Annotated in this window: 57 protein-coding genes and 3 pseudogenes (1 of these 60 cut by a window edge); 20 read left to right on the forward strand and 40 right to left on the reverse strand. The window is 43.7% G+C overall.

The window, feature by feature from the left end; all coding sequences use genetic code 11:
• Positions 1-146: 146 nt before the first annotated feature.
• Positions 147-428: pseudogene (locus IM475_RS11130) on the forward strand (GAF domain-containing protein); the annotation flags it as partial.
• Here IM475_RS11130 and IM475_RS11135 read toward each other — a convergent pair.
• Entirely contained in the window at positions 425-1195 is a 771-nt protein-coding gene (locus IM475_RS11135) for an FkbM family methyltransferase (protein ID WP_287727585.1), read from the reverse strand. The pseudogene IM475_RS11130 and the gene IM475_RS11135 sit on opposite strands and share 4 nt — an antisense overlap.
• A gap of 109 nt (positions 1196-1304) precedes the next feature.
• Positions 1305-2498 (reverse strand): NAD(P)/FAD-dependent oxidoreductase, encoded by a 1194-nt coding sequence (locus IM475_RS11140; protein ID WP_287727586.1) that lies wholly within the window; start codon positions 2496-2498, stop codon positions 1305-1307.
• 413 nt (positions 2499-2911) lie between these two features.
• On the opposite strand from IM475_RS11140, the gene IM475_RS11145 reads away from it, so the two are divergent.
• Complete coding sequence (locus tag IM475_RS11145) at positions 2912-3262, forward strand: hypothetical protein (protein WP_002800077.1); 351 nt, start codon at positions 2912-2914, stop codon at positions 3260-3262.
• Here IM475_RS11145 and IM475_RS11150 read toward each other — a convergent pair whose 3' ends face one another.
• From IM475_RS11150 to IM475_RS11215, 14 genes are all read right to left on the reverse strand, one after another.
• Positions 3263-3832, reverse strand: coding sequence for an ExbD/TolR family protein (locus tag IM475_RS11150; protein WP_287727588.1), 570 nt, complete (start codon positions 3830-3832; stop codon positions 3263-3265).
• Between the two features lie 18 nt (positions 3833-3850).
• The gene (locus IM475_RS11155) at positions 3851-4489 is read right to left on the reverse strand and encodes a MotA/TolQ/ExbB proton channel family protein (protein ID WP_002800075.1); all 639 of its coding nucleotides are present in this window, start codon (positions 4487-4489) and stop codon (positions 3851-3853) included.
• Positions 4490-4877: 388 nt separating this feature from the next.
• Positions 4878-5825 carry a F0F1 ATP synthase subunit gamma gene (locus IM475_RS11160; protein WP_002800073.1) on the reverse strand — a complete coding sequence of 316 codons (948 nt, stop codon included), beginning with the start codon at positions 5823-5825 and terminating at the stop codon, positions 4878-4880.
• 195 nt (positions 5826-6020) lie between these two features.
• Complete coding sequence (atpA, locus tag IM475_RS11165; RefSeq protein WP_002784835.1) at positions 6021-7529, reverse strand: F0F1 ATP synthase subunit alpha; 1509 nt, start codon at positions 7527-7529, stop codon at positions 6021-6023.
• A gap of 68 nt (positions 7530-7597) precedes the next feature.
• Positions 7598-8146: an ATP synthase F1 subunit delta gene (gene atpH, locus IM475_RS11170; protein WP_002763366.1), complete on the reverse strand. Its 549-nt coding sequence runs from the start codon at positions 8144-8146 to the stop codon at positions 7598-7600.
• Entirely contained in the window at positions 8147-8689 is a 543-nt protein-coding gene (locus IM475_RS11175; RefSeq protein ID WP_287660184.1) for a F0F1 ATP synthase subunit B, read from the reverse strand.
• 126 nt (positions 8690-8815) lie between these two features.
• A complete protein-coding gene (locus IM475_RS11180; protein WP_002740070.1) occupies positions 8816-9247 on the reverse strand; it encodes a F0F1 ATP synthase subunit B' in 432 nt (143 codons plus the stop codon).
• Between the two features lie 229 nt (positions 9248-9476).
• Positions 9477-9722 carry an ATP synthase F0 subunit C gene (gene atpE, locus IM475_RS11185; protein ID WP_002740068.1) on the reverse strand — a complete coding sequence of 82 codons (246 nt, stop codon included), beginning with the start codon at positions 9720-9722 and terminating at the stop codon, positions 9477-9479.
• Between the two features lie 230 nt (positions 9723-9952).
• The gene (atpB, locus tag IM475_RS11190; protein WP_002739857.1) at positions 9953-10702 is read right to left on the reverse strand and encodes a F0F1 ATP synthase subunit A; all 750 of its coding nucleotides are present in this window, start codon (positions 10700-10702) and stop codon (positions 9953-9955) included.
• 58 nt (positions 10703-10760) lie between these two features.
• Entirely contained in the window at positions 10761-11123 is a 363-nt protein-coding gene (locus IM475_RS11195; protein ID WP_002784830.1) for an ATP synthase I, read from the reverse strand.
• Positions 11124-11514: 391 nt separating this feature from the next.
• Positions 11515-12303, reverse strand: coding sequence for an ion transporter (locus IM475_RS11200; protein WP_287727590.1), 789 nt, complete (start codon positions 12301-12303; stop codon positions 11515-11517).
• A 247-nt stretch (positions 12304-12550) separates the two neighbouring features.
• A complete protein-coding gene (locus IM475_RS11205; RefSeq protein ID WP_002765357.1) occupies positions 12551-13468 on the reverse strand; it encodes an NAD(+) kinase in 918 nt (305 codons plus the stop codon).
• Between the two features lie 23 nt (positions 13469-13491).
• Positions 13492-14469 (reverse strand): SDR family oxidoreductase, encoded by a 978-nt coding sequence (locus tag IM475_RS11210; RefSeq protein ID WP_287727591.1) that lies wholly within the window; start codon positions 14467-14469, stop codon positions 13492-13494.
• Positions 14470-14533: 64 nt separating this feature from the next.
• A complete protein-coding gene (locus tag IM475_RS11215; protein WP_287727592.1) occupies positions 14534-15421 on the reverse strand; it encodes a S66 peptidase family protein in 888 nt (295 codons plus the stop codon).
• Positions 15422-15479: 58 nt separating this feature from the next.
• Here IM475_RS11215 and IM475_RS11220 point away from each other — a divergent pair, with 58 nt between their 5' ends.
• A complete protein-coding gene (locus tag IM475_RS11220; protein ID WP_287727593.1) occupies positions 15480-16328 on the forward strand; it encodes an Rpn family recombination-promoting nuclease/putative transposase in 849 nt (282 codons plus the stop codon).
• A 324-nt stretch (positions 16329-16652) separates the two neighbouring features.
• Complete coding sequence (locus IM475_RS11225; protein WP_079207132.1) at positions 16653-16853, forward strand: hypothetical protein; 201 nt, start codon at positions 16653-16655, stop codon at positions 16851-16853.
• 17 nt (positions 16854-16870) lie between these two features.
• On the opposite strand, the gene IM475_RS11230 is transcribed toward IM475_RS11225, so the two are convergent.
• The 7 genes from IM475_RS11230 to trxA form a co-directional block, all read right to left on the reverse strand.
• Positions 16871-17329 (reverse strand): cupin domain-containing protein, encoded by a 459-nt coding sequence (locus IM475_RS11230; RefSeq protein ID WP_002800061.1) that lies wholly within the window; start codon positions 17327-17329, stop codon positions 16871-16873.
• A 48-nt stretch (positions 17330-17377) separates the two neighbouring features.
• The gene (folP, locus tag IM475_RS11235; protein ID WP_287658733.1) at positions 17378-18220 is read right to left on the reverse strand and encodes a dihydropteroate synthase; all 843 of its coding nucleotides are present in this window, start codon (positions 18218-18220) and stop codon (positions 17378-17380) included.
• A 127-nt stretch (positions 18221-18347) separates the two neighbouring features.
• Entirely contained in the window at positions 18348-19145 is a 798-nt protein-coding gene (locus IM475_RS11240) for a hypothetical protein (protein WP_287727594.1), read from the reverse strand.
• A gap of 150 nt (positions 19146-19295) precedes the next feature.
• Positions 19296-19955, reverse strand: coding sequence for an ATP synthase subunit B family protein (locus IM475_RS11245; protein ID WP_004163116.1), 660 nt, complete (start codon positions 19953-19955; stop codon positions 19296-19298).
• A 36-nt stretch (positions 19956-19991) separates the two neighbouring features.
• Complete coding sequence (coaD, locus tag IM475_RS11250) at positions 19992-20465, reverse strand: pantetheine-phosphate adenylyltransferase (protein ID WP_002758057.1); 474 nt, start codon at positions 20463-20465, stop codon at positions 19992-19994.
• Positions 20462-20746: a DUF427 domain-containing protein gene (locus IM475_RS11255; protein ID WP_002750041.1), complete on the reverse strand. Its 285-nt coding sequence runs from the start codon at positions 20744-20746 to the stop codon at positions 20462-20464. Before IM475_RS11255 ends, coaD begins: the two co-directional genes overlap by 4 nt.
• Before the next feature lie 33 nt (positions 20747-20779).
• Positions 20780-21097, reverse strand: coding sequence for a thioredoxin (gene trxA, locus IM475_RS11260; protein WP_002765348.1), 318 nt, complete (start codon positions 21095-21097; stop codon positions 20780-20782).
• 349 nt (positions 21098-21446) lie between these two features.
• Here trxA and map point away from each other — a divergent pair, with 349 nt between their 5' ends.
• The 5 genes from map to IM475_RS11285 all read left to right on the forward strand — a co-directional run bounded on the left by map (position 21447) and on the right by IM475_RS11285 (position 26598).
• On the forward strand, positions 21447-22292 hold the full coding sequence (map, locus tag IM475_RS11265; protein WP_287727596.1) for a type I methionyl aminopeptidase: 846 nt from the start codon (positions 21447-21449) through the stop codon (positions 22290-22292).
• 103 nt (positions 22293-22395) lie between these two features.
• Positions 22396-22797 (forward strand): universal stress protein, encoded by a 402-nt coding sequence (locus IM475_RS11270; protein WP_287658738.1) that lies wholly within the window; start codon positions 22396-22398, stop codon positions 22795-22797.
• Between the two features lie 438 nt (positions 22798-23235).
• Positions 23236-23460 carry a DUF2811 domain-containing protein gene (locus IM475_RS11275; RefSeq protein ID WP_287658739.1) on the forward strand — a complete coding sequence of 75 codons (225 nt, stop codon included), beginning with the start codon at positions 23236-23238 and terminating at the stop codon, positions 23458-23460.
• A gap of 49 nt (positions 23461-23509) precedes the next feature.
• Positions 23510-24136, forward strand: coding sequence for an aminoacyl-tRNA hydrolase (gene pth, locus IM475_RS11280; RefSeq protein WP_287658740.1), 627 nt, complete (start codon positions 23510-23512; stop codon positions 24134-24136).
• Between the two features lie 134 nt (positions 24137-24270).
• Positions 24271-26598 carry a WD40/YVTN/BNR-like repeat-containing protein gene (locus tag IM475_RS11285; protein ID WP_287727598.1) on the forward strand — a complete coding sequence of 776 codons (2328 nt, stop codon included), beginning with the start codon at positions 24271-24273 and terminating at the stop codon, positions 26596-26598.
• 120 nt (positions 26599-26718) lie between these two features.
• Here the strand turns inward: IM475_RS11285 and fumC are convergent, their stop codons facing one another.
• Positions 26719-28122, reverse strand: coding sequence for a class II fumarate hydratase (gene fumC / locus IM475_RS11290; RefSeq protein WP_287727599.1), 1404 nt, complete (start codon positions 28120-28122; stop codon positions 26719-26721).
• 252 nt (positions 28123-28374) lie between these two features.
• Between fumC and IM475_RS11295 the strand changes: the two genes are divergently transcribed.
• Positions 28375-28662 carry a YggT family protein gene (locus IM475_RS11295; RefSeq protein WP_287658743.1) on the forward strand — a complete coding sequence of 96 codons (288 nt, stop codon included), beginning with the start codon at positions 28375-28377 and terminating at the stop codon, positions 28660-28662.
• A 4-nt stretch (positions 28663-28666) separates the two neighbouring features.
• On the opposite strand, the gene gshA is transcribed toward IM475_RS11295, so the two are convergent.
• Positions 28667-29821 carry a glutamate--cysteine ligase gene (gene gshA, locus IM475_RS11300; protein WP_287727600.1) on the reverse strand — a complete coding sequence of 385 codons (1155 nt, stop codon included), beginning with the start codon at positions 29819-29821 and terminating at the stop codon, positions 28667-28669.
• A 39-nt stretch (positions 29822-29860) separates the two neighbouring features.
• A complete protein-coding gene (locus IM475_RS11305) occupies positions 29861-30253 on the reverse strand; it encodes a pre-16S rRNA-processing nuclease YqgF (protein ID WP_016515004.1) in 393 nt (130 codons plus the stop codon).
• Between the two features lie 177 nt (positions 30254-30430).
• Here IM475_RS11305 and IM475_RS11310 point away from each other — a divergent pair, with 177 nt between their 5' ends.
• A complete protein-coding gene (locus tag IM475_RS11310) occupies positions 30431-31333 on the forward strand; it encodes a DMT family transporter (RefSeq protein ID WP_287727602.1) in 903 nt (300 codons plus the stop codon).
• Here IM475_RS11310 and IM475_RS11315 read toward each other — a convergent pair.
• The 8 genes from IM475_RS11315 to IM475_RS11350 all read right to left on the reverse strand — a co-directional run bounded on the left by IM475_RS11315 (position 31327) and on the right by IM475_RS11350 (position 43736).
• Entirely contained in the window at positions 31327-32589 is a 1263-nt protein-coding gene (locus IM475_RS11315) for a vWA domain-containing protein (RefSeq protein ID WP_287727604.1), read from the reverse strand. The two genes, IM475_RS11310 and IM475_RS11315, sit on opposite strands and share 7 nt — an antisense overlap.
• 688 nt (positions 32590-33277) lie before the next feature.
• A complete protein-coding gene (locus IM475_RS11320; protein ID WP_287727605.1) occupies positions 33278-34531 on the reverse strand; it encodes a methionine gamma-lyase family protein in 1254 nt (417 codons plus the stop codon).
• Positions 34532-35223: 692 nt separating this feature from the next.
• The gene (locus IM475_RS11325) at positions 35224-36783 is read right to left on the reverse strand and encodes an HlyD family secretion protein (protein ID WP_287727606.1); all 1560 of its coding nucleotides are present in this window, start codon (positions 36781-36783) and stop codon (positions 35224-35226) included.
• A gap of 26 nt (positions 36784-36809) precedes the next feature.
• Entirely contained in the window at positions 36810-38711 is a 1902-nt protein-coding gene (locus IM475_RS11330; RefSeq protein WP_287727608.1) for an ATP-binding cassette domain-containing protein, read from the reverse strand.
• A 43-nt stretch (positions 38712-38754) separates the two neighbouring features.
• A complete protein-coding gene (locus IM475_RS11335) occupies positions 38755-39942 on the reverse strand; it encodes a type III polyketide synthase (RefSeq protein WP_287727609.1) in 1188 nt (395 codons plus the stop codon).
• A 153-nt stretch (positions 39943-40095) separates the two neighbouring features.
• Positions 40096-41709, reverse strand: coding sequence for a cytochrome b5-like heme/steroid binding domain-containing protein (locus tag IM475_RS11340; RefSeq protein ID WP_287727611.1), 1614 nt, complete (start codon positions 41707-41709; stop codon positions 40096-40098).
• A gap of 328 nt (positions 41710-42037) precedes the next feature.
• On the reverse strand, positions 42038-42367 hold the full coding sequence (locus IM475_RS11345; RefSeq protein WP_287658757.1) for a hypothetical protein: 330 nt from the start codon (positions 42365-42367) through the stop codon (positions 42038-42040).
• Positions 42368-43082: 715 nt separating this feature from the next.
• Positions 43083-43736: a hypothetical protein gene (locus IM475_RS11350; protein WP_287727612.1), complete on the reverse strand. Its 654-nt coding sequence runs from the start codon at positions 43734-43736 to the stop codon at positions 43083-43085.
• A 576-nt stretch (positions 43737-44312) separates the two neighbouring features.
• Between IM475_RS11350 and IM475_RS11355 the strand changes: the two genes are divergently transcribed.
• Entirely contained in the window at positions 44313-44975 is a 663-nt protein-coding gene (locus IM475_RS11355; RefSeq protein WP_287658760.1) for an ABC transporter ATP-binding protein, read from the forward strand.
• Positions 44976-44987: 12 nt separating this feature from the next.
• Here IM475_RS11355 and IM475_RS11360 read toward each other — a convergent pair whose 3' ends face one another.
• Together IM475_RS11360 and IM475_RS11365 are read right to left on the reverse strand one after the other, a co-directional pair.
• Complete coding sequence (locus tag IM475_RS11360) at positions 44988-46274, reverse strand: ABC transporter permease (RefSeq protein WP_287727613.1); 1287 nt, start codon at positions 46272-46274, stop codon at positions 44988-44990.
• Between the two features lie 207 nt (positions 46275-46481).
• Positions 46482-46580, reverse strand: a pseudogene (locus tag IM475_RS11365) (aluminum resistance protein); the annotation flags it as partial.
• Between the two features lie 119 nt (positions 46581-46699).
• On the opposite strand from IM475_RS11365, the gene IM475_RS11370 reads away from it, so the two are divergent.
• On the forward strand, positions 46700-47533 hold the full coding sequence (locus tag IM475_RS11370) for an acyl-CoA desaturase (RefSeq protein ID WP_002748596.1): 834 nt from the start codon (positions 46700-46702) through the stop codon (positions 47531-47533).
• A gap of 40 nt (positions 47534-47573) precedes the next feature.
• On the opposite strand, the gene IM475_RS11375 is transcribed toward IM475_RS11370, so the two are convergent.
• On the reverse strand, positions 47574-47873 hold the full coding sequence (locus IM475_RS11375; protein ID WP_287727615.1) for a hypothetical protein: 300 nt from the start codon (positions 47871-47873) through the stop codon (positions 47574-47576).
• Between the two features lie 147 nt (positions 47874-48020).
• On the opposite strand from IM475_RS11375, the gene dxr reads away from it, so the two are divergent.
• From dxr to IM475_RS11395, 4 genes are all read left to right on the forward strand, one after another.
• Complete coding sequence (gene dxr, locus IM475_RS11380) at positions 48021-49193, forward strand: 1-deoxy-D-xylulose-5-phosphate reductoisomerase (RefSeq protein WP_287658763.1); 1173 nt, start codon at positions 48021-48023, stop codon at positions 49191-49193.
• Between the two features lie 368 nt (positions 49194-49561).
• Complete coding sequence (proA, locus tag IM475_RS11385; protein WP_287727616.1) at positions 49562-50857, forward strand: glutamate-5-semialdehyde dehydrogenase; 1296 nt, start codon at positions 49562-49564, stop codon at positions 50855-50857.
• A 15-nt stretch (positions 50858-50872) separates the two neighbouring features.
• Positions 50873-51544, forward strand: coding sequence for a riboflavin synthase (locus tag IM475_RS11390; protein ID WP_287727617.1), 672 nt, complete (start codon positions 50873-50875; stop codon positions 51542-51544).
• A gap of 237 nt (positions 51545-51781) precedes the next feature.
• On the forward strand, positions 51782-53254 hold the full coding sequence (locus tag IM475_RS11395; RefSeq protein ID WP_287658766.1) for an NADH-quinone oxidoreductase subunit M: 1473 nt from the start codon (positions 51782-51784) through the stop codon (positions 53252-53254).
• Between the two features lie 62 nt (positions 53255-53316).
• Here IM475_RS11395 and IM475_RS11400 read toward each other — a convergent pair whose 3' ends face one another.
• Positions 53317-54480 (reverse strand): cysteine desulfurase family protein, encoded by a 1164-nt coding sequence (locus IM475_RS11400; RefSeq protein WP_287727618.1) that lies wholly within the window; start codon positions 54478-54480, stop codon positions 53317-53319.
• Positions 54481-54725: 245 nt separating this feature from the next.
• On the opposite strand from IM475_RS11400, the pseudogene IM475_RS11405 reads away from it, so the two are divergent.
• The 3 genes and pseudogenes from IM475_RS11405 to IM475_RS11415 all read left to right on the forward strand — a co-directional run.
• Positions 54726-55211: pseudogene (locus IM475_RS11405) on the forward strand (hypothetical protein); the annotation flags it as partial.
• Between the two features lie 11 nt (positions 55212-55222).
• Positions 55223-55666, forward strand: coding sequence for a site-specific integrase (locus IM475_RS11410; protein WP_287658769.1), 444 nt, complete (start codon positions 55223-55225; stop codon positions 55664-55666).
• Positions 55667-55744: 78 nt separating this feature from the next.
• Positions 55745-56308 (forward strand): DUF4334 domain-containing protein, encoded by a 564-nt coding sequence (locus tag IM475_RS11415; protein ID WP_287727620.1) that lies wholly within the window; start codon positions 55745-55747, stop codon positions 56306-56308.
• On the opposite strand, the gene IM475_RS11420 is transcribed toward IM475_RS11415, so the two are convergent.
• A complete protein-coding gene (locus tag IM475_RS11420; protein ID WP_194015392.1) occupies positions 56287-56709 on the reverse strand; it encodes a M67 family metallopeptidase in 423 nt (140 codons plus the stop codon). The genes IM475_RS11415 and IM475_RS11420 overlap by 22 nt on opposite strands.
• Positions 56710-56776: 67 nt before the next feature.
• On the reverse strand, positions 56777-57142 hold the final stretch of the coding sequence (locus tag IM475_RS11425; RefSeq protein WP_287658772.1) for a glycosyltransferase. It continues 897 nt past the right edge of the window; 366 of the gene's 1263 nt are visible here — the last part of the coding sequence; its start codon lies beyond the right edge, outside the window — the gene reads right to left on this strand; the stop codon is at positions 56777-56779.

The following is a 57142-nucleotide window of genomic DNA, read 5'->3' on the forward strand; positions in this document are numbered from 1 at the left end:
ATAATTGATAATTCCCTCTCCCCACTTCATAATTCATAATTGATAATTGATAATTCCCTCTCCCCACTTCATAATTCATAATTGATAATTGATAATTCCCTCTCCCCACTTCATAATTCATAATTGATAATTGATAATTCATACGGGCAATTGTGGGCAAAAGGGTTGATATTGCCACGTCGGGATTGTGTACGGTGGTTTACTTGGGTAGTTGTCCGGTGGTGGTGGGACAAACTCTAGGAGATAATCGCATCCGTCAGGATATAGCGGTCGCTTTGGGGATAAAAACGGCTTTAGCTGTGTTAATTAGGTTTAATAATCAGTTATTTGGTGCAGTAATGCTTTTAAACCGTCTCGATGGTCAGGAATTGACCGATCGAGATAGTTTATTAGTGGAGGAATATCTTTGTTCTTGGCCAGATTCTTAGTAAAAGCGATTTTTGATCAGATTGGCATTCACGAATAAAGCGTTACAGTAAATTAGTCCTTCATAGGGATAGGGAGACCAATAGGATAAATCGTATAGACCATTAAAACGAAAGCCTTGTTGATACAATTGGTCGTAAATTTTGGTAAAAAATGTATGGCGAAAATCGGAGGGACGAAACCCAACTTCTGAAAGAATCATGGCAATTTTTCTTTCTTCTAGAAAATTGGTTGCTCCGGCTAAAACCTGTAGCTCATAACCCTCTGTATCCATTTTAAGCAGGTCTATCCTATCTATCCCCTGATCTTGACAAAAATTATCTAAGCTATCAATTGTAATTGTTTCTGTTTTGTCGGTGGATTGGCCTTGATTCTCCCCTACGGGCCGGTTTAAGGCATCGCTGAGGGAGTTTTGTTGAGAATTAGAGTTTAAAATAATTGTTTTTTCTGAAGGTTGCTCGCCTAAAGCGATCGGAAAACAGCGAATTCGCTGATTATCAGCAAATTTTTGAGATAATTGGGTAAAAGTTTCCTTGATTGGCTCGAAACAAAGAATATCAGCTTGAGGAAATTTTTGATGAAAGTAACTGCCTGTTTGTCCAATATTGGCCCCGACATCAAAAATAATCTTTGGTTGCTGGTGATGACAAATTCTTTCTATATCTGAGGCCACATCCCAACCAGCAGGGAAGGAATCGGGGGAAACTTTCTTGTAAGTCTCAAGACTCAATTCATGAATCAAATTTTTCAGCCAGCTTTTAATGCTCATAATTGTTTTGTAAATTAGGAGGGTAATTGATACAGTCAATATAGCAATCGAAGGGACAAGTAACTAGAGTAAAAAAAGTCACTTTAATTATCCTCTGTCCCTGCAACTGTTACTCAGAGATGAGGGATAAAAGCGGTTGGGTAATCCAGTTAAATGCTACGGCGATTTGATGGTTAAGGGTGGGCAGACGGTAGAGATAGACTAAGCGACGGGTAAGATGGGCAAGGGGACCGGCTAATTCTAGTCCTAAAGCGCTAATGGTAGCTTCATCGACTCCGAGGGTCAACATTTCGCCTAAAGGTTGATAACGGAAGGGTAAAGCCGGTTTATCGTGAAAACTCGCCCAAATATTCCAAGCGCAGTAGTCGGACTGTTGAAGGGCCACTTGGGCCGTGGCAGCGTAGGGTTTATCGTCTTGATCGCGACTATCGGCCGCATCGCCGATCGCGTAGATAGTGGGGTTTTCGACAGTTTGTAAATATTGATTAACTTTTAGTAATTTGCGCTCATTATGTGCTAGAGGCAAATTAGCGAGCAGTGGGGAGGCGATCGGGCTAACGGTCCAGAGAATTAGATCAACGGGGATATTGTCGATCTGTCCTTTGTAGTCAAGGGAGAGGCGATCCGCTTGGATATCGGCGACGGTGGTTTCGAGGTCTAACCAAACCAGACGTTTTTCTAGGGCTTTTTTGGCGGTGTCGCGGTTAAATTGGGTTGAAGGGCCGAGTATATCGCTATTTCTTTCGATCAGACGAATTCTTCCCCTTTCTCCGAGGCGATCGGCCAGCTTACAGGCTAATTCTACGCCGCTATAACCGCCCCCGATAATGGCGACCCGGATTTTATCGCGATCGGATTGTTCTAGGGTTTTGAGTCGATCCCGAAGACGATAGGCATCCTCGAGACTACGGAAGGGGATAGCGTGGGTTCTGGCCCCGGGTAGGAAGTCAAGGGAAGATTGACCACCGAGGGCGATGACGAGGCGGTCATAGCATATATCGTTTTGATTGTCAAGGGTTATTTTATGATTATTAACATTGATCGCCGTGACGGTTCCCTGTTGGAAGTCAACGGGGGTATTAGCGAGCAATTCGCTGAAAGGGGGAGCAATTTCCCAGGATTGCAGTTCTGAGGTGACTAATTCGTAGAGAAGGGGAGAAAATAAAAAGCGATCGTTTTTATCAATTAAGGTAATTTGGGGGGTGTGTTGATCGGTCCAAGGCAATTGACTCAAACGTAAAGCAGTATAGAGTCCACCAAAACCACCACCGAGAATACAAATTTTTGGGCTTGAGTCAGTCATATCGATCGCTGAGGGTTTTGTTTCTTATTTTGACACTCCCTGCCGTGAAATGGACGGGGAACCTGAAACCCAAATTTTCGGTAAAGCAAGGAAAGAAAAATAGTTTTTATTTATCTACCCAGCCAAATCGTCAGCAAAGCCACAATTGTAGCCAGAAAAAGAATATGATTCATCCAATCGTCGAAAGACCAATTTTTAAACATAATTAGCTCCTTAAAATCGAGGCTTACTGCTCAACAGCTTACCTTAATTTCTAATAGAAGTGCTATCGGGTGCAGCCGGTTGACCGGGGCAATATGTTGAGATTAGTTAAGGGCAGTAAAGGGATCGTTAAATCAATCATAAATTGTTATAGTCCATCTCCTCCAGAGCCTAGCATAGAGGGGAAGCCTCCTTAATCCCTAGGTAATTGCATGAATGGACTACAACAACAGATTATCAGTCTTGATCGGAAAGTCGATCGTCTACAGGATATTGTCGAAAGCCTCGGCCAGCAAATTGCTATCCTAGCCAAGGATAAATCGAGTCATTCCCTGCGAGAATCCCTGGACATGGTTGGTTTTTCCGAGTTATCGGATAATAGCCTCTACGATCATAAAGATATTCTCCGGGATCACGGTGGCAAACAGGCCCCGGCTGTCAATGGCGATAATTCTTTTGCCGATGAAATCCAAATTCGCCGATTGACGGCACAATTGACGGCGGCTTACAATCGCATTGCAGCTCTCGAAGAACAATTACTCAGCTATCGCATCCATTCCTAGTTAATTTCTGCCCAGAGGATTGGGTAAACCGGGTAAGGTAGGATTAGTCGGCAAATTGGGCAAAGGATTGCTATTTTCCATGGTGGGATTGTTAGCCTCCCCCGATAGAGTCGCTAAAGCCACGCGATCGCCGCCCACCTGTCGCAGTAGATCTAAAACCCCAACCACTTCGTTATAACTGGCATTTCTGGAGGCATTCAGTACCATCAGTCCATTGGGACTATATTGATGATAATTCTTGATTGCCTCGAATAACTGGAGGCGAGTCACCATCTGTTTTTCGACGTAGAGTTGTCCGAAATCATCGAGACTAACCACCAACATTTCCCGCATCGGGGTGGTAGCGGTACTAGCTTTCGGTAAATCAAGACTGATAGCCTGTTGGCGAGACAATCCCACTGCACCGAGAATAAAGAAGGTAAGAATACAGAAAATTACATCAATCAAGGGAATGATATTAACCTGCACATCCTCTTGAATGCGGTGTTGATCATGCCATAATTTGAGCGGACGGGCTGTGATATGGCTACTTTTTGACTTTTTGTGGTTAAGAGATTTAGTTTCGGCCATGGGTTATAAGGGGGAGACTTAGCGATCGAGGGGTTTTTCTAGGTTAGCACTGAGGGAGTATTGTTGGTCTTCTCCATCTAGCCAACGTTGACGGTAGATAATTTCTAAATCACTGCCAGCCTTGCGAAAAATTCTAGCTTGATTGAACCAGAGTCCCTGAAAAATGCGATAGAAAGCGAGGCTAAAGATAGCGACAATTAAGCCGGTAGCGGTGGAAATTAAAGCTTCACTAATACCTAAAGTTACTCCGGCTGTGGAGGAAGTTCCCAGGTCACTCAGTTGAATATTAGCCAAAGAGGTAATTAAACCGAGTACCGTTCCTAATAATCCTAGCAGGGGAGAAAGGGCGATGACTGCCTCAAGGATTTTATCGCCCCGTTTCATTAGAGATAATTGTTCATCGGCAGCTGACTCGAGGGCAAAGTGAAAAACCTCTGGATCTGGATTTTCTAAGCGCAGGGGAGCATAAAGATAGCTACCGATGGGGTGATTGCGGGAATCCCTAGCGACTTTTGCTGCCAAATCCCAGTTACGGATGGCGGATTCCATAATGCGATTTAAAATCTGGCCCTCACTAAGGAGGGTGCGACTCCAAAACCAAATTCGTTCGATAATAGTGCTAAGAGCTAAAATAGACAGAAAAAGCAGCGGCCACATAGCCACTCCGCCTTTTTGGATTAAATCAGTTATACTCACGAGTTGTTTTGTCCCTCCAATACCGGGCGATCGGGTAATGATTATAGTTTAAGGATTATAGTTTAAGATTTAGCTTAATCGATTGACATTTATAGTTCTTCCGCTGACTTACAATACAGGATGAGATGGGGCTTTTCAAGAGGCCCGAAGATGTCAAAAAAGGCATTAGGGATTGCCCCGACTCTATTTGAAGCTAATTCTGGCCTGAGAAGTCTAAACCACGGCTATCTGGGGTTTGCCGAAAAGGTTTTTCGTGGGGCAGGGTGTGGGATTTTACGCCAGCTACTATAAAAAAAAGGAGTGAAAATAATCACTCCTACTGATAATTAAAAGAAAAACTGGCTTAAACCTAGAGAGCATTGGCTCCCGCTACTACTTCTAACAACTCTTGCGTAATAGCGGCTTGACGCGCTTTGTTGTAAGTCCGGCTTAAAGTCCCGATTAACTCGCTGGCGTTCTCGCTGGCGTTACTCATCGCCGTCATCCGGGCTGCTAATTCACTCGCTGCCGATTCCTGGAGGGCGCGCAGTAATTGGTTATTTAAGTACAAAGGTAGGAGAGAATCGAGAATTTGAACGGGATTCTGCTCAAAAATCATGTCTTGGGGAAAAACCTGCGCCGGTTGGCTGGCCATTTTTTCCCGTTGTACCTTAAATTTTCCCTCTTTAGTCACCAAACGGAAAATCTCGTCATCCTGTACCGCTAAACCTTGGGTAGTTAAAGGTAACAGGGTTTGAATCACCGGAGTGGCACTGATCAGGGAGATAAAACGAGTATAAATTAACTCGACTCGATCGACTGTTTCCGATAAAAATAAGGAAAGCAATTCATCCCCAATAGTGCCAGCTTCATCGGCAGTGGGAATCTGTTCGAGGTTAATAAATTTAGCGGCAATTGGAGCATTGCGGCGCTCGAAATACTGTGCCGCTTTTCGGCCGGCAACCACTAATTGATAGTTAATCCCTTGCTCTTTTAATTCATTCATCCGTTGTTCGGCACGACGGATGACGTTAGTATTATAACCGCCACAAAGACCTCGATCGCCTGTGACTACTAACAGAGCCACGGTTTTTACTTCCCGTTGGGCCAGTAGGGGTAAATTAACATCACTAAAGGCTAAACGACCTTGCAGATTATAAAGTACCTGAGCGAGGGCATCGGCAAAAGGACGGGTACAGAGAACTTGTTCTTGGGCGCGACGCACTTTTGCTGCCGCCACCAGACGCATGGCCTCGGTAATTTTTTTGGTATTTTTGACCGATTGAATTTGGTCGCGAATCGCTTTGAGATTAGGCATAATTCAGTTATCAGTTATCAGTTATCAGTTATCAGTCATCAGTTATCAGTTATCAGATTGGAGTTTTAAGTGAGCAGTATGTGTTAAGTGAGCAGTACTAAATAGCAGTTTCTGGCCATCTTTTCACTGTTTACTGATCACTGTTTACTGATCACTGATAACTGAAAAGGCTGACAGCTTAAAGCTCACAGAAGTTTACTTGAAAGCCTGTTTGTACTCATTGATGCCATCTTTGAGCAGGCCTTCCGCTTCGTCGTTGAGTTGTTTTTCAGTGCTGACGATCTCAACGTAGCGAGGTTTGCTGGTTTTCAGGTATTCGCGTAAACCGGCGCAGAAATCGATAACTTTATCGGTGGCGATATCGTCGAGATAACCGTTTAAACCGGCATAAACCACTGCGACCTGTTCCCAAACGGAGAGGGGGAAGTTTTGGGGTTGTTTGAGGATTTGACGCAGACGTTGACCGCGAGCCAGTTGTGCTTGGGTTGCCGCATCAAGGTCAGAAGCGAATTGAGCAAAAGCTTCTAATTCGTCAAACTGGGCTAATTCCAGTTTTAATTTACCGGCAACTTTCTTCATCGCTTTCGTTTGGGCTGCCGAACCCACGCGGGATACGGAAATACCAGCGTTAATAGCGGGACGGAAACCAGCGTTAAAGAGGTCGGTGGAGAGGAATATCTGACCGTCAGTAATCGAAATTACATTGGTGGGAATGTAGGCAGAAACGTCACCGGCCTGGGTTTCGATAATCGGCAGGGCGGTCATGCTACCACCACCGAGGGCATCGCTGAGTTTAGCGGCGCGCTCTAGTAAACGGGAGTGGAGATAGAAAACGTCGCCGGGGTAAGCTTCCCGACCGGGAGGACGACGCATGAGCAGGGATAGCTGACGATAAGCTTGAGCCTGCTTGGTGAGGTCATCGTAGATAACCAGGGTCGCTTTGCCTTTATACATGAAGTATTCGGCGATCGAAGCTCCGGTGTAGGGGGCGATATACTGGAGGGTGGCGGGGTCGTTAGCGTTAGCGGCCACCACCACGGTGTAATCCATGGCACCTCTTTGGGTGAGGGTGTCGATTACTTGGGCGACGGTGGAGGCTTTTTGACCGATGGCGACATAGACACAGATCACGTCTTCGCTTTTCTGGTTAATGATCGTGTCAATGGCGATCGCTGTTTTACCAGTTTTTCTGTCACCGATAATTAACTCCCGTTGACCGCGACCGACGGGAATCATGGCATCGATAGCGGTAATGCCGGTTTGCATCGGTTCACAGACGGATTTGCGAGCGACAATACCGGGGGCGGGGGATTCCACCAGACGGGTTTCGCTGGCGATAATGTCCCCTTTCCCGTCAATGGGACGACCGAGAGCATCAACCACGCGGCCGACTAAGGCTTCACCCACGGGAACCTGAGCGATTTTACCGGTAGCTTTCACCGTACCGCCTTCTTTAATCCCGAAACCGTCCCCCATTAACACCGCGCCGACGTTATCTTCTTCGAGGTTAAGGGCGATGCCGACGGTTCCATCTTCAAATTCTAATAGTTCTCCCGACATGGCCTGTTGTAGGCCGTAGATGCGGGCAGTACCGTCACCCACTTGCAGGACGGTTCCCACGTTGGAGACCTGTACTTCTTGGTTATAGGATTCGATCTGTTGACGAATAATCGTGCTAATTTCGTCGGGTCTGATAGCTACCATAGTTTAATCTGGGAAAAAGTAAAAAATTAGGAGGTGAAAAAACGGCAAAAAAGGGAGATTAGATGACCTTAGCGCAGGGAGAGGCTGAGGCGTTGTAGTTGACCGCGAATGCTGGCATCAAAGACCTGAGAACCGACTTTGATCACCACACCACCGATGAGGCTGCCATCAACTTTGGTTTTCAGTTCGACCACATTTGCCCCGGTCAGGGTTTTCACTTTGTCGATGACGATTTGTTTTTGGCTATCGTTCAATTCGGTGGCCGAGGAAACTTCCGCTAAAACGGTGTTAGTCAGCACTCTAGCCAGGGTGAGATATTGTTGACAAACGGGTTCTAAAAATTGAATCCGACGTTTATCGACTAATAACATCATGAAGTTAGTTAAATAGGGATTGGCACTGCTCCCCATTACTTGGGAAAGAACGGCTTTTTTAGCTTCTTCTTTGATGACGGGATTGCCGATAAAAGCTCTTAGATCGGGGGCATTTTCCAACAATTCTAAGAGGGATTTAATTTCGCCGCCAATCGCTTCTAATTGTCCGCTGCTTTGGGCGACGGAAAGTAATGCTTGGGCGTAGGGTTCGGCGATTTCTGAACTGATTAAACTTCCCTGCATCTATTTACCTCCTAGGTTGGCCAAACTGCGATCAATTAGGGTTTGTTGTACCGATTCTTCCAGGCCGGCGCTTAATTGGGATTCCACATTAGCTAAGGCTAAAGCGGTAATTCTTTGGCGTAATTCTACTAAAACGCGATCCTGTTCCGCCGAGAGATCTTTAGCGGCACTTTCGCGCATTCTTTGAATATCGAGTTCGGCTTGGGCGGCGATGTCGGCGGTGACAGTTTTAGCTCTAGATCGAGCGTTATTGATAATTTTTTCGGCCTCTTGTTTTGCCAGGGCGAGTTTTTTCTGTTCTTCGGCGAGGGCGGTAGCGGCAATATTTTTCCGGTTTTCAGCTTCGGCTAAAGCTTCAGCAATCTTCGACTGACGTTCTCCGAGGATTTGTCCGAGAACTTTGCGGCCGTAGAAGATGACTAAACCGAGCAGAATCGAGAGGTTAAATAGGTTAGTTCCTAGGATATCGGTGTTGATGCCGAATCCTTCTGCTGCCGCTTCCTTCGCCTCCGTGGCTAATAATAAAACTGTGTCGATGATCATGGTTATTGAGGGCGGGGAGTAGGTTATTCAGTTATCAGTTATCAGAGGTAAGTTATCAGTCTTCTAACTTCTGATGACTGAGTTCTATCTTTTTACTGATCACTTTTATTAACCAAGGGCTGGGGTTTAGCGAACGAGTTCGGGGCCGAGGAGTTTTTCGAGAATTTGACGGGAAAGAGAGGCCACTTGTCCTTCTAGAGAACGAAAGGCTTCTTCTTTCTGTTGGGCAATTTCGGCGGCGACGGCTTCTTTACGGGCGATCGCTTCTTTTTGGGCTGCGGCAACTCGTTCGCTGGCTAGTTTTTGGGCCTCAGCTTGCGCTTGGGCGATAATCTCTTGGGATTGTTTACGAGCCGAAGTTAATTGCAATTCGTACTCTTGTACCAGTGCTTCGGTTTTGGCTAGTTGTTCTTTGGCTCCGCCTTCCGTTTGCCGAATATACTCCGCCCGTTCATCTAAAACTTTACTGAGGGGTTTATAAAAAACGGCGTTCAGGATCACTGCCAAAAGAATAAACTGTAGTGCCATCACTGGCAGGGTGGCATCGAAATCAAACATTGATTTATTCCTGATAAATAGAAGCTATAGACAGGTTCAAAAAAGGAAGATGATCCCCCTGCTTTAAAAGTAAACAGTCAGGGGGAATCACTAAAATTCCCTTAATTAGCTATCAGCCTTCCGTCCCAAAAACTAGGTTTTTTAGTTGGCTCCTTCGGCGTTTTTTAGAGTTTTGAAAACTCGCCCGCCAAGCTGGGGACTGGGGGCTGATAGCCCACTGCTTTTTTAATTAGGCGAAGGGGTTAGCGAACAGTAAAACGAGAGCGATAACCAAACCGTAGATGGTTAAGGATTCCATGAATGCCAAGCTGAGGAGAAGGGTACCACGAATTCTTCCTTCAGCTTCGGGTTGACGGGCGATACCGGAAACAGCTTCTCCAGAAGCGGTACCTTGACCAACGCCGGGGCCGATAGCGGCTAAACCAACGGCGAGGGCGGCGGCGATAACGGAAGCGGCAGCTACTGTGGGGTTCATGGTGATTTTTTCCTCTATTTACTAATCAATTTCAATCTGTTGTTTACAGAGCGCGTTCTCAGCCGTAAAAAATGGCTGGTTTTCTGCTCAAAACTCCCGAAAGAGTTTTTGGGAAAGAACGATCCTGGAATTCAGTTGCTCATCCTGAATTCGACCAATAATTTCTTAGTTATTATCCTATTATTTGGACACTTTTCCCTAAGAAATTTTTCTGTTTTCGTCCCTCGCTTTTAAGCGTGTTCCTCTTCGTGTTCCGATTCCAGTGCCTCATGGATATAGGCCCCGGCAAGGGTGGCGAAGACAAGGGCCTGAATAGCGCTGGTAAATAAACCGAGAGCCATCAGGGGTAGGGGTACGACTAGGGGGACAAGGAAGACTAATACGGCCACTACCAACTCGTCCGCGAGGATGTTTCCGAAAAGACGGAAGCTGAGGGAGAGGGGTTTGGTAAAGTCTTCTAAAATTTTGATCGGTAATAGCACGGGAATCGGCTCTAGGTAGTGAGCGAAGTAACCGAGTCCTTTTTTACTGATGCCTGCGTAGAAGTAAGCGAGGGAAGTCAGTAGGGCTAACGCCACCGTGGTATTGATGTCGTTAGTGGGGGCGGCTAATTCTCCTTCGGGCAGTTCGATTAACTTCCAAGGAATCAAGGCCCCTAACCAGTTAGAAACGAAAATAAATAAAAATAGGGTGCCGATGAAGGGCAACCAGGGTCGATATTCCTTTTCTCCTAGCTGGTTTTTGGCTAAATCGCGCAGAAATTCGAGAACGTACTCCATGAGGTTTTGAATACCGCTAGGGACTTTCTGGATTTTGCGGGTAGCGGCGATCGAGGCGATGATTAAGATAGCGAAGACGATCCAGGAGACCGCGATCACTTGCCCGTGAATTTTTAGTCCGCCGATGTGCCAGTACCAGTGTTGTCCCACTTCCAGGGAAGCGAGGCTATAAAAATTAAGCACACTTAAACTGTCTAACATTTCTACCTTGGGGAGATTCGGGTTCGCAAATCAGGGTTATTTTTAACGGTCAAAGGGTTTAGGAATCGCCTTTCTGCTCCAGCTTGAAGATGGTTTGCAGGGTATAGACGATGATCGCCCCTTTATAGGTCAAAAAACCCAAAAAAACTGGCACTATGTGCAGTTCTTGCCAACGACTGGCGATGATGATTAATCCAGCGAATAGGGCTAATCCTTTTTTGCCTACCCGATTTTTCGTTACCCCCAATTTTTCCACTTCCCCGGCCAGGAGTTTTAGGTAAACGACTCCCACCATTGCCCCTAGTAGGTAATTAAGGGCGGTATTGAGGGAATAAAACAGCCACACGGGTATAAAGATCAGACCGCTTAAGATCAGGGTGGTGATCAATAAGGTGTTTTGTAGTTGATAGTATTCCCGCATCGGATCTGACGGCGGGTTGGTTTCTGGGGTTGGGGGAGATTCGATCGATGGGTCAGACAAGGTACACCTAAATCAGCGATAGACTAATCTCAATATCTGGATTGCTTTCCGAGCTATGACGCTCAGGTGAGCCACAAGACATATTATCACGGCAGTGGCAACAATTATTAAGCAATTGTAAATTGTGATGATTCCGTCGGTCGTCGGGAGACTCCGAGACTCCGAGACTCCGAGTCGGGAGATAGGGTGATAGGGATTTAGGGGTTTAGGGGTTTGGGGAAATTTCAGCCAAATGCTCCACTTCCCCACTTCCCAATTCATAATTCATAATTCATAATTCCCCACACCCCACTTCCTCATCTCCCCACCCTCCCTTTGGCCAGAATTACTCTCAATCAGGTTTTTTTAAGAGTTTTGCGCCACAGTTTTTACAAAAATTGGCATCTATATCGTGACGGGGTAAACCACAATCTGGACAAGGATAATCAATTTGAGTGCCAGATTTTAATGTTTGTTTAGTCAGATCGCTAATTTGCAAGGGAATTAACAAAACTCCCGTTAAAATCATTAAAACTGTCAGCATTTTACCATTATCAGATAGGGGAGTCACATCCCCAAATCCCACGGTAGTCATAGTCACAACGGCGAAGTAAAAAGCATCAAAAAATGTCCGATAGACTTGAGGATTAATCGGGTGTTCGATCTGATAAATTAAACCCGCATAGACAAAAATAATCGAAAATAGAGTTAGTAATATGCGAGTAAATACTATCTGATCGGAAGTTTTAATTTGAAAAATAGAGAGATCGGAACCAAAAAAACGAATCACTCGCAAAATTCTAAACCAGCGAAAAATTCTAAAAAACCTAATATCAAAAAAACCAAAAAATAGGGGAAGAATTGATAATAAATCTAGGATAGAAAAAATATTAAAAACAAAGCCTAGTTTTGATTCCGCACACCAAAACCGAATTAAATACTCTAGGGAAAATAAGCTTAAAATTCCCCCATCAAGCTGACGTAACCACATTTGCCAAGTCGCAGATAAGGGATAGGTTTGAGCCACATAAATCCCCAAAGAGAGTAAAATTAATGCCAAGATAAGCAGATTTACTATCAGTCCGATCGCCGTGGTGACATCCTCTAAATAAAAAGCTATCTTGGCACGAAAAGAGAGCATAAATTCAGCTATCAGTAAACAGTAACCAGCAATCAATGAACTGAAAGCTCACATCTGATAAGTAGTTGGACAAAAGTAAAGTTAACTGTGGGGTAAGGAGTCGGTCGTCAGTAGGAATTGCGGCAATTTACATTTCTTAAGATAGACAACAGAATTTATGTCCGACTACTTAACTAATAACTAATAACTAATAACTAATAACTAATAACTAATAACTAATAACTAATAACTGATAACTGATAACTGATTAGGGCAATTCCACCGAAGTTGGTTTAGCAATATGAGGCAAACCCCAACCCAATTTTTCCCGGAGGATGCGGAAGAATTCCGTTGATTGCAGACGAATAAAATGGACTTGGTGGGGCGATTTCTGCACATTAATTCGATCTTCTGGCAAGATATAAGAACCGCCATTACCGTCCACTACCATCACCATCCGATTAGCAGTTGCTGGAAAAATATTTACAGTTTCCTTGTCAGAAAATACCAAGGATCTCGAAGCTAAAGAATGGGGACAAATGGGAGCTAATTGTAATACCGGCACATCGGGAGTTATTACTGGGCCACCAGCGCTGAGAGCATAGGCAGTAGAACCGGTAGGAGTGGAGAGAATCACCCCATCGGCAGCGATATCGACGGGTGCGTGTTCACCAATTTGAATCTCAAAATGACACATACTGGTGAGGGGTTCCCGGTGGACGACCACCTCATTGAGAGAAAGTGCCTCCCAGAGGAGGGTATCTTCGCGAAACAGTCGCACCGTGATCATCGAGCGATTTTCGAGGGTGTATTTTCCCTCTAGAACCAGTTCTAAGGCGGGTTCAAGCTGATTTAGGTAAATTTCGGTCAAAAAGCCCATGTGTCCCGTATTGACCGTTAACAGGGGCAAATTGAGGGTGGCCAACTGCCGGGCCGCCGATAGGACTGTACCATCGCCACCCAACACGATCGCAAAACTTAAATCTTGCTCGAAGTGGGGGGGGACTAACTGATCGATCGGAGTAAAACAAACCGGACGAGAGGGTTTAGAATGGCCTAGCAGGCCACCGCTGCCGGTAGCCATAAACACCTGCCAACCTAGGGAAAGTAGCTGATCTTGTATCTGATGGGCTGTTTTACAAGCGATAGGCTTAATATCGTTGTAAATAATGCCGATTTTGGGCATTGACAAATTTTCCTACTGCTGGTTCACGCTTTCTTTTTGAAAGGGGTTTTCTTCTTCTTCTGAGCTTTTTGTTTCTCGAAGTCGATTTCCTTGAGCTTCTTGAGAATGCGGCTAAAGTATTCTTGTAAATAGGATTCTAAAGTAGTTGTTTGACTCGGATCAAGGCCAAATACTTGATAAACTTCTGCCATGGGGGCATCAAGAGCTTGACCACTAGCGAGAACTTCCGCAAAAGCTAGTCGGTCAGATATATTATAAGTCCACTGGAAACAATGGGTTATTCCTCGCATAAAACGCAGTAATCCCATGGGTAAACGCCAAATTTTCCCCTCTTTACCCGATAGGCGTTCGCAAACTTCGATAATTTCTTCAGCTTTCCAAGCTTTGCTGCCCACCACGGGATAGGACTGACCGACGGTTTCGGGGACTTCTAAAGCGCGAACGGCGAATTTAGCGATATCTTGGGTGTCCATGTAGGCGATCGCTGTACTTTCCCCCGTGATCCAGACCGTTTGATTATCTAACATCGGGATGGCGTATTGACCGATTAAACCCTGCATGAAGCCACAGGGACGGAGAATTGTATATTTTAACCCCGATTCTGCTAGAAATTTCTCGGTACAGCGTTTTATCTCCATCAAAGGCACGTTGGGATATTTTTCGGCATTGAGAATCGAGAAGAAAATAAAGCGATCTACTCCGGCGGTTTTGGCTGCTTGAATCAGATTAACTTTACCATCCCAATCCACCTGTTTAATGCTGGCTGAGTCCGTCGCCCGGGCAGTAGCGGCATCGATCACCGCGTCCATTCCCTCTAAAGCAGGAGTAATGGTACTTTTATCCCGCAGGGTTCCCCCGACTAATTCCGCGCCCCATTCCTTCAAAAAAGCCCCTTTTCTCTGACTGCGTACTAAACAACGCACTTGATGTCCCTGATCGATGGCATGACGCACGATCTGTCGCCCTAGGGTTCCCGTCGCACCGACAACTAATACTTTCATCTATAATTAATTTTTTGTTACATTTGTTAACACTTCTCTAAGATACTATCAAAAAAGTGGATCATTAGGGATAGAAAAATTCTAAGATTCCCCGATCCCCGTCCAGTTCTACCATTGTTCCCACCGGTAAAGCGGCATTATCGCCATCATGACCGAAAGGTAACTCAGCAATAACCGCAATGCCTAAATCGCCCAAACGCTCTTTTAAGACTTCCTCTACGGTTTGACTATCACTGCCGGGGGCCGCCAGACAACGGCTAAAACGACCGAGAGCAATGGCTTTAATTTGGGAGAAAATGCCCAGCATTCGCCACTGAGTTAACATTCGATCAATTCGGTAGGGGGCCTCGGTTACGTCCTCTAGGGCTAAAATTACCCCCTCTAGGGTGGGTTGAACCGAGGTTCCGAGGAGATGGGTGGCTACGGTTAAATTAGCTGCTAATAAGCGTCCCCGCACTTTGCCCCCACCCCAACCTTGACCGACAAGAGGGGCTAAAGGACGACCTTCTAGGAGAGAAAAGAGGCGATCGATTGATTGGGGACTTTCTTGGGCTAAGGTGGTTAAAACTGGACCGTGAACGCTACAGATGCCCTGTTTCGCTAAACTCCATAAAATCCCCGTCACGTCGGAAAAACCGATTAACCATTTCGGGTTAGTTTTTGCCCATGTCCAATTTTCTAAGAGGCGAGCGCTACCGTAACCCCCCCTAGCGCAGAGAATTGCTTGACAATCGGCATCTTGCCATGTTTGGGCTAAAGCTTGACGACGTTCCTCGTCGCTACCGGCGAGATAACCGAGACGATTAGCCCAATTCTCGCTAAATTCCACTTGATAACCCCTCGATCGCCAGATTTCTACGCCTTTTTCTAGGGCGGCTAATTCCTTGACGGATCCACTGGTGGCCACCAGAGAAACTTTAGCACCGGGTTGCAGAAATGATGGGATGATCATAGGTTAATTCTCTTTTGTGGGCGGATTAAGCGGAAATTACAGGTAATTTTGTGACAGCATGAAAACTGACAGCATATTCTATCGAATGTTTCTCGATTTTCCCGATTCGTTCTTTGAATTAATTGAACGACCCGATGCTAGGGTTAACAATTATCGATTTACTTCTCAAGAAGTCAAACAACTAGCTTTTCGATTAGATGGTTTATTTTTGCCGCTCGATCATCTAGAAAATTCACCCTTTTATCTGGTAGAAGTGCAGTTTCAAAAGGATGAAGACCTATATTATCGATTATTTTCGGAACTTTTCCTGTATCTTAGACAGTATAAACCTTTGTCACCCTGGCAGATAGTTGTTATTTATCCCAGTCGAGAAATTGAGCGAGAACATCCCCAGCAATTTGCCGATTTTTTATCCTTGGCCAGGATTAAAAGAATCTATCTGGATGAATTGCCAAATGACGAGACTCCTTCCTTAGCGATCGCCCTAATCAAATTGGTTACGGAAAGTGAGAGTCAAGCTGTTAATTCTGCTAAGATTTTAATTAAACAGGCTCAAAGAGAAGTGAGCGATCGCTTAGTGCAGAAAAATGTCATTGATTTAATCGAAACGATAATCATTTATAAGTTACCCCAAAAAAGTCGAGAGGAAATTGAAGCTATGTTGGAACTACAAGACCTAAAACAAACTCGTTTCTATCAAGAAGCTTTTGGAGATGGCATTGAACGGGGAATTGAACAGGGAATTGAACAGGGAATTGAACAGGGAATTGAACAGGGAATAAACTTGCAAAAATTGAAAACAATTCCTCTACTGCAAGACCTCGGTTTAACCCCGCAACAAATCTCGGAACGCTTAGACTTGACTCTGGAAACAGTGCTTAACTATTTGGCACAACAGCAACAATAATTAAACCTGTTTCAAAAGTCTATAAACACAGCAGTTGCTAAGTAGTGAACAAATGGATAGTAGTGAATCAGTGACCTTTAAGCTATCAGGGATAACTCGATGAATAACGACTTATTGACTTTCTTCTTTTGTGTTGCTTTTCTCATTCTCTATCTAGTTTTTTCAGCTTTAACCGAGATGGGAACAAAATGGCCTTGGACAAAAAAATAAGAGAAATACTTATAGATGTAAATAAACATAAAATCGGGTCAGGGATTCGGTCATTGGAAAAATTCTCGAGATTTGCTATCTAAAAAATTAACTCGATCGCTCTACTGATAAAATATGAAACTAATTGCTGATATTTCTCCCAGTTTGGATTTATTCTTGTTGCTTTTTTTCTGGCATTGTCTCATCGGTGGCATTGCTACAGTCATCGCTATCAATAAAGGCTATCCAAGATTAAATTGGCTAATCTTCGGACTTCTGGGAGGAACCTTTACCTTTTTTATCGCCCTCTTTCTAGAAAAAAAGCCCAAAATTTAAGGGATGGTATTGCTTGATTATCCTTTAATAGTTCCCATCAACACCTCTAAATCTTCTGCGTCTAACTCCTCTGGGATACCATTGCGAATTAATTCCGAAAAATCCTCATTAGGAACCATAAAACATAGTGCATAAAGTCTTCCGTCCCCCACATTTCTAATCTCGTGAATACCCGTAGGACGGACTAATAAACTATCCCCCGGCCCCAGGGGAATCGGTTTACCATCACAGATAGCCATTCCTTCCCCTTTGAGGATAAAAAACATTTCTACGGCAAAATGATGACGATGGGTAGGGGTGCAACCGTGGGGATCGAAAATTTCCACACAGACGGTCAAGGAATCCCCCGCTACGGTAGAATCAAAGACGATCGCTAAACGATTCGTATCCCCAGCACTAATGCGAAAAACTTGATAATCTCGGGGAGATCGAATCACGGGTAACATACAATGATCGCTAGTTAGTTGGCTATTCATCGCTAATTTCGATCGAAGTGTGGATGATTCTAAGACTAGCAAAAATTTTCAACTTCGCTCGATTGCGTCCACCACTTTACTCACATCTACGATCGCGGCCACATCATGGACGCGCAGGATATCGGCCCCCTTAGCGATCGCTATGGCACAGGCCGCCGCCGTTCCGAAAACTCGTTCTTTTGGGTCATCTTTGCCTGTAATCTCGCCGATAAAGCGTTTTCTCGACAATCCAATTAAAATAGGTAAACCTAAATCCCGAAATTGCCCTAATTCTCGCAATAACTCAAGATTTTGTCGTCCAGTTTTGGCGAAACCAATCCCCGGATCGATGATAATATTTTCCCTAGCAATGCCCCACTGTAAAGCTTCCTTAACGCGATTCTGTAAAAATTCTTTAATTTCCTTGACTAAATCATCATAATGTGTTAAGAATTGCATCGTTTGCGGATTGCCCCGCAGGTGCATGAGGATGATGGGAACGGCCAATTTAGCCACCGTGGGCAATAATAGGCGATCGAAGGTTCCCCCAGAAATATCATTGATCAAATCGGCCCCGGCGGCGATACCTTGGGCTGCCACGATCGCCCTGGTGGTATCGAGAGAGATAGGAATAGAACTTTGTTGTCGAATAGCGGTGATTACGGGGATAACTCGCGATAATTCTGCTTCTAGGCTAATTTCTTCGGCTCCCGGACGGCTGGATTGACCACCGATATCGATTATATCAGCCCCGGCCTCGATCATTTTCATCGCCTGTAGCAGGGCATTTTCAACATTGTCAAATTCTCCCCCATCACTAAAACTATCGGGAGTAACGTTTAAAACACCCATGATATAGGTGCGTTTTCCCCAAGCAAAAATATGTTCACGAATTGCCGTTAAACTAGACATAATACTAAATCCTGTTGAAAAAGTATATGAATTATGAATTATGAATTATGAAGTGGGGAGAATAAATAAAAATAATCTCCTGACTCCTGAATACTGGCTCCTGACTCCTGAATACTGATGGTCATAGTTAATTTTTAGGTAGGGAAGAATCTTTTAATTGAAAATAAGCTTGTACTTCTTCTTTCCAGAGTTGATATTTTTCTTCAATTAGTTGATATTGACTGGCAAAATCGAGGGTACAATCAACGAGATTGGTATCGATATCGGATTGCACTAATTCCCGTTCGATCAGGGTTTCTCGGATAAATTTTAAACATTCTTGTCTCAAAGTTTCCGCTTGATCAATAATTAGCTGGACTTGATTAATTGCTCGATCATATAATGGAGTTTGTGAATGAAAAATTTCGGAAGATGCGGCCAGATTTCGCAGTCTATGTAATTGATTTCTCTTTTCTACTAAACTGGCAATTTTGGGGTTAATTTCAAAAAGCAAGGTTTTCACCAGAGGAGCCAAGCGGCGAGTGTTAATATAATCGTAGTTATTAAGATCGGATTTAATCAGGTGTACCTGTTGTAAATCGACGGTAATATCGTGGAATTGTATCTCGGTTTCGGTGATGGTGGGATGAATCGTTTTAACTTTCCAAGTAGTAATAGAAGTCAACTGCTGGCGATCACTATTAACCATTTGCTGCTCCATTTTCACCACATCGAGGGGAATGCTATAAAGTTTTTTATCGGGAATATAGATGACATCGCTACCGAGAATGCGATCGATTTTAGGACGACGATATAAATAATGATACAGGAATCGATAAAAGCTTTTACTACCTTGAAATATCTGGACAAATAACCAAATTTTCCAGCTGAATAACCCGCTAAGAAAGCGTCCGAATAGATGGGAATTCGAGGAGGAGTTATTCATGAAATTCCGTTATCAGTTATCAGTGAGGGATTCGGGGTTTGGTTCTTTTCAGTGAGCGGTAAATAGTAAACAGTAATCAGGGATAAAGATAACTAACTAATTAACTTAAAACTTACATCTGATAACTGATCACTGATCACTGATCACTGATTAAGGACGTTCTCCGGGTAGATTTTTTGACGATGTTGGTTTCGATCTTACCTGTTGACGACCGTTGCGGATAACTTGTAACATTTCCCCTAATTCTCGATCGAGATGTTCTAAAACCGCTTCGGCATAGTCGTCAGCGCCTTTTTGAATTTCATGACATTCAGCTTGGGTTTTTTGTCGTAACTGTTGCACTTCCTGCAAGGTGCTGTGACGCATCTGTTCGATTTCATCGAGGGTTTGTTGTTGCAAGGATTCACACTCCTGCTGAACCCGTTGACGAATTTGGGCCGCTTGCCGTTCTGCTTGTTGAATAATACCGGACTCATCGAGAATTTGGGCCGCTCTTTGTTGAGCGGAACGAAGGACTTGTTGAGCGTATTCCTCCGCTTTAGTGATAATTTCCTGTTCTTCCTGCAAAATTGCTAAAGCTTTCTGTACTGCGGGTGGCACGGTTTCATAGATGAGATCGATCTGTTCGGCTATCTGTCCCTCATCGATGATTGTCCAACGGGTGAGGGGGATATGGAAACTATCAAAAATCATCTCTTGCAGACGCGCCAAATCCTGATAGATATCGAAATCGACGGGTGGACTGGGAACCCCACTATTAGAAGTGTTAGGTACTGCTTTTCTGCGATCATTAGGTTCTCGGCGCGCCATAGGTTCAGATCGTCCTCATTGCTGTATTCTAGTATGTTAACTGTAGTATGAGTAAATATCCCTAGAAACGTTTTCTGGGACTAGATGGGTGACGGAGCCACCGAATTGAGCGATTTCTTTAACCACGCTACTGCTTAAAAAACTATATTCTTTAGTGGTGGCTAAAAAAACCGTTTCGATCCCTTCCCAGAGGGTTTTATTGGTGTGTGCCATTTGCAGTTCTTTTTCAAAGTCCGAGAGGACCCGCAACCCCCGTAAAAGTACCTTGGCCCCTTTCAATCTGGCATATTCAACCGTCAATCCTGAAAAACTGTCTATCTCAACGTTTTTCAGGTGTTTTGTACAGTAGCTAATCTGTTCTATGCGTTTTTCGACGGTAAATAAGGGGTTTTTATGGGGATTGCAGAGAACTGCCACGATTACTCGCTCGAATAGTGGCACACTGCGTTCGATAATATCTAAATGACCGAGTGTAACTGGATCGAAGCTGCCGGGGTAGATGGCGATCATTTCTCAACCTGCACACCTCGCCAAAAAGCGATATATCCTTTGATATTTTGGGCTTTTGGCTTAGGATCGGGATAATACCAAGCGGCATCTTTATTGTCCTGTCCATCTACCCTGAGAGTATAGTAACTAGCCTCTCCCTTCCAAGAACAAATTGTATGGGTGTTACTGGGTTGAAAATATTCAGCTTTGATGGTATCGGGGGGAAAATAGTAGTTACCCTCGACAATTTCACAGTTATCGCTTTCCGCTACCACTGCACCATTCCAAATCGCCTTTGCCATGACACTAACTCCTAGTTCTGGTTCAAAATTATCTTACAACAGAGTTTGTAAATGTTGAACCAGTTGGTTAACCTGCACCACTCCCTCGATTCGATCGATCGGTTGACCATTTTTAAAGACTACTAAAGTCGGTAAAGCTTGAATACCGTACTTAGTGGCTAAATTGGGATATTTGTCTGTATCAATTTTGACAATTTGTAGGCGATTTTTGAAATACATTCCCGTTTGTTCTAGAATCGGAGCCATCATTTGACAAGGACCGCACCAAGTGGCATAGAAATCCACTAACACGGGAAGATTAGTGGTTTGCAACAGTTCCTGAAAACTGGAAAACTCTTTTTTGACTGCCATAAATTGTCACCTCGCCGGAAAAATAGCCTTTTCCCTACTATAGCTTTTCTACTGAAGGGGTGACAACGAGGTTGAAGTCTAGGCTGGGTGTGGGGTGTGGGGAAAATCTCCTCGCTGTCAGCCGTCAAATTCATTAACTTACTTAAGCTTAAACCTGATTCTCTCGTCCTCATTTCGGGGAAAGTCTCAAGGTTTTTCCCTACACCTTACCCCCACACCCTGTTTCACTTTCAATCTGCTTGTCACCCCTTGAGACTTTTCTTTTTCTAGATGTTCCTTGATTTCTCCAGAGCAGTCATCGATCGCCGGGAAAATGCTAAGTTAGGTAAAGACTCTGAGCCAAATCTCCATGAACATCCTAACCAAGCTGCTTTTTCCCGAAACTAAAACCCCAGAGCAAGTAGGTTCACCGCGAGTACAGAAAAGCCGCCGGGGAATCGAAACTAAATCCGCCGCAGAAATCGTGATTATGCGACAAGCGGGTAAAATTGCCGCCACAGTCCTCAAGGAAATTGCCGATATCGCTCAACCCGGGATGACGACGGCGGATTTGGATGCCTATGCGGAAAAACGTATCCGCGAAATGGGTGCTACTCCCAGTTTTAAAGGTTATTATGGCTTTCCTGCCTCGATTTGTGCCTCCGTCGATAACGAAGTCGTTCACGGTATCCCTAGCCCGAAAAAACGCCTCAAAGCCGGTTCTGTGTTAAAGGTAGATACGGGGGCCTACTACCAAGGTTATCATGGGGATTCCTGTATCACGATCGCTATCGGTTCCGTCTCTCCAAAAACCGAAAAATTAATCCGCGTGGCGGAAGAAGCTTTATATAAAGGCATAAATCAGGTAAAAGCGGGCAATTATCTGCTCGATATTGCGGGAGCGATCGAAGATCACGTTCAAGCTAACGGTTTCCAAGTAGTAGAAGATTTTACCGGTCATGGAGTCGGCAGAAATCTCCACGAAGAACCCTCGGTATTTAATTTTCGCACTAATCAGTTACCCAATGTCAAACTCCGCGCCGGGATGACTCTGGCAATTGAACCAATTGTCAACGCGGGATCTAAACATACCAGAACTTTGCGCGATCGTTGGACGGTGGTGACGATGGATAATGCTCTCTCCGCTCAGTTTGAGCATACTGTCTTAGTAACCGCCACGGGTTACGAAATCTTAACCGAGCGCAATAACCTATAAAATTGTCTATCTAGGCTTATTATCCTTAGATAATGGCAAAATAAAAGATTTTTTGCCCCTTAATCTTAATTGGAAGTTTGTTTAACGGCAGGATTTAGTCAAAATGTTTAAAAATATCGTTGTTGCCTTAGATTGTGGGGAATTATCGGATCGAGTCCTTCAGTCCTTGAATTACCTTTCTCTAACGGCAAATTCTTGCATCATACTCACCCATATCCTTGGCAAGGAGGGAGATGAATCGGCAGTGGATCGCCCTCACCCCTCCCGTGAGATCATTGAAGATCAATTGCGCTGCTATCAATCCCAGATTGCTACCCCTAGTGAAATCGAGGTCATCTTTGGTGATCCAGCGGAGGAAATTATTCGTTTAGCTAATATCTATCATGCTGATCTGATCGTGATCGGCAGCCGGGGATTAACGGGAGTTCAACGGGTGATCGAAGATTCTGTTAGTAGTCTCGTGGTGGCAGAAGCTACCTGTTCAGTATTGGTGGTGAAAGCATAGCAGCCAGCATTCAGCTAGAAAAGGTACTCTGGCAAGAGTGCCTAAGTAGTCTTGAGCATCACTGCTGACTAAAATTTGCAAATCTTATTTTTCCCCAATGTTTTCCCCCATACATTCCCCAGTATTTCCCCACTCACTCCCAAGTTTTCCACAGTTTACCCAGACTTTTCCACAGGCAACAGCGATAGAATCGGCACTTGCTTCGAGAAAAAATTAATCTTGATTGTCAAAATTCCCATCGATAGATACTGAGTTATTGTTAATTTGAGTAAATAAAATCTAGCTCTAACCCTTATTCCCTCGTAAATATTAAGTTTTTCTAAAGCATTCCTTTACATCTGGTAATATTGCAACTCCCCGCAACTTGGCTCACAATAGTCCTTACTGTCCACTGCACCAGTCAGGGATTTCCCCACTTCAGATTTAGAGGTAAACGATATGAATACATCAGTCAGTATCTTGGCAGAAATCCCCGAAATCCTCCACCAATCCCTACAACAATATCTAGAAACTCATCCCGGTTGGGATCAAGATGGTGTGTTTACGGCGGCCTTGTCATTTTTTCTACTTAATTGTCAATCCTCCGAAAGGATGAATTTTGAGGAGCAAAATAGCTATGCCAAGGTTTATCTAGAAACTTTGTTCCAGCGCTCCGAGTGCTAATTCAGTGATAATAAGAGTCGGGTCATGGTTAAAAGCCCGATTTTCCCCTATGAATTCCGATAAAACCCCTAATTTAATCATTCCTCAGCTAATTATCGGTTTGGGTAATCCCGAACCCAAATATGATCGCACCCGTCATAATATCGGTTTTGAAGCTGTGGACTCATTAGCGCGGGATTGGGGGCTATCTTGGCAGGAAAACAAGCGATTTCAAGGTTTTATTGCCGAAGGTGACAGTCCTCTCCCGGGCAAAATTCGTCTCTTGAAACCCCAAACCTATATGAATCGCTCCGGGCAATCGGTGCGATCGGTGCTGGACTGGTATAAACTAGCCCCAGAGTCGATTTTAGTCATTTACGATGATATGGATCTGCCCCTAGGCCGGTTGAGAATCCGTCTATCGGGATCGGCGGGCGGACACAACGGTATTAAATCGATGATTGCCCACGTTGGCACGGAAAACTTCGCTCGTTTACGCATAGGAATCGGTAAATCAACCGAAAAGGCGACTGTTTCCCACGTTTTAGGTCGATTCACCCCCCAAGAAAACCAAGTGATCTTGAAAGTGTTAGACTTGTCCAGAAAAGCGATCGAACTTGGTCTCAAACAAGGGTTACAAAAGGCAATGAGTCTCTACAATAATCAAAGTGTAGAGATTGGCTCTAATCTATGCTGATAGCAAATAAGCCTGATTTTAGTAATGGTTATAATCGCCATTTTCGTCTATACTCTTACAGAAACCTTGCTTAAATTTTGATCGCCCTTTGCTAGATTAGGTCAATTTTTATCCTTGATATTAGCAGTTTAAGTATGATTAATCGCCAAAGTTTGCTGAGATTCGCCCACAAGTTTAATCTCATTTTATTGATAATCGCTACAGTTTTTTGTCTTTGGGGTAATGCTGCTTTTGCCCATCGTCCCCATGATGTAATTAGTCAAGTGGAAGTTTCTCCCGATTTCCAGACAGATAATACAGTATATATCTTAGTGCGAAATAACTTTTATAAATCTAGCGACGGAGGTAGCAACTGGAAAAGATTAATTCAAGGTTTAGATTATAGGGGGGAATTAAGTTCCTTATCCCTATCTCCCCTCAATAAAAATATTCTCTATCTAGCTTCAAGATCCGATGGTATTTATAAAAGTGAAGATGCGGGGGAATCTTGGCAGAAAGTTAATCAGGGTTTAGAAACTAACTTTATTAACTTCCTAGAAATTGCCCCTTCCGATCCCAATATAGTAGCGGCAGTGGGATTAGAAAAAGGGGTTTATTTAACCGAAGATGGCGGTCAAAATTGGTCAAATATTTTCCCCACCACGGCACTGATAACCTCTCTAGCTATTACCCCCAACAATCCGGGGCGAATTTTTTTCGGGGATGAAGAAGGTAAATTATACAGTTCCTCCGATGGGGGGAAAACTTGGCAGAATCTCCCCTTACCTGCTAATGTGGGGGCAGTGGATACAATTGCTTTTTCTCCTAATCTAGACAGGGATAAAACCTTTTTTGTCGGTACAAAAGAAGCAGGTATTTTTAAAACAGTTGATGATGGTAAAACCTTCCAAGCTGTTAACGAAGGAATTAAAGATAAAATCATCGAAGACATTGCTATTTCTCCCGACTATGCCCGAAATTCAACCCTTTATGCCATCACTTGGTATGACGGAATGTATGTTTCCCAAGATGGGGGGAAAACTTGGACAAAAATGAGCGAGGGTTTAACAAAAGATACACAAGCTGATGATTATAAAGTTCCCCATTTTATGGATTTAAAAATAGTTCAAGATACGATGTTTTTAGGGGGATTTAATGGCTTATTTAAAACCACGGATAGCGGCAAACAATGGCAGCAAATAGAAACTTTAGCCCGGGGAACAGTTATCGCCATGGCGGTTTCTCCTAATTATGCCGAGGATGCCACTGTCGTCATCGCTAATTATGTAGGCAATATCTTCATCAGTCGGGATAAAGGGGAAACTTGGACACCAATTAATCGCGGTTTAGAGGTTTATCGACTTGGTAAAGATCCCGAAGAATCAGGACAGGATCCCCGGCGTTTCTTTGACATTGCCTTTTCTCCTAACTATGGAGAAGATAGAACTATTTTTGCTGGGTTTTTACGCAATAGATTTGCCAAATCCGCTAACGGTGGTGATTTATGGAAAATTATCGAAATTGATGAAGGAGTCCGCGGTCCGAGAATAGTTCCTTCTCCAGATTTTGCCAAGGATAAAACTCTTTTTCTCACCAATCAACAGGGACGAATATTTCGTTCTACCGATGGAGGAAATACGGTTAAAAATATTAGTGAAGTGGGCAGAATTTCTGGTAATTATGCCCCTGCTATGGTAGCTTCCCCCGATTTTGCTAAGGATAAAACTTTGTTTGTCACGGGAAAAGAGGGTATTTATCAAAGTGTCGATGGTGGACTAACTTGGAAAAATGTCAGCCAAGGAACCCCCCTATCAAAAAGCTCTAATGTGCAGTTGGCAATGTCTCCCAATTATCCCAGCGATGGAACTATTTTTGCTGGGACAATTTCTGGTTTGTTTGTCACCAAAGATGGGGCTAAAAGTTGGACAAAATTAGAAAAACCGGGGTTTAATCCCAATACCTCGGTAGAAACCATTGCTATCTCTCCTGATTATGCTAATGATCGCACGGTAATGGTTAGTTTACAGGGAGATGGATTGTTTAAATCTACCGATGGAGGAGAAACTTTTAAATCAATTGGTGATCCTAAAATACCCCTAGTGAAAATTCATAGTATCCCTTCCTCTGGTATCTCCGTCCAGTTTTCTCCTAATTACGCTCAAGATAAAACTTTATTCGGTTTTGGTGGCGCTAAAACTACAGTTTTTCGTTCCACCGATGGGGGAGAAACTTGGACAAGTGTAACTATTCCTCCTCACGCGGAAGAAAATACACCCCGCTATAAAATCGGTGAATTTTTCTCTGGTCCCCTTGGCACAATCTTGCGCGTGGTTATCCCGATTCTCCTGGCAATCGCCGCTTATTTTCTGGTGGGTTTCTTGAAACTGGAGAAAGTTATTAATCTTCCTAAATCCTTCTTCCCTATGGCAGGGGCATTTATGATTTTTCTCTTTGTTTTCTTCGCTATCATTAGTCAAGTTTAGCGGAAATTTTGACCGGCGGGGCTTGACAAATCCCGCCGCTTGCCTTATACTTATATGTATAATGGGAATCCGTGCCTGCCTGCGACCTCTAATTTTTACAGCAGTTATCCCCTCAGACAATTAACCATCGGCAACGTAGGGATTAACCATCTTAGTGGGGTCAACAATGCGATCAAAATCCGCTTCCTCGATGTATCCCAGTTGCAAGGCTGCCACTTTCAGAGTTAAATCTTTTTCTAGGGCATAATGAGCGACGTAGGCAGCCTTTTGGTAGCCAATCACGGGACTTAAGGCAGTCACCAGCATCAAGGATTGATTTAAAAAAGTCTCAATTTGTTTTTGATTAGCAGTCATCCCCTGAACCAAAAACTGACAGAAATTACCGCAACCATCAGTGAGCAGCCGGATAGACTGCATGAGATTATGAATCAACAGCGGTTTATAGACATTCATTTCCAGATGTCCTCCGGCGCCTCCCATCGTCACCGCTAAATCATTAGCCATCACCTGCACTGCTATCATCGATAAAGCTTCGCATTGGGTGGGATTAACTTTCCCCGGCATAATTGAAGAACCCGGTTCGTTTTCCGGCAGCTGTAATTCTCCTAATCCACAACGGGGACCACAGCTAAGTAAACGGATATCATTAGCAATTTTATACAGGGAACTAGCGATAGTTTTCAATCCCCCGCTCAAGAAAACTAGAGCATCGTGGGAACCTTGCACGGTAAACTTATTAGGGGCGGTAATAAAAGGTAATTTGGTCAGATTAGCGATTTCGGCAGCCACATCTCGATCAAAATCTGGGGGAGCATTAATTCCCGTACCGACGGCAGTTCCTCCCAAGGATAAACGATAGACTTTTTCTAGACATTTTTCTAGCCAATCGCTGCCATCATCCAATAAACCCACATAACCGGAGAATTCTTGTCCGAGGGTTAAAGGGGTGGCATCCTGTAGGTGAGTACGACCAATTTTAACTATATTTGCCCATAATTGCGCCTTTTCATCGAGACTATTCCGTAATAGTTGCAGACTGGGAATTAATTTTTCCTTGACTGCCAAGGCAACGGCAATATACATGGCCGAGGGAAAGGAATCATTAGTCGATTGGGACATATTAACATGATCGTTGGGATCCACGGGAGTTTTGCTACCCAGAGGATTCCCCGTCAGTTGACTACAACGATTGGAGATGACTTCGTTGATGTTCATGTTAAATTGGGTGCCACTTCCCGTCATCCAAACGTAGAGGGGAAAGTTATCTGCGTGTTGTCCGGCTAAAATTTCATCGCAGACTTGACAGATAAGGTTTTTTCTCTCCTGACTGAGACGATTTTTTTGCTGATTGACAATTGCACAGGCTTTTTTGAGAATGGCATAGGACCCGATCATCTCCCGGGGCATGAGATTATCACCGATACTAAAGTATTGTAGGGATCTTTGGGTCTGCGCTCCCCAAAGTTTATCGGCAGGTACGGGAATTTCTCCCATGCTGTCTTTCTCGATGCGAAATTCTGTCATCTTTAAGTTACTTCTGCATCTGGACTGAAAAGAGGGGGGTTACAGGGCGACACGGATTCCCACTATAAGAAAATTATAAGTCAAGTCTAGCTAGTTTGTCAAGCCCTATAGGGACTTTTTCTGTCGGCATTTTTACCCGGGAGGTTGACAAGAACAACTGGCAGGGTGCTGGGGCGATTAGGATGATTAAATGAGACAAAAACTGTGATATTTTAGGGAAGATAATCGGTAAAAAAGACGGGATTGGAGACTATGGACACAGCGATCGCATTAAGTTGGACATTGGGAATTATCTTAGGGTTGATGACCCTTTTGTTTATCTTAAGGATCGTGCTGACTTGGAATCCACAGGTAGATTTAAATAGCTTTCCCTTTAATATTATTGCCTGGCCCACAGAACCTTTTTTAATCCCCGTGCGTAAACTCATCCCACCCTTGGGAGGAGTTGATATTTCTCCAATTATTTGGGTGGGAATTTGTACGCTGCTGCGGGAAATTCTTCTCGGTCAACAGGGTTTAATTACCATGGCCTTTAAATAATTATTTAAGCGACTAGAATATGCTGACATAATTTATGTTCTAACTCTCGTTCCTCTTTTTCTAGGGTAAGAATCGCCTGTGTGATAATACTTTTAACATCCATACCCTGGTCGGATTGTTTTAACCATTGTTGTGCAGTGTTACCCTCGCGGAGGATTTTTTGTAGGGGAGAGAGGAAACAACTAAAACCCCTTTCTTTAGCGATCGGATAAACTTGAACATAGAGATCTTTAATCCAATCCCTAGCTAAGATTTCCCGGCCATCGTACCAATGTCTCAGGGTTGCATCAAGACTAAAACGCGCGGCGGCCTGTTCGTTTTCTTGGGTTAAAGTTAATAAATCCTCGCTGCGATTGCTGCTGGGTAATTGACTTAAAATTAAGGGGTCTAATTGGGTATCCTGTAAAAGTTGAGTTAAACGGGCCTCTAAAAAAGCCATAACTGCTAATAAACTAATAGGATTAGCAATCAGGTCACAAATTCGCAATTCTAGACGATTGAGATTATAGGGACGATTGCTACCGTTAGGACGTACTGACACCCAGAGATGACGAACATTCTGCATCGTACCGAGCTTTAATTGTTCCTCGGTCCAGGTGACAAAATGTTTATGACTTTCAAAGAGGGGAACATAAGCAGGAGTTTGGGGGAAAACTTGCCAACGACGGGAATGGGACCCAGTGATTTTCCCATCAAGAAAAGGAGAAGAAGCACTTAAAGCCAAGTATAAAGGAGCTTCTAGGCGAATTAAGCGACAGGCACGCATTAAATCCTCATAATCGCTAATACCGACGTTAATATGAATACTGGCCGTGACTACATTAGTGCCGTAGGTCTGTTCAATATAGTCATGATAGGGATTGTGGGGGTCACTGCGATAAAAATGTTGACTATCGCCCAAGGAGAGGGTACTGCCAGGGATGAGGGTATAATCGCCTAAACGACGCAAATATTGCCGTAGAGCTAGACGAGGTTTTAAAGTAGCGCATAAAAGACGGTCATAGTTAGTCATGGGAGCCGTAGTATATTCTACGTTACGACTATCCGGTTCCCGGACAAAACCATCCAAATCCTTGACAATGCGATCGGATAAACCGATAATTTCTCCGGCTGCTGTTCCGGTGTACATTTCCACTTCAAAACCTTTACTTAGGAGCATCGTCAATTCACCCTGCTGTGTCTATTTTGTAGTGTGACATTATTTTGACTGTAAATGACGTTCAATCAGCAGAATCGCCACTATATCATCAATGGGACGATCGGGAAGACGCATCCCCTGGGGGATGAGTTTCTGTAATCCTTTGGGGGGGAACATTTGCCAATAGCGATCGCGAGCTTCTAGGGTACTATTGCGTTCATCTACTAGAGTAATCGGGACGGTGACACGAGCGGCAATTTTTTCGCGCCAACTTTTTGAGGTGGTTTGATTCCCCATCACCAATAATTCGATCGGATATTGTTGACAGAGACTAGCTAAACGCTCGATCGCTTGTGACGATGCTATCACCTCATGGGTATAAATTTTCCCCGTCGACGACCTGACCGCGATCCCACATTTATCCTTACCCGGATCAAAACCGAGAATACACATAGTTTTTATCTTCTGCAGCAGTGGTCGGTTTTATTAAATCACTAAATTAGCAACTGTCTTGATTGTCAAGGGTGTGGGCTTCGGCCGTGAGCTCAGCCGAACGGGTGTGGGAAGTGGGGATAATAAATAAAAATAGTCTCGGAGTCTTCTTAATACTGTCTCCTGACAAATATGATAATGCTCAACGGATTTAGTCTCGCTGAAAATTTAACGGGAGAGATAGCGGCTTTGAGTACGGCGGCGCTTTGGGCGATTTCTGCCGCGATTTATAGCCTATTAGGCCAGAAAATCCCGCCTTTATTGCTTAATTTTCTGAAAGGAGTAGTCGCGATCACTTTAATTGCCCTGACGCTGCCCCTTTCCGGACAATGGCGCGGTATTAATCAACAAAGTTCGGTATTTATACTCTTGACAAGTGGCGCAATTGGTATAGGAATCGGTGACACGGCCTATTTTACCGCCCTCAATTATTTGGGACCGCGAAAAACCCTACTGTTAGAAACCCTTTCGCCTCCGTTGGGGGCGATTCTAGCGGCGACTTTTTTGGGGGAATCCCTGAAAATATCGGCTTATATTGGCATGATTTTGACCATCTTCGGGGTTGCTTGGGTTATTTCCGAAAAAACTCCCGAAATCAATAGTCAACGTCCTTGGCCGCGAGGAATTGCCTGGGCTTTAATCGCAGCGATTTCCCAAGCGGTGGGGGCGGTTTTATCTCGTCAGGCACTGGTGGAGTCGGGAATGTCGTCTTTGCAGAGTACCCTTTTTCGTCTGTTAGCGGGGACGGGAATAGTGTTAATTCTGATGTTTTTTCGCCGTCAAGAATCATCACCAGCGATTAACTGGTCATTGCGTCTGATTGCTATTATTATTATCACCGCTTTCGGCAGTACGTTTTTAGGGATATGGTTACAGCAAACTGCTTTAAAATTCTCTCCTGTGGCTATTGCCCAAACTCTCACCGCCACCAGTCCTTTATTTGTCCTGCCGATCGCTGCCATGATGGGGGATCGGATTAACTTGCGGGCGATTTTCGGGGTGATTATCGCTTTGCTAGGAATTGGGATTTTGTTTCAATGAGTGGTTTCTCCGTCGGTTTGTAGTCTTGTTTTAGCAATAATGCGGGTTTTCTTTAAATCCCCCTCGCTCAATTCTTCTCCCACCTGTAAACGGGTGGCATTAGTTTGGAGGACAGTGGCGGCGTTTTTCTCTCCTAATTGTAGGGCCGTTTTGGCCGCGGTTTGTAGCATAGTGACGGCGGCGGCTCGATCGCCCTTTTTTAATTTTTCTTCAGCGATTTGGGTTTGACGATATTTGGCTAAAGTCAGAATTGATTTCTGAACTTGCTCGTTTAATTGGGATTGATAGAGAGCTTGGGAGGTGATATCAAGGTTAAAAGTCGCAGTTTCTAGCCCTTTTTGACCGGAAGCGGGATCATCGTAGCGAATCTTCACCTTAGCTATGGTGTGAGTACCAGGGGAAATTTGGTCAATATAGAGATTGAGGAGGAGAATTTTTTCTTCATCTATCATTAAATCCCCCAAACGGGTGATGTAAAAATTGCCCTCTTTTTGCAAGCTCATTTCTATGGTTTCCGGGGCAACTTGGGCAATGGGTTTTAAGTCGGCTAAATGAGTCTGGGCATCTAATTCTAATTGCAGGAAAGCGTTAGTTAACCGGACAGATTGCAGACGGTTAAACAGACGAGTAAATTCAATTAAAGCTTGTTCGGGTCTTTCGATATAGGATAAACTTCCACCGGCGATATCGGCAATTTTTTCTAGGATATCTTGATTCCAATGATCGCCAAAACCGAAGGTATTTAAGGTGATACCGTACTCAGCCGCTACTGCGGCTAATTTTAAACAGCGTTGATTATCTCCGTGTTCATTTTCACCATCGGTAAGCAGAAAAATATGAGACACATAACCTTTGCTGCCGCTGGAACTTTCTTGAATACCTAATTTTATCCCTTCATCGATCGCCGTACCTCCTCCCGCTTGTAATCGTTGAATTTTTGAGCGAATTAACGTCAGATCATCCTGTCGCGATTGGGAGGGAAGAATAACTTTAGCGCGATGATCGAAAGCTATCACCGAGAGACGATCATTAACCCCGAGGGATTCTATTAAACTGAAAGCCGCTTTTTTGACCGTTTCTAGGGGTTTTCCCTGCATAGAACCGCTATGATCCAGAACTAAACAAAGATTAATCGGTAAATTTGTGTTGATCTGTTCACTGGTTGCGGCGATCGATAGCATCAGTTGACGTTGACTGCTGCTCTGATTAGCATCGATATTACTGTCACTCAAGGCCGATTTTAGAATTACCCGCATAAGAGCTTGTGGTCGTTGATATTTATATTGTAATGAGTATAGTTAGATTTGTGGTTATTTTCCCGTCCGGCATCGAGTTAAACCAATTCGAGAAGTGGCTGCATCTCATTATTTCTACAAATTTGACAGGCAGCGCCAGAAGTTCTTGTTTGAATTAGCTCTAGCTCGGTTATCAGTTATGAGTTATAGGTAAATTTACTGAGGTGATATTTTTCTCATTTTCCTAGGCTTAATTAACCTGATATCCACAGATTTAACTTGATCTTAAAAATTAGGAATTACCAAAAAAAAGAGCCTAAATCAATCAATAAGTCCTTAACAAAAATAAAAAAGGAATAAATGCGGCTCTCTTACTCTTTGTGTGATAAATTTAACTTATATAGGAGCGACCGATCTTTGTGTCCTTTGTGTCTTTGTGGTTCGTTCCACTCGCTGGCCAGCAGAATTATATCTTATACCATTTCTCTAAATGAAAACTACACATCGAATTTAAGTCCCCCTTTTTAAGGGGGATTTAGGGGGATTAAACTTCTGTAGTCAGACTTTGGAGAATTGGTATTAGAATACATTTTACCCACCAAACCCAAGAGAGCCTAAATACTAATGTTGAAAGCCTCTATTAATGGCACTTTTGCTCCTTGACTGTTCCCTTTTTGTTAACCACAAAGACAGGAAGTTAGGACTTTAACTAAGGGAGAGAAGGAAGGTGAGAAGAACCATTCATTAAAGCGGCGATCGCTTGTTCTAGGGCCAGGGAAATATGGGTCCAATGGGTTCCCCCCTGACAAAAAACGATATAGGGTTCCCGTAGGGGTCCATCGGCAGAGAATTCCGAGGTGCTACCATCGATAAACGTGCCACCAGCCATCACTACTTGGCTCTCATAGCCCGGCATTTGGGCAGGAACGGGGTCTAAGTAGGAACCGATGGGAGAATAGGCTTGAATGGCTTTACAGAAGGCAATCAGCTTATCGGGGGAACCGAGTTTAATCGCTTGAATAATATCGCGTCGAGGCACAAAAGGAGCGGGATTGACCGGATAACCCAACTCATCCCCCACATAGGCAATTAAATGACTGCCTTTCATCGCTTCTCCCACCATTTGCGGCGCTAGAAACAATCCCTGATAAAGAAGACGATTTTGGTCAAAAGTTGCCCCTCCCTCCCCACCGATCCCCGGTGCTGTCAGACGATAGCAGGCCATTTCCACTAATTCCGCTTTACCTGCTATGTATCCCCCGGCCGTGACAATTGTACCTCCGGGGTTTTTAATTAGAGAACCGGCCATCAGATCTGCCCCCACATCGGTGGGTTCTTGGGTGTTGATAAATTCTCCATAGCAATTATCGACAAAACAGACCGTATTCGGGTTTTGTTGTTTAACTATACGGACAATTCTCTCGATTTCGTCAATAGACAAACTCGATCGCCACGAATAACCGCAAGACCTTTGAATATGTACTAAACGGGTTTGGGGTTTAACTGCTGTTTCTAAAGCCAACCAATCGATCGCACCGGTAGAATCTAGCTCTAATTGCCGATAACTAACGCCAAAATCCTTTAAAGAGCCTTGACCACTGCCCCTAATCCCGATTACTTCCTCTAGGGTATCGTAGGGCGCACCAGCTACCGCTAACATCTCATCCCCCGGTCGAAGAACCCCATACAAGGCACAGGCGATCGCATGGGTTCCTGAAACAAATTGTACCCGCACCGCCGCCTTTTCAGCCCCCAGGGCTTGGGCGAACACTTGATCTAAAGTATCCCGTCCCAAGTCATCATGACCATAACCGCTAACACTAGCAAAATGATGCACCCCGACGCGGTTTTCACGGAAAGCGCAGAGGACTTGACGGAGATTTTCCTTGACCTGTGCGTCAATTTCCGAAAAGATGGGGAGTAGGGCCTTTTCTGCCCTGTGGAGTAGAGAGGGGATATCCATCAAACAATAGATTCTGATCTGTATTGCATTTACCTTAAATGTCGGCTTGAAGAAACTCTCGGTTTTACCTCGGAGATGAAAAGCCGACCAATATAGAACAGCACTTCGACAGGCTCAGTGTCCACATTTCGACACATTTCGACACATTTCGACACATTTCGACACATTTCGACAGGCTCAATGTCAAGGCTCAATGTCAAGGCTCAATGTCAAGGCTCAGTGACACGAAGCACAACTCTAAACAGTTGTGTTAAAATCTAAGAGTCAACAGGTTGAAATGCCGCTCACATCGTGGAAATCCCGTTGCAATAGTACGGCACTTTTGAGGAGAAAAAAGAAGACAAGAGCCACCCGAAAACTCTTAAAACAGGGGAGTAAGTCTTTTCCAAGACTGAAATAAACTAAGAACATTTTGCCGTAAGGCAGATAGGGTAAGGCATACCCGAATCTTGGTTGAAAGACCAAAACGCTTGGAGAGCTATCCACAAGTGGACAACTAGATAACAAGTGATATTCTAGTAGGTTCGGATAGGACATAATCGTGTAAGACGTGAGTAGGGGAAACCAGAAAGCGCAGTGATTAGCTCAAGAATCCCTCGCCTGAGCGCTTCGGGGATTGTCAACAAGCCTACTGATCTTACAACGTCAATCCTTCCGCTGAAAACAGCTGCCAAGGTTGACAATAGGAATGATTAGAGCGGCCCACTTGGGGGGGGTGAGGCTCCCTGTGGTGGGGCACCGGGGGGAGGGCCACCGGCAGCAGGTTCATTCCCCCCACCACCAAAGAGACTTTGCCAAGAAAAACCCTGGGGTGGTCGGGTGTCCGAGGGTGGATTAATTAGGATATGTTCGGAGCCATCGAGTCCGCTTTTAACTTCGGTACGATTGCCGATAGTAACGCCAGTGGTAATGGGGACAAATCGGGGTGGTTGGTTAGGTGCGCCAACAAAAACACCAGTTTGCTCGTTCTGACGGGTAACGGCAATAGTTGGCACGGTTAAAGCGTTTTTCAGTTGGCCGACTTGGAAATCGGTAGAAACATTCATTCCCGCTTTTAATTCCCTGGCCGCCTTTTCTTCTAGGGTCACTTTCACTTCAAAACTGGTGACATTTTGTTCTACCGTTGCCTGGGTGGCAATCAGAGAGACTCGTCCATGAAATACTTTATCTGGATAAGCATCGGCTGTAATCGTCACCTTTTGCCCAACCCGAATCTTATCAATGTTTTTTTCTGCTACATTGCTGACCACTTCATTTTGTGAAACCAGGGATAAAATCGAGGAAGAAGTGGCCGAAGATACGGAACTGCCGGTCGTAGTAGGAGCGACAAAGGCCCCCGGTTCAGCGTAGACAAAAGTAACCACCCCGTCAAAGGGCGCTTTAATGATGGTATCCTCAATCTGAGTTTTGACATTTTGTAGAGAACCCTGAGCAGTAGTCACCTCCGCCCGAGCTTGATCGATTTCCTCCTGTCTTGTTCCTGCTTGGAGAAGGTCTAAGACCTGTTGTTGATTTCTCACTTCCGCCCGTGCTTGAGCAATTTCTTCCGAGCGAGTTCCTTCTTTCAGGAGAGATAGCTTTTCTTGGGATTCAATCACGGCAGCCTGGGCGCTATCCCTGGTTGCCAGTTTTTCGTTTAAAGTCTGTTGAGATATGGCTCCTTCGTTGAAAAGTAGCTGATTGCGACGATATTCATCATCAGATTTTTTGAAAATGGCTTTTAAACCTTCTAAACGAGCTTTTTCTTGGGCAATTTCCTGATAACGATTACCAGCCATCAATTTTTGTAGGTTTGCTTCTATTTCTTCCAGTTTCGCTTGGGCCTGAGCGATTTCTTGGGGACGATTACCGGCGATTAGTTTGCGGAGATTAGCTTGGGCTGCCGCTAGTTTGCCCTGGGATTCTAATAATTGACCCTGCCAATCAGAATCGTCCATTTTAGCAATTATCTGTCCTTTTTTGACAGTATAACCCTCATCTACTAGCAGTTCCTTCAAAATTCCTGCTGTTTTAGGGCTAACATTAACCACTTTTTCCGGTTCCACAGTGCCATTAGCGGAAACGATGATCGTTAGATCCGTCTCTTCCACGGCTACAGGCAGCGGACGGGAACTATCCCGGTGGGGGGTATGCCCAAACTGACGATAGGCGAGAACAATACCACCAATGGCTAAAAATAAAGCTAGTAATCCCAATACCCAGCTAATTGCGGGCTGTTTGTTAAGTTTTTGGAAGGAGGAACTATCTGACATAGTGAGTAAGAAACTGGTGGGTTAATTTAGAGAGAACCTGATTGTTGAACAGTCTGTTCCGATTCCACAGCACCATAATCGAGCTTAATAATATGATCGGCTAGATGAAAATAGCGCTCATCATGGCTAATAACAATAACTATTTTTCCTCTTTCTTTCAGTTGTAGCAGTATCTGTTTATAGAATAGTTCCCTAAAACGGGGTTCTTGGTCGGCGGCCCATTCATCAAACAGGTAGATAGGACGATCTTCTAAATAGGCTGTTAATAAAGCCAGTCGTTTCCTTTGTCCTTGAGATAGTTCTGTGGTGGATAAAACTCCATTTTTGACCGTAACTTTATGGGCTAATTGCAGTTGTATCAGATAATTTTCTACCTCTTGATCGAGATTGGGGCGATCAAAACCGAGAAAACTATCGAATAAGTAAAAATCATAGAAAATTGCCGAGAAATGTTGACGATACCACTCCACATTATCTTGGGTAATACGTTTACCATTGAGATAAATTGCTCCCGATAGGGGTGGGTATAGTCCTGTAATTAGTTTAGCTAAAGTTGACTTGCCGCTGCCATTGCCGCCAATAATAAAGATCAGTTCCCCTGGTTGCCAAGAAAAGCTAATTGGTCCGAGCAGAAACCCCTTTTCATCTGTCCTTGGCGGTGGTGGTGGGTTGCCTTTTTGAGAATAGGGGGGATGGGATGGAAAGGGAATTAGTTTCCTCTCGGAAGAGGGGGATTCTGGTACCAGTGCCGGTAAACTATTGGCAAAATCTTGAGAAAGGCCTTCGGGGAAACCTTCGGGGGGGAAAGGTGGATGGCCTTCGGGGAAACCTTCGGGGGGGAAAGGTGGATGGCCTTCGGGAGAACCTTCGGGGGGGAAAGGTGGATGGCCTTCGGGAGAACCTTCGGGGGGGAAAGGTGGTAATTCTGGGTGATAGAGATAGGTGACAGCTTGAAATTGTAGTTGACAGGAGGGACTGATGGATAAAACTAGGGTATCTGCTTCCGAGAGACTGGAGAGAGATAATTTCATCCTTTCAATTTTTCGCAGGGCAATATTTCCCCGGACTAATTCAGGAATGCGATTGAGCATATTCTGCATTGGCAAGGCGATGAAAGTACCAATTAAAACATAGGCGGCCAACATTGTTAAAGGAATGTCTAAAAACAAAGGTAGAATGAACAGAATAAATCCCAAACTGAGAAACTGAGATAGTTGTCCAAACCCGTTAGCGATCGCAAATCTTTTCATCGCTTTGGTATTTAGTTGCCGAAGCCGTACAGCACTACTCTGCAATTCCTTCTCCATAAAAGCCTGCCTTTTGGACTGATTGAGCTTGAGTTCTTTGATGCCGCTCATCAAGGCTTTAAAATCCTTAAATAGGGTGTCTTCTTCTTCCCTCGACTTAAAAAATAAACGTTCGGCTTTATTCAGGATCGTTTGCACAAACCAGATGGCACTAACAGTAGAAGCTATCGTTAAGACGAAAAGGGCATTAGATAGCCAAGCAAAGTAAACGAAACAGCCGACAACTGTAGCAAAATCCACACAGATATTCGGCACGGATGCCACTGCATGAGTTAGGGTATGAACATCATCGGTAAAACTAACCAAAAGACGATTTTCTTTCAGTCTCTCTAGATGTTCTAAAGGAGAGGACAAAATATTTTTACTCAATTTCACTCGCAGTTCATAGATAGCATTCTGCGAGAGAAAAATCAGCATAAATTGCGAGATCATGCTGGTCACTATAATAAATATTGCCAAGATGCTAAAGTATTGTAGAGCATTGACCGCATGACCCTCATGGACTTCTCGATTAATCAAAGAAATTAAAAGAGCGTTGCCAACACCGCTAACTAAACCTGCTACGATAGCAATAGTGATATGTTTCCAGGATATAGCCAGCAAAAATCTCAAAAATTCCATTAAGTTTGTCCTCCTGTCGGGTGATAGATTTTCAAGGGTGGGGTTAAATCTTCTCTAGGAGAATTCCTTCAATACCGACTCCCGGGGCAAAAGAGAAGGCCAAACCTGTCAAAGATGCGGCGTTTTGACGAGTAACTCCGCTCTTATTTTGTTTAAGAGCTTGCGTCTCACATCCTTGTTCTAATCTTAAGATCATGCGTTCCATTACAAATAAAACCGCACAACTAAGTAGGTTGCCGTATTGACGGAGAACTCCCCAACTATCGGCCACTTGTTCATCATTTAAATCTAGGGAAAGTTGCACTTTTTCAATAATTTTTGTCCCTCCAGGGTGAACCATCCATAAATCAATATCTTCCTTGGTTATCTCATGACTATTCAGAAAATTAGTAATAATTCGACCGACACCAGACTCAATATAATCAGGTAATTGACGGGACAGCAGACAGGTAATACCATTGTCTCTAATGCCTAAGGTAATCCCGTCTTCGGTATTTTCAGCCAGATAACTAAAATTATCCCGAATGATAAATTTTCCTCGACCTTGTATTTGTTCTGGTTCGTAGGCTCCGATTACTACTGCCGCACAACCATCACCAAAAATACTATGAATGATAATGTCATTTAAATCATCTTGAAAAACGGCATTAATAGAACTTAATTCTAAACAAATTACTAAAGCTTTATGCTCAGGGTTGGCTCTTACATGATCACAGGCTACTCGTAAACCATTCATCGCGGCTGCACAACCCATAAAATTAACTGGCACTCTAGCAATGTTGCGTCGAAGTCCTAAACTTTTAATTAATTGAGCATCTATACCCGGAGCAACAAAGCCTGTACTGGTGACGAATACGATTAGACCAATAGAATCCTCGATCTTTTCTGTACTCAAAGGATTATGCTTTTTCTGTTGCTCCGATGCGGCTAAAAGAACTCTTCTCGTCACATCTTCTGCTAGGGGAAGCCCATATTTTTCGTACATTTGCATTCGTTGTTCAATAGTTCCCTTTTCCCGACTAAAGTTAACAGTTTCTTCGGTTAATAAATTAATCGCTAGATGCCTAGTGTCAATCCGGGTATGTTCGTAGATTTTTTCGATACGATGTTGATTCTTCTCTAGACCTTTGAGGTTAGCTAAAAATTTAGCGGCATCCGTTTGTTGGACAAGATTGCCCGGAGTGCCAGTGGCGAGACTTTCAATGACAGGTAAAAACTGAGAAGATTGCATGGCAAATATCAGAACCAGTTTAGGTATTATAGGGAGGGTTTCTGTCAACCAATTGCCTGGAAAGCTAGGGAAAAGTCTGGGTCTTTATTATATCCGTAAGATGCCCAATAATTTTCCCGAAACTTTCCGCCAGAATTTCTGGTTTTTGTTGGCTCAAATCGAACCAATGCCAGCCCAACCTTTGACAATATAGTCTAGGGTTGTTCTTAAGGCTTGCGGGTGAAAATGTTCTTTCAATAAGCCTAACTCTTTCTCTTTGGCTAATCGGGATGGCACGGCTAGATAGTATTTAATTAGCCCTGGTAGGCGGTCAAAAAAGAAGTTTTGAGGTGCCGCCCATTCAACTCCGAATTTTTCCGATTCTTCCCGGACAATATCTTCACTGATGATATTGGCAAAACCACTTTTTTGTTGGGGAAGAACGTGATGCACCCGGTGGGGAGCCAAGCCCGCCGAGAGAAAACAGTCAATATACTTATTACCTACCATGGTCAAATCGTAGGAATTTTTAATCTGCATAACCGCCCAATCTTGGTTTTCCCATTGAGGTGGTGCCATAGGATCTATTGGCGGTTCTTCGGCTTCAAAATCATGACTAGCCACAATCATAAAAGTGCTAATCCAGAGGGTAAGGAAAAACTGCGCTAACCAAGCCCAAAATTGACCGTACAGACAAAAGATAACCAGTTCGATTAATAGTAATAAGTGAATACCAAAACTACCTAAAAAATGGGGTAATCCCAGCTGCCAACTGCCATACATATTCTTAACACCTGCTTTAAAAGCGAGGATACATAATTCCATAATGCGAACAAACATTCCCGTAACCACATGACCTATTTTATGGAATGTATGTACTGGAACTCGATAAAAACGAGGCAATTCTAACATGAAGGTGAAAACATTCTTTTTGATATCAACATCGGTTTGGGTAAAAGGATGATGCAGTAAAGTATGACCGTCTATTACTACTAAAGCGAGGGGAACGTAGTTAATATCAAAAATATTGGCAAATACCTTGTTTAATCCCACTTGTGGCCGATGAATTAGGTAGTGACCTACCCCTGCTAGGGCGATTCTTAGCATAGCGATGAGAGGCACAAATAGGTAAATCGGCATATACTGTCTGGCCTCTAAGTACAGCCCTTGCACCACAAAATAGATAAGAAAAAGACAGATACTGATAACATTAAACAGAAAATCCATGCGCTCCACTTTCTGTTTAAATTCTGGAGAGTAAACTCTGGCTTTAATCTTATTAAGCAATTGTTCTGGGTTGCGGAAATCATAGCGAGGGGTATCCCGCCAACCGTTGAAATGCTCTTTAAATAAGAAGGCAGGAGCGTTGTATTTAGGATGAATATGCTCTGGTCTTCCCTGTTGTCCAAGGGAATATTTTTGCAGGACTTTTTTGACTCTTTCAGGATTGGGATGAAAGATATTGACAATCGTGGTTATATCTCTGTTCTTGGTACGTCCAATAAAAAATTGTCCCCCTGGATGCTTGGCAATAAATTCCGTGAGATCATAGGCTTCTCCTTCATAAATCCAGACATTCGGCAAGGGTGTACCGTCGGGGGGATGGGGCGGTGGTTCGATATCTCCTGGCAAGGGGGGCGGCATGAAGGGACTGACTCCACCTTGATTATGAGGCGCCCCCCGGCCGGCATCTGTGGGCGGCAATGAGGGCATCACTCCCGACTGATTAGGAAATGGTGTTGGTGCTGGGACGTTTTGAGGAGTATTGATTTCTTGTTCTGAGTTCATGGTAAATTTTTATCCTCGTTTGACTATATTTTCTCTGGCAGAATCCTGACCTAAGCTGGCGGGGAAAATCAAGATAAGGCTCTCTTAAGTCTCTGGGGTTGTGTAGATAGGGATTGACGGAGTAGGATGGGATCTAAAAATGTTTTTTTGAGAGGTGCTAAAGGTAAATTCCCAGGGCTTATAGAGGGAAATAACTATGTTATCAGGGAAAAATTAGGAATTGCCAAAATTGTTCTATCTCAAAAAAACGGTATAAAAGTTCTTCGGCAACTATGACATTTCTGCTCTTTGGTAAGCAGACAAGCAACCGAAGAACCAGACCAACTAACTAGGACTGACTCCGTTCAAATACTCGTAAGATTAAATAACCCAAAGCGGCAATTTCTGGCGGTGAGTTTTGTAACATTCCCCCTAAAGCTTGAGCCTGTTCATCATTACCGAGTAATTGTTTTAAGAGTTCTTGATCTTGTTCTGTTAGACGCGGTAGATTGGCCTGTCCTGCCCCAGCTGGTGCAAAGGGCTGCGGTGTCCCCGGAGGATTGTTCTGGGGTCCACCAGGTGGAAACCCTTGATGCGCTCCAGGAGGAGGACTTTGCGGCACACCAGGAGGAGGGCTTTGCGGGGCAGCGGGGGGGTGAGGATGTCTTGGTGTTAACATTGATTGATTTCTCCGTATATTTACTATTTAGTTCTTTTATTATATTCTCACTATTTGCTGGTGATTCCAGATATTTTTTATTTCTTAATAATTGCCTCTCTTGAGCAAAAAAAGAGTTTTAATCAAGTACATAATTACCTAAGCAAAATTAATTACACATATCTAACCCCCCCTTGCCTATTGCCTATTGCCTATTGCCTGTCTTCACTAGGAAATTTATTTTGCACGACTACTTAGTTGAGATAACTCCCAGAAAGCAGACAAAATTGGATACATTCATCTTTAAATGTGGACATAATTGTAACTTACCGATAAAAATAGCAGTTGATAGTCAACCAGCACTGAAAAAATTTACTTTATATTTGTTAGCATAGTGCCATTTTTGACATTCCAGTGCTTAACCTAATTTTTAGGACAAAATTATCCCAAAACACCCGTGGTAAAAACGATGATTTTCTTGCAGACGATTACAAAAATTTATCTTTTAGGCGGGGAGCATCCCAATTTGGCACGTTAGCCATTCTCAGGGGAACTGAAACCCTTTCTATCGCCTTACTATTGGTAATAATTTTACGAAAATGGTATGCTCCCTTTAGGCGAAGTAAGACTGCTATTGGGAGCATCTCATTTATGCAAGTGAGTAATTATATTTATCCATAAAACTGGTTTCTAGCAAGGCTTTCAAAATAGCTTGACATAAAACCTGATTTAGGGGTTACAAAGGTGAGATGCTCCCACTGCTATTTTTAGCTTGACTGACATCTTCCTCACTCCCCGATATCAGCAAAACATATTTGCCTGCTCTGATTTCAGTCTCGTATTGCAGTGCTTTATCCTTGGCAATGCCCAATCCCTCTGTTAGTCCCCCAGTTGCTGAGATTGCGGCCGGATCAAGGCCATCAGTAATCATTTTTTCCACATAACTTACCAGTGTTCTCGCAATCGGTCCGGCAATCAAAACAGGTCCTGTGCCTGGAATAAATAGTATTCCAGCTGCTTCTGCTCCTACTAAGGCCAAGCCAACTGCTGAAGATGGTAATCTTCCGGGCAAGAAATGAGTACAGGGGGGTTGAACCCCTTCCGGATGAAGGGGTTCAACTCTTTCTGAGACAGGAGGTTGAACTCCTTCCAGATGAGGGGGTTGAATGCCCATTGGGTGGTAAGGAGGCTGCATCCCCTCTGGGTGAGGGGGTTGAATTCCTGCCGGGTGAGGTGGGTGGAAGTCTGCACCCTCTATGTTTGGGGTGCCAATGGTTTTTAGCAATGAAAGTTTTTTGATATCGAAGCCTTTTTTTTGTAACTCCAATACAACTGTGTCTGCTTCTTCATTGGAGGGGAATATACCGATGATCGAGTGAATATCTGTCATGAATTTCCTGTTTTTAGTACATATAGTCATTTCAATTAAGATTGAGAATATCAATCCCAAAGTTCATAAGGGTTTTGTCGGTCTAGAGTGTATCAGACTTATCTGAAATGACTATAATTGGATTATATCCAACATTCCGCAGTTCAGATTCCACTTCATAAATATCCCTCTTTGGGAGTATCTTATTTATGCAAGTGAGTAATTACACTTGTCCCTAAAACTGGTTTCTAGCAAGGCTTTCAAAATAGCTTGACATAAAACCTGATTTAGGGGTTACAAAGGTGAGATGCTCCCCCCTCTTTTGTCAAACCTTGATTTATCTTGGGCTGAAACGGCCTAATTTCCTGGAAATTTCCTAAACTGACAAAAGAGGGATAATTTTCGCAAAGCAATATCGTACAAGCCTTGCTCAACAAATTCTCAATAAGGAGGATTCATTATCAATATCAAGAAACAGATTAATTCAAGTGAACTAAATTAGATAAAGCCCTTGCACAGAAAGGCTTTCAGGTTTAATGATTTTTTTTGTTTGTCAACCTGCGGAATGTGGGTATTAAATCACCCCTGGTAAAAACGATGATTTTCTTGCAGACAATTACAAAAATTTACTCTCTAGGGGAAGTGAAAATTCCGGTTCTTCGGGGCATAGATCTGGAAATTCGGTCGGGGGAATACGTGTCCATTATGGGAGCTTCGGGTTCCGGGAAATCAACCCTGATGAATATTATCGGCTGCCTCGATCGCCCGACGGGGGGACAATATATTTTAGAAGGCAGAAACTTAAAGAACTTGGACGATAACCAACTGGCCTATATTCGCAATCAGAGGATTGGCTTTGTCTTCCAACAATTTAATTTATTGTCCCGCTCCACTGCCCTAGAAAATGTCATGTTGCCGATGGTCTATGCCAATGTTCCCAAGCCAAGGCGCCGTCAAAGAGCGATGCAAGCTTTAGCTAGAGTTGGATTGGCTAATTATCTCCACAATCGGCCTAGCCAACTTTCCGGGGGACAACAACAGCGAGTCGCCATCGCCCGGGCCCTAGTTAATCAACCGGCTCTGGTGTTGGCCGATGAGCCGACGGGGGCCTTAGATACACAAACTTCCCAAGAACTGATGGATTTACTAACCGAACTCAATCAACAGGGGATCACGATTGTGATTGTCACCCACGATCCTGATGTAGCTGCCCAAACCAGGCGGGTGATCCGTCTTCAAGATGGCTTAATCGTTTTTTAGGATGTACTGGCCTCAATCCCTTCGTAAAGCGGTAATCGGGTCTAAATGAGCGGCAGAACGGGCGGGAATTACTCCTGCTAACAAACCAACGATAAAAGATAAGCCAAATCCACTGATTATCGACCAACCTGACAAGACAAAGGGAAATCGGAAAATCTGGGCGCTACAGAGGGCGACTAAAATTCCCGATAATACACCGATGCCGCCGCCAGTCAGGGAAATCATCACCGATTCCGCTAAAAACTGCTGGAGGATTGCCGAACGGGTAGCCCCCACAGCTTTGCGAATCCCGATTTCCCTAGTGCGTTCCACCACGGAAACTAACATGATATTAGCGATGCCAATACCACCGACTACTAAGGAAATGCCAGCGATCGCCACTAGCATCACTGTAAACAAACCCACTACCGTGGTCAAGGTTTTGACCACATCTGTTTGGTTTCTAATGCTAAAATCATCGGTTTGAGAAGCGGCGAGATTGTGACGCTGACGCAAAAGATTAGTAATTTGATACTCGGCATTTTTCATCTGATCTTGCTGGTCAACTTTGACATAAATGCCGTTAACGGCCTTACCACTTAAAGAATTATTGCCCACCAGACGAGAAGACATATTGCTCAGAGGAATAAAGACCTGATCGTCGCGATCAATCGAACCTTCGGCACCTTTTGGCTCAAATACCCCAATAATTTCGTAACTATTTTTTCTTTCAATCCAAAGCTTTTTGCCGATAGGATTAGTATCATCGCCAAAGAGTTCTGTTAACAGAGTCGAGCCTAAAATCGCCACTGGTGTCGCCTGTGCCATTTCTTCCTCGGTAAAAAATCGACCTTGGCTGAGTTCTGTATTTCTCGCTTTCATGTAGTTGAGATCGATGCCCACCACATTAGTGGCATGATTGACCTCGCCCGCCACCACCGGTGCTGGACGCTGCAGATAGGCGGAGACCACCTGCACACCAGGAACTTGATTTTGAATAACTTTGGCATCTTCCCAGATTAAGGTACTACTGGAACCGCGGCCGAGACTAATCCCCCCGGTTCTGGCTTCTCCGGGTAAAATTTGTAAAACATTAGTACCTAGAGATTGAATTTTTTGTTCGGTGGCTTTTTGTACTCCTTGGCCTACGGAGGTGAGAGCAATCACGGAGGCAATGCCAATAATCACCCCTAACATGGTTAACAAAGTCCGCAGTTTATTACTCCAGAGGGCTTCGATCGCTATCGAGACAATTTCGCCGATCGCCACGGGATGAGGATGATTAGTCTGAACTATTTGTTTAGGTAAGTTAAGAGTCATTGAGTTCGATGTAATCTGGCTAAATATAGAGTTCTGAGGGGATAAAAGAGATATTTGGGACTTATTTATCTTTTTTTGTCTATAAATTACCTTATTTACTGTTTCTAGAAGAGATGAGGCTGTATTGACTGGGGCTTTCCCGTCCGATAGCATTGCCTATAAAAACCCTCACTTAGGGAAATCAATCGCTTCGCCATACTTTCCCAATAAGATTTTAGCGAGATTTTCCTTGACCTGTGCGTCAATTTCCGAAAAAATGGGCAGTAAGGCCTTTTCTGCCCCGTCGAGTAGAGAGGGGATATCCATCAAACAATAGACTGTGATATTTGTTACTATTTATTAAGCGTCAAAGTTCCCCCTGTGTCAAATCGAGACAGATAAGACAATGATGCTCTGTCTCCTGTTGTTTCCCTTTGGGTTATTCAATGACTGTTGCGACTTCCGAAAAACTTCCCATTGACTGGGTGACTCTCATCTACATGGCTTTTATCCACTTAGTGGCTCTTTTAGCCTTCTTGCCTGGCAATTTTAGCTGGGGTGCTGTGGGAGTGACATTGATTCTTTATTGGATTACCGGGGGTTTAGGAATTACCCTCGGTTTTCATCGTTTGGTCTCCCATCGGAGTTTTAAGACTCCCAAATGGTTAGAATACTTTCTGGTTTTGTGCGGGACCCTCGCTTGTCAGGGGGGTGCAATCGCATGGATAGGTTTACATCGTATTCATCATAAATATTCTGATACTGCTCCCGATCCCCACGATTCTAATAAAGGTTTTTGGTGGAGTCACATGGGTTGGATGCTGCACGAAATTCCTGCCGACGAAGAAATTGCCCGTTTTACCCAAGATATCGCCGACGATCCTTTCTATAAATTCTGTCAAAATTATTTTGTTCCTATCCAAATTGTTTTAGGCTTAATTCTCTATGCTATGGGTGGTTGGCCGTTTGTAATTTGGGGAATTTTTGTTCGCTTGGTCTTAGTTTTCCACTCCACTTGGTTTGTCAATAGCGCCACCCACAAATTCGGTTATGTTAGCCATGAATCCCACGATAATTCTAAAAATTGTTGGTGGGTTGCCCTCTTAACTTTCGGTGAAGGTTGGCACAATAATCACCATGCCTATCAGTATTCTGCCCGTCATGGCCTACAATGGTGGGAAGTTGACCTGACTTGGATGACCATTCGTCTGCTGCAAATTCTGGGACTAGCCACTAATATTAAGTTGCCTCCCACCACAGCAACGGCGACAGAAAGTTAGTTTTATCCAGTTGTTAAATTAAATCTAGCCGAACTTAAGTTTAAGTTCGGTTATTTTTTCTGCGACTTAACCCAAATCTGACGGCTTTTCCCACGGCACAACTGAGGAATATAGGTAATGCCAATCCTCCCCCAAAAAAAAGAATTAAGGACAGAATCCCTTTCATGAATGCTGCTGCTGCCGAACATTGACTGGGGAGAGCGCAACCCATCGGGCCAACAGCGAAGGATAACCAACCAAAAAAGAAAACACACAGGGGAAATAAGAGGCAAAAAACCAGACCCCCCGCTAGACAGCCTAATCCATTGGCCTTTCTATTCGATTTCTTCTCTGTCACCATCTCTATCGCTAACTTTCTCTAACCCGTAGCATAAAAAGGTCAAACTATCAACTTTTTTAACAAATGTTTAATATTTACGCTGATGTGCCGGAGGGACCCCAGAGAACGTATATTAAAAGCTAATCCCCAAATTATATTAAGTTTCTAATGAAAAAAATCTCGATTTTAGGCTCTACAGGCTCGATCGGCACTCAAACTCTCGATATTGTCACCGATCATCCCGATAAGTTTCAAGTGGTGGGATTAGCCACGGGTAATAATATTCAACTACTATCGGAGCAAATTCGGCAATTTCGCCCGCAAATCGTGGCGATTAATAACGAAAGTCAACTAGAAGACCTAAAAAGCCTAATTTCCGACCTTGACTATACCCCGATTATCCTAGCAGGAAAGGAAGGAGTAATCGAAGTGGCCCGTTATGGCGATTCCGAAAGCGTCGTCACGGGAATTGTCGGTTGTGCGGGATTGCTGCCGACAATTGCCGCTATTACTGCCGGTAAAGATATCGCCCTCGCTAATAAAGAAACCCTGATTGCTGGCGGTCCGGTGGTGCTGCCTTTAGTGGAAAAACACGGAGTTAAATTATTACCTGCTGACTCGGAACATTCAGCTATTTTTCAATGTTTACAGGGAGTTCCCACTGGGGGATTAAAAAAGATTATTCTCACCGCTTCTGGGGGTGCTTTTCGCGATTTACCCGTGGAAAAATTGCCACAAGTAACCGTAGCTGATGCCCTCAAACATCCTAACTGGTCTATGGGCAGAAAAATCACCATCGATTCGGCTACTTTAATGAATAAAGGTCTAGAAGTTATCGAAGCTCATTATTTATTTGGTGTCGATTATAATGCGATCGATATTGTTATTCATCCCCAAAGTATTATTCACTCTTTAATTGAGTTACAGGATACCTCGGTTTTAGCCCAATTAGGCTGGCCCGATATGCGTTTACCCCTGTTATATGCCTTGTCTTGGCCCGAAAGAATTTATACCGATTGGGAACCTTTAAATTTAGTTAAAGCCGGCAGTTTAACCTTCAAAGAACCCGATCATCAAAAATATCCCTGTATGGGATTAGCCTACGCAGCCGGCCGGGCAGGTGGGGCAATGCCAGCAGTATTAAACGCAGCCAATGAACAAGCGGTAGCATTATTTTTAGAAGAAAAGATTAGCTTCTTAGATATTCCCCGGGTGATCGAAAAAGTTTGCGATCACTTTACAATTCATAACAGTTCTACCCCTAGCCTAGATGATATTTTAGCCGCCGATAATTGGGCGCGTCAAGAGGTATCTAACTGTCTGATTGCCAATCCGGTCTAGATAGTCTAGATCCTGTAGGGATGTTAACTATAATGTCTCTACAGATATAGGATAGAAAAATCACTAATTTCGGCTATTTTTTCTAGTTAACTAGATTTATGATGATCATGACAAAAGTTGATAACCTTCAATAAACCTCTTGCCTAATTAATTTTTGAGGGTTCAAAAACGGCAAAAATAAGGATTAAATTGCCTAAAATCTGTAAACAGACCATTTAATTGACTATTATTCATTCTTAATTCTCCTGACTACTGACTCCTAACCCTAACAACAATTTTTGATTTTTACAATGAGGTGTAATGACCCTGAAACTTGATCAAAAATAAGATAAAATAAACAAGATAGCGGTTATTACTTTTAATTTTCTATGGTTACAACTTCTCTATCCCTCCCCGAAATCGCCAGAGAAACCCGTCAAGCGAGTCGTCAACTGGCTATTCTGACTAACGAAGAAAGGAATGAAGCTTTAGAGGCTATTGCTGAGGCTTTAACTGCCAATGCCGATCAGATACTAGAAGCTAATATGGCGGATGTTCAAACTGCCAAAGCGCTGGAATTATCTCCGGCTTTATGTGCGCGATTAGAGTTAAGTCCCAGCAAATTAAAAGCCGCTATTGCCGGGGTGCGAGATCTGGCTAAATTAGCAGATCCTTTAGCTACGATGCAAATTAATCGGGAATTAGATCAAGGTTTAATTCTTCAGAGAATAACCTGTCCTTTAGGGGTTTTAGGGGTTATTTTTGAAGCTCGTCCCGATGCTTTAATTCAAATTACCAGTTTAGCGATTAAATCTGGTAATGGCGTTATTTTAAAAGGCGGGAAAGAGGCGCTCCGTTCTTGTCAAGCTTTGGTAACAATTATTCATCAGGCATTGAGTCAAACTAAAGTTAATCCAGCGGCGGTACGATTATTAACAACACGAGAAGAAATTCAGGAACTCTTAAAACTTGATCAATACATCGATTTAATAATTCCTAGAGGTTCTAACGAATTTGTGCGTTATATCCAAAATAATACCCGCATTCCCGTCCTCGGTCATGCCGATGGTATCTGTCATCTCTACATCGACAAAGAAGCCGATTTAAGCAAAGCAATTAGGATTACCGTTGATGGTAAAACCCAATATCCTGCCGCTTGTAATACCATTGAAACTTTATTGGTTCATCAAGATATCGCTAGACAATTTTTACCTGCAGTCGCCCAGGCATTGGAGGAAAAAAAGGTTAAATTATTGGGAGATGAAGCAACTTGTCAGATGATTAACGTACCATCGGCCACAGAACAGGACTGGCAAACAGAATATAGTGATTTAATCCTGTCAATTAAAATTGTCGATAGTCTAGAATCGGCAATCGAACATATTAATTATTACGGTTCTCGACACACGGAAGCCATTGTCAGCGAAAATTTTAACACGGCCAAAACCTTTAGCGATCGAGTCGATGCCGCCGGAGTTTTTCATAATTGTTCCACCCGATTTGCCGATGGTTTCCGTTACGGTTTTGGGGCCGAAGTGGGTATCAGTACCCAAAAAATGCCCCCCCGCGGTCCGGTGGGATTAGAGGGATTAGTGACCTACAAATATCAATTAGTGGGAGATGGTCATATTGTCGCCGATTATTCTGGGGAAAATGCCCAATCTTTCACTCATCAGGATTTATAGTCGAGAAAAAAGCAGATGTTTACAGGATTAATTCAAGCCTTGGCAACAATTCGGGTCGTGGATACTGATAGACTCTATTTGTCTGTATCCTCTGATACAATTCTCCACGATTTAATGATTGGTGATAGTGTGGCTGTGGATGGGGTTTGTTTGACAGTTGAGGAAATTCTCCCAGAGGGTTTTCTGGCCACTGCTTCCCCAGAAACCCTACAGCGCACTACTTTGGGACGAAGAATTCACACAGAAACCAACGTTAACCTAGAAACCTCTCTGCGGGTGGGTAGTAAAATCGGCGGTCATTTTGTCACCGGTCATGTGGACGGTATTGGCTGTTTAGTCGAATCGATAATCGTGGCTAATTCTTGGGAAATGACCTTTGCTGCGCCTAGTTCACTAGAAGAGCAGTGGAATAACTACATAGCTCGTTATATCGTCGGTAAGGGCAGTATAGCTGTTAATGGCATTAGTTTAACCGTGGCTGATTGTGATGCCTACGGTAGCTGGTTTAAAGTGGCTGTCATCCCCCACACCTACGGCGAAACCAATCTTTCCCATTTAAAATTAGGCGATTGGGTGAATCTAGAAGGGGATATTTTAGGCAAATATGTGGAAAAATTGTTAGGAATGCGCTCTTATCATCCTCCTAGCGAGATTAGCCTAGAATTTCTGGCTGAACATGGTTATTAGTTTTCCAGAAAAAGCCTTTTCAGCTATTGAGCCTGAACTGGTTAGGGTTGATTTTTGGAAAATTTAGTCTAAACTCCAGTTTCAAGGGATTCGAGCAAACCTACCCCTTAAGCTCAACCTAGGAGTGGCGTGACGGAATTAGTCTAAACTCCAGTTAAATGTTTAACAGCTTATCTTGCTAAAGATTGACCGCTCAGGCAATAATGGGAAGGTTTATCATCGCCATTAAAGTAAAGAATGCTGAACGCTTTTATTTGGCTACCGATTATAGGGGCGATACTGATTGCCTACACGCCTCTAGAGGCGAAAAAAGTGCGAGGATTAGCTCTAACTCTTTCTGTCGTTCTCTTACTGCTGAATATTCTCCTTGGCTGGCAATTTGACCCTAGTAACCCGCAAATGCAGTTCACGGTTAACCTGCCTTGGATTAATTTCCTCGGTTTCAATTATGCCCTCGGTGTCGATGGCTTATCATTTTCATTACTTTTTCTTAACAGCATCTTGACAATAATTGCTCTTTATGCTAGTGGCACAGAGGTTAACCGACCGAGATTTTACTATTCTCTGCTCTTGTTACTCAATGCCGGAGTAGCGGGGGCCTTTCTAGCGCAAGATTTACTGCTATTTTTCCTATTTTACGAATTAGAAATCGTCCCGCTTTACCTTCTCATTGCCATTTGGGGGGGTCAAAGACGCGGTTATGCGGGCATGAAATTTTTATTATACACGGCAATTTCAGGCTTTTTAGTGCTAATCTCTTTCCTCGGCTTAGTTTGGCTAACCGGTGCTAATAATTTCGCCTATAACCCCCTTTTATCGAACAATTTAGACGTTAAAACTCAATTACTGCTCCTCATCCCCCTTCTGATTGGATTAGCCATCAAAATCCCGATTTTTCCCTTTCATACTTGGCTACCGGATGCCCACGTCGAAGCATCTACCCCCGTTTCTGTGCTTTTAGCGGGAATATTACTCAAATTAGGAACCTATGGACTGCTGCGCTTTGGAGTCGGTTTATTTCTCGATGCTTGGGTGACTATCGCCCCTTGGTTAGCAACGATAGCAGCTATCAGCGCCCTCTACGGGGCCAGTTGCGCTATTGCCCAAAAGGATATGAAAAAAGTGGTCGCCTATTCTTCCATTTCCCACATGGCCTATATTTTACTAGCGGCGGCGGCCACCACCAGATTAAGCATCACCGCGGCGATTTTGCAGATGATTAGTCACGGTTTAATTTCCGCTTTGTTATTTTTGTTGGTGGGAGTAGTGTATAAAAAAACCGGCAGCCGGGATGTGGATTATCTACGCGGTTTATTAAATCCAGAAAGAGGTTTACCAATCACGGGAATGTTAATGATTTTAGCGGCTATGGCCAGCGCCGGCATCCCCGGAATGGTGGGATTTATCGCCGAATTTTTGGTCTTTCGTGGCAGTTTCCCGATTTTTCCGATACAAACGCTCTTATGTTTGGTTGCTAGTGGTTTAACCGCAGTATATTTTCTCCTGATGATTAATCGGGTTTTCTTTGGTCGTTTAACCCCTGAATTATCGCGCATTCCTCGCAGTACCTGGCCCGAAAGATTTCCCGAAATTGCTTTGGCTTTATTTATTATTGTTTTGGGATTACAACCGAGTTGGATGATTCACTGGACTGAAAACCAAGCATCAATGTTATTAACTGGCACGGCAATCAGTCAAAAGCAATCATAGAAACCTTTTCCGGAATTTTTCAAACCTAGACCGAAACTAACTTGTGGATAGGTGCCGAAACGTCAAAAATTTTTGGACTTGCGGAGGGAATTAACCGTTAAAACCACCTGTTCCCCCACCCGTTCAATTTCTTCTAAAGTATTAAAACGACTCAACCCGAAGCGCAGGGAGGCATAAGCGAGAGATTCGGGGCGACCCAAGGCAGTTAAAACGTGGGAGGGGGCGGTATGGCTAGAAGAACAGGCAGAACCGGAGGAAAGAGCCACTATTGGCTGTAATCCTAACAATAACGCCGCACCGTCCACCCCTTCAATACTAATATTTAAATTTCCGGCTAATCTTTGGCTAGGATGACCATTGAGATAAATTCTGTCTAATTGACTGATAATCTCCCATAAACGGGCTTTTAACTGATTTAAGTAGCCGGTATCTTCTTCAATCGCTTTGATGCCCAATTCTACCGCCTTGGCAAAACCGACAATTTGCGGTGTAAATATTGTACCCGATCGCAGTCCTTTTTCCTGGCCTCCCCCTTGAATTTGAGCGGCAAGACGAACTCTGGGGTTCCGGCGCCGGACGTACAGCGCACCGATTCCCTTCGGTCCGTGGACTTTGTGAGCAGTTAAGGACATCAGATCTATATTCATTTCCTCCACATCTAGGGGAATTTTCCCGATTGCTTGGGCCGCATCCGTATGAAAAAGTACCTGATACTGGCGACAAATCGCCCCAATTGCCGCTAAAGGTTGAATCACCCCAATCTCGTTATTAGCCGCCATAATTGACAGCAAAATCGTGTCAGGACGTAAAGATTTTTCTAGTAATTCCAAGTCAATTAAGCCATCAGCACCGACGGGTAAAATTGTCACCTCAAAACCCAATTTTTCCAGATAATGACAGGGATCTAAAACGGCCCGATGTTCTGTCATCAGCGTAACTATATGCCGTCCCTTGGCGAAATAAGCTTCGGCAACCCCCTTGATAGCCAGGTTATTGGCCTCCGTTGCTCCACTGGTAAAAATAATTTCTTCGGGACTACTATTAATAGCAGCGGCGATTGTTTCTCGTGCCTGTTTAACCGCGGCCTCGGCCGTCCAACCATAGACATGATTAATACTACTGGCATTACCAAAGTGTTCGGTAAAATAGGGTAACATCGCCGCCAGAACCTGCGGCTCCATCGGTGTCGTGGCGTGGCAATCTAGATAAATCGGCTTTTGAGACATATTTTTCCCCTGCGGGGGATTTGAGAAGGATATATCCCCTGTTTTAAGAGAATCTCTGAAAGTGTATTGCTAATCCATGTTAACAAAAAAGTATCGGATATTAGTCAACAGCTTACGACTCAGGCCAGAACTTTAAGATTTAATAATGAGAGCGCAATCGCTCCCTGACAGCAGTTACAATTCCCCTATCCCAATGTTGTTCAGTAACCCAACAGGATTAATAACACATATTTTCCCGCTCAATCATGGCTAAAAAATCGAAGACATTTAGTGAACTGCTCAGGCTGCAGAAAATGTCCCAAGGATACCAAAAACCCTTGAAAAGCTTTGAGAAGAAATTAAAACAAGAGTCCTTGCCTTTCAAAGAAATTGTCGTCTCTCCTTCCGGGGAAGTCAAAATGTCGGAAGTTCTCGAGGATTTTGTCGAGCCTTACCGTGAACCCAGTGAAACGAAGGAGTCCATGCAAAGACTGCTGACCCTAGGGACAATCGCTTGGAATCTGGCGTTGTCCCCCGAATCAGAGCGGCAAGGGGTGATAGACCGAGTTTTTAACAAAGACCTTCTTAACGGAGATGAAAAGCTCAAGGCGGAGATTCAAGGGCTAATCGAGGAGCTAATCCCCAGGAAAAACCGTTATTTTTCGGAAAACAGGCGAATGATTGTGGATTTTGAGTTAAAAGAGCTAGGAAGCAACTATCATATCTCTGTTGCTTCAACTTTGTCGCCGGAGAGAAATGTCTGATGGATGATTCCCAGAAATACGAAGCCGATTGTCAAAAGATAAGAAAAGCCAATCATGAATTACTAAAGGATTTTGAGAGTTGGCTAGAATCATCAGGTCTGTCGGAAAAAACCATTAATAATCATGTTTCAAATATAGATTTTTATATCAACGAATATTTACTCTATGAAGATGCCGTAGAAGCTAAAGACGGGGTAGATATGGTCAGTGACTTTTTGGGTTATTGGTTTATCAAAAAGGCACTGTGGGCCAGTCAATCAAGTATCAAGGCTAACGCAGGTAGTCTGAAAAAGTTCTACACTTTCTTACTTGAAAAAGGCTTAATAGATAAAGATGATTTGCGAGAACTTAAAGAAACCATCAAGGAAGAAATGAGTGAATGGCTGGAAACCCTAAAGCGATACGATGACCCATTGACTGAAGATATGTCGGATATTTGGTGATTTTAACCGAGGGGCAATCCCCCACCCTCTGGCTGAGAAGCTATAATATTATGGTCGGGACACAAAAAGAGCGAAACAATGACAACATTAGAGTTAGAAAGCTGCCAGTCGATTCTTAAGGCTGGTAAAACGACGACAGAAAGAGCTTTACAATTGTTTGACGCTCTCGATCCCGTGAGTTTAGACTTTATGCTCGGTCTTTGGCAAGGTTCTGGACTTCAGACAAATCACCCCATGGATGGTTTATTAGAAGCATCTAATTGGTATGGTAAAGAATTTGTTGATACTGAGAATGTCCACCCCCTGTTATTTTTAGATGGTCAGGGAAAAATTTTTAAGGTGGCACCCAATCCCACGGCCATGAACTGGATTTTGAAGCTGCCGATACTGAAAAATAATTCTCTGAAACCTTTACTGATGCTGACCAACTCCTTGCTGAAAACGCAGACAAGTCAGGCTAGACTGCGAATGATGGAATATCGGGACAAAGTCAGCGCCACGATGATTTATGATTATTTGCCGATTAATGACTCTTTTCGGAAAGTAGATGATAATACGGTGCTGGGAATTATGGATTTTAAAAACTCTACCCAGCCTTTCTTTTTTGTTCTCAAGCGATGTCAAAAACATTTTAATTCTTGAGGTTGGATTTGAAATTGTTCGCGCTCGTCCAGTTGCCAAGCTTGTAAATCGATCGCTCGCCCTGAAACTACGGAGACAATTAAATAAGTATATCCTGACCAGGCTAATTGGCGATCAATTTCCGAGGGAATGGCGGTATGATCGGGATGAGAATGATAGATACCAATAATTTCTAGCTGGTTTTCCCGCGCCGATTTTTGAGCTTGTAAAAGCACTTCTGGGGCAATACTAAAGCGGTTTTTTCTATTGCCTGACCAGTTATTTTCTGTTGCCTGTATGCTGATAACTTCGGCTGCTGTCTCGGTAATTTTTCCTAGGAGTAACCCACAACATTCTTCGGGATAGGTGGATTCTGCGTGGGTGAAAATAGACTGGTAAATTTGGTCTGTAATCAGGATCATAGGGTGGAGTAAGCGGGTCTCAAATGCTATGGACAACAGGGTAAACGCATTTTTTGCTTCTAGCTGGCTATTTTGTCACCCGCCAACTGAGTTTAAGATTAACCCAAAAGTTCCAAACCGTGACGATGGCAATCGCAATAAAGTTAGCTAGATAGCGATTGATTCCTAAACCATTAAAGAGAAGGTTGAGCAGCAGTACGTTTAAAATTAAACCGGCTAAACAGATCAAATTGAACTTGAAAAATCTTTTCCAGCGTTTATTCCAACCCCGTTGACGAGCGGATAAATCGCCAAAAGTCCAGCGATCATTCCAGATAAAATTATTAATAATTGCTAATTCGGCGGCGATGATTTTACTGCGGGTTAATCCCCAACCCAAAGCGGCGGGATCACTGAGAAGATAGAGAAAGGCCATATCGACAAAAACCCCGGT

Origin of the sequence: Microcystis sp. M061S2 (assembly GCF_020245605.1) — a bacterium.
Taxonomy (GTDB): Bacteria; Cyanobacteriota; Cyanobacteriia; order Cyanobacteriales; family Microcystaceae; genus Microcystis.

Coding starts and splice junctions, on each gene's coding strand:
- IM475_RS11135 (WP_287727585.1), bottom strand. CDS start 1,195: ATGAGCATTAAAAGCTGGCTGAAAAATTTGATTCATGAATTGAGTCTT.
- IM475_RS11140 (WP_287727586.1), bottom strand. CDS start 2,498: ATGACTGACTCAAGCCCAAAAATTTGTATTCTCGGTGGTGGTTTTGGT.
- IM475_RS11145 (WP_002800077.1), top strand. CDS start 2,912: ATGAATGGACTACAACAACAGATTATCAGTCTTGATCGGAAAGTCGAT.
- IM475_RS11150 (WP_287727588.1), bottom strand. CDS start 3,832: ATGGCCGAAACTAAATCTCTTAACCACAAAAAGTCAAAAAGTAGCCAT.
- IM475_RS11155 (WP_002800075.1), bottom strand. CDS start 4,489: ATGTGGCCGCTGCTTTTTCTGTCTATTTTAGCTCTTAGCACTATTATC.
- IM475_RS11160 (WP_002800073.1), bottom strand. CDS start 5,825: ATGCCTAATCTCAAAGCGATTCGCGACCAAATTCAATCGGTCAAAAAT.
- atpA (WP_002784835.1), bottom strand. CDS start 7,529: ATGGTAGCTATCAGACCCGACGAAATTAGCACGATTATTCGTCAACAG.
- atpH (WP_002763366.1), bottom strand. CDS start 8,146: ATGCAGGGAAGTTTAATCAGTTCAGAAATCGCCGAACCCTACGCCCAA.
- IM475_RS11175 (WP_287660184.1), bottom strand. CDS start 8,689: ATGATCATCGACACAGTTTTATTATTAGCCACGGAGGCGAAGGAAGCG.
- IM475_RS11180 (WP_002740070.1), bottom strand. CDS start 9,247: ATGTTTGATTTCGATGCCACCCTGCCAGTGATGGCACTACAGTTTATT.
- atpE (WP_002740068.1), bottom strand. CDS start 9,722: ATGAACCCCACAGTAGCTGCCGCTTCCGTTATCGCCGCCGCCCTCGCC.
- atpB (WP_002739857.1), bottom strand. CDS start 10,702: ATGTTAGACAGTTTAAGTGTGCTTAATTTTTATAGCCTCGCTTCCCTG.
- IM475_RS11195 (WP_002784830.1), bottom strand. CDS start 11,123: ATGCGGGAATACTATCAACTACAAAACACCTTATTGATCACCACCCTG.
- IM475_RS11200 (WP_287727590.1), bottom strand. CDS start 12,303: ATGCTCTCTTTTCGTGCCAAGATAGCTTTTTATTTAGAGGATGTCACC.
- IM475_RS11205 (WP_002765357.1), bottom strand. CDS start 13,468: ATGCCCAAAATCGGCATTATTTACAACGATATTAAGCCTATCGCTTGT.
- IM475_RS11210 (WP_287727591.1), bottom strand. CDS start 14,469: ATGAAAGTATTAGTTGTCGGTGCGACGGGAACCCTAGGGCGACAGATC.
- IM475_RS11215 (WP_287727592.1), bottom strand. CDS start 15,421: ATGATCATCCCATCATTTCTGCAACCCGGTGCTAAAGTTTCTCTGGTG.
- IM475_RS11220 (WP_287727593.1), top strand. CDS start 15,480: ATGAAAACTGACAGCATATTCTATCGAATGTTTCTCGATTTTCCCGAT.
- IM475_RS11225 (WP_079207132.1), top strand. CDS start 16,653: ATGAAACTAATTGCTGATATTTCTCCCAGTTTGGATTTATTCTTGTTG.
- IM475_RS11230 (WP_002800061.1), bottom strand. CDS start 17,329: ATGAATAGCCAACTAACTAGCGATCATTGTATGTTACCCGTGATTCGA.
- folP (WP_287658733.1), bottom strand. CDS start 18,220: ATGTCTAGTTTAACGGCAATTCGTGAACATATTTTTGCTTGGGGAAAA.
- IM475_RS11240 (WP_287727594.1), bottom strand. CDS start 19,145: ATGAATAACTCCTCCTCGAATTCCCATCTATTCGGACGCTTTCTTAGC.
- IM475_RS11245 (WP_004163116.1), bottom strand. CDS start 19,955: ATGGCGCGCCGAGAACCTAATGATCGCAGAAAAGCAGTACCTAACACT.
- coaD (WP_002758057.1), bottom strand. CDS start 20,465: ATGATCGCCATCTACCCCGGCAGCTTCGATCCAGTTACACTCGGTCAT.
- IM475_RS11255 (WP_002750041.1), bottom strand. CDS start 20,746: ATGGCAAAGGCGATTTGGAATGGTGCAGTGGTAGCGGAAAGCGATAAC.
- trxA (WP_002765348.1), bottom strand. CDS start 21,097: ATGGCAGTCAAAAAAGAGTTTTCCAGTTTTCAGGAACTGTTGCAAACC.
- map (WP_287727596.1), top strand. CDS start 21,447: ATGAACATCCTAACCAAGCTGCTTTTTCCCGAAACTAAAACCCCAGAG.
- IM475_RS11270 (WP_287658738.1), top strand. CDS start 22,396: ATGTTTAAAAATATCGTTGTTGCCTTAGATTGTGGGGAATTATCGGAT.
- IM475_RS11275 (WP_287658739.1), top strand. CDS start 23,236: ATGAATACATCAGTCAGTATCTTGGCAGAAATCCCCGAAATCCTCCAC.
- pth (WP_287658740.1), top strand. CDS start 23,510: ATGAATTCCGATAAAACCCCTAATTTAATCATTCCTCAGCTAATTATC.
- IM475_RS11285 (WP_287727598.1), top strand. CDS start 24,271: ATGATTAATCGCCAAAGTTTGCTGAGATTCGCCCACAAGTTTAATCTC.
- fumC (WP_287727599.1), bottom strand. CDS start 28,122: ATGACAGAATTTCGCATCGAGAAAGACAGCATGGGAGAAATTCCCGTA.
- IM475_RS11295 (WP_287658743.1), top strand. CDS start 28,375: ATGGACACAGCGATCGCATTAAGTTGGACATTGGGAATTATCTTAGGG.
- gshA (WP_287727600.1), bottom strand. CDS start 29,821: ATGCTCCTAAGTAAAGGTTTTGAAGTGGAAATGTACACCGGAACAGCA.
- IM475_RS11305 (WP_016515004.1), bottom strand. CDS start 30,253: ATGTGTATTCTCGGTTTTGATCCGGGTAAGGATAAATGTGGGATCGCG.
- IM475_RS11310 (WP_287727602.1), top strand. CDS start 30,431: ATGCTCAACGGATTTAGTCTCGCTGAAAATTTAACGGGAGAGATAGCG.
- IM475_RS11315 (WP_287727604.1), bottom strand. CDS start 32,589: ATGCGGGTAATTCTAAAATCGGCCTTGAGTGACAGTAATATCGATGCT.
- IM475_RS11320 (WP_287727605.1), bottom strand. CDS start 34,531: ATGGATATCCCCTCTCTACTCCACAGGGCAGAAAAGGCCCTACTCCCC.
- IM475_RS11325 (WP_287727606.1), bottom strand. CDS start 36,783: ATGTCAGATAGTTCCTCCTTCCAAAAACTTAACAAACAGCCCGCAATT.
- IM475_RS11330 (WP_287727608.1), bottom strand. CDS start 38,711: ATGGAATTTTTGAGATTTTTGCTGGCTATATCCTGGAAACATATCACT.
- IM475_RS11335 (WP_287727609.1), bottom strand. CDS start 39,942: ATGCAATCTTCTCAGTTTTTACCTGTCATTGAAAGTCTCGCCACTGGC.
- IM475_RS11340 (WP_287727611.1), bottom strand. CDS start 41,709: ATGAACTCAGAACAAGAAATCAATACTCCTCAAAACGTCCCAGCACCA.
- IM475_RS11345 (WP_287658757.1), bottom strand. CDS start 42,367: ATGTTAACACCAAGACATCCTCACCCCCCCGCTGCCCCGCAAAGCCCT.
- IM475_RS11350 (WP_287727612.1), bottom strand. CDS start 43,736: ATGACAGATATTCACTCGATCATCGGTATATTCCCCTCCAATGAAGAA.
- IM475_RS11355 (WP_287658760.1), top strand. CDS start 44,313: ATGATTTTCTTGCAGACAATTACAAAAATTTACTCTCTAGGGGAAGTG.
- IM475_RS11360 (WP_287727613.1), bottom strand. CDS start 46,274: ATGACTCTTAACTTACCTAAACAAATAGTTCAGACTAATCATCCTCAT.
- IM475_RS11370 (WP_002748596.1), top strand. CDS start 46,700: ATGACTGTTGCGACTTCCGAAAAACTTCCCATTGACTGGGTGACTCTC.
- IM475_RS11375 (WP_287727615.1), bottom strand. CDS start 47,873: ATGGTGACAGAGAAGAAATCGAATAGAAAGGCCAATGGATTAGGCTGT.
- dxr (WP_287658763.1), top strand. CDS start 48,021: ATGAAAAAAATCTCGATTTTAGGCTCTACAGGCTCGATCGGCACTCAA.
- proA (WP_287727616.1), top strand. CDS start 49,562: ATGGTTACAACTTCTCTATCCCTCCCCGAAATCGCCAGAGAAACCCGT.
- IM475_RS11390 (WP_287727617.1), top strand. CDS start 50,873: ATGTTTACAGGATTAATTCAAGCCTTGGCAACAATTCGGGTCGTGGAT.
- IM475_RS11395 (WP_287658766.1), top strand. CDS start 51,782: ATGCTGAACGCTTTTATTTGGCTACCGATTATAGGGGCGATACTGATT.
- IM475_RS11400 (WP_287727618.1), bottom strand. CDS start 54,480: ATGTCTCAAAAGCCGATTTATCTAGATTGCCACGCCACGACACCGATG.
- IM475_RS11410 (WP_287658769.1), top strand. CDS start 55,223: ATGGATGATTCCCAGAAATACGAAGCCGATTGTCAAAAGATAAGAAAA.
- IM475_RS11415 (WP_287727620.1), top strand. CDS start 55,745: ATGACAACATTAGAGTTAGAAAGCTGCCAGTCGATTCTTAAGGCTGGT.
- IM475_RS11420 (WP_194015392.1), bottom strand. CDS start 56,709: ATGATCCTGATTACAGACCAAATTTACCAGTCTATTTTCACCCACGCA.